Genomic DNA, 57,671 nt, shown 5'->3' with positions numbered 1-57,671 from the left:
GAGACAATAGGTATGAGATAAAACAGGAGTCCACTTTAATCACAGGAGTCGGCAGGGAAGATGGGGATGGCGGTCCTTATCCGGGAAGGGTAAATAGGGGTGGGATCTAGTTGGGAGAATCAAGCATCTATCTTAGGGAGAAGACCGCAATTTTTCAAGACTACTGAATCAAAATCTCATCCATTCTACTGTCTATAGCCCCAGTTGGGGGGAAGACCGCTATTTTTTCGGGAATTTTTTTTGATCTCTGGGCAATGGTTAAGAGGGGATGATGTCGGTTAGAACTAATTTCTTTCTTTTTGGGTCAATTAACTATATTCTTTAATCTAATCCATCCTCCTATCCCCTCTATGATCAAAGAAATTTCCGCTTATTTGCAAGTGTTCCGCAGTCAAAAAATGGCGGCTTTGTTATTCTTAGGCTTCGCTTCTGGATTGCCATTTTTTCTCACCAGTCGCACCCTGCAAGCTTGGATGACCACCGAAGGAGTTAATCTGAAATCGATCGGTTTATTTAGTTTAGTCGCCCTCCCCTACTCTCTCAAATTTCTTTGGTCTCCCTTACTCGATCGCTATGTTCCTCCTTTTCTTGGTCGTCGTCGCGGTTGGATTTTAATCGCTCAAGTTTGTTTAACTTTAGCGATTGGTTTTATGGCTTTTCAACAACCAAAACAATCTTTGGAATTATTGGCAATTAATGCTTTACTGATCGCTTTTTTTAGTGCCAGCCAAGATATTGCCTACGATGCCTATCGCACAGATATTTTAGAAAAATGGGAGATGGGTGCTGGGGTAGCGATCGGGGTTTTAGGTTATCGTTTGGCTTTAATTTTAACCGGTTCGATCGCTTTAATTTTAGCCGATCACGAACCCTGGCCTCTCGTCTATCTTTTCCTAGCTGGATTGATGGCTTTAACAATTATTTGGTCTTTTTTCGCCCCAGCTACTCCCCCTAGAGATGATACTCCCCAAACCCTTTTAGAGGCGGTTTGGTTGCCTTTCCAAGAGTTTTTTCAACGCTATCGATTCGGTCAAGGAATCGGCATTCTCGCCTTTATTGTTCTCTATCGTTTAGGGGATGCTTTAGTTAATAATATGGTGACTCCTTTTCTCTTAAAAACTGGTTTCAGTCAAACCGATATCGGGGCGATTCAAGGCGGCATGGGCATGATAGCAACTATGGTGGGAGTTTTATTAGGTGGTTCCCTGTTAAGTCGTTGGGGAATTAATCGATCGCTCTGGATTTTTGGCGGCTTGCAAGCTATTAGTAATTTAGTCTATTTTATTTTAGCAAATTTAGGTCAAAATTATCCTTTTATGGTCTTAGCTATTAATATTGAAAACTTCTGTGGTGGCTTAGTCACTGCCGCTTTTGTGGCTTTTTTAATGAGTCTTTGTAATGCTCGTTTTACCGCTACTCAGTTCGCACTTTTATCGAGTTTAATGGCTTTTAGTCGCGATATTTTGGTGGCTCCCGCCGGAGTTGTAGCTGAGGCGATCGGTTGGCAGTGGTTCTTTTTAATCACGGTAATTGCCGCTTTACCCGGGTTAGCTTTATTGCCTTTATTTGCTCCTTGGCAGGAGCCGAATTAGGCTCATTTATGAGCTAGGTAATGATGATTTATTCCTCCGATTTCACTCGCATAACTACTAAAGTCATATCGTCACTACTGTCATTTTCCAACCCAGTAAAAGCGTCCACTTTTCCAAATAAATATTTTAGAATCTGTTCAGGATCGTTGTACTGTTGACAGGCTTCTTTAACTGCCGATAGCCAATTTTTCTGATCAAATCTTTCCCCTTTCGAGTTGACTGCATCGGTAAAGCCATCGGTATAATAAATCAGCGTATCTCCCGCTTCTAATTGCACTTGGGCATCATCATAGATGGAATCGGCCTCTAAACCAACTAATGTCCCTTCCGTGTCGAGAGACTCTAACTCTCCCGTTTTAGCACGCCACCAGAGGGTGGGATAATGGGCAGCATTGCTGTAGCCAAGACGGTGCGTCAGGGGATCATACTCGGAATAAAATAATGTGACGAAACGATGAGAATTATCGAGATCGGCATACATAACCCGATTAAGATGACGCAAAATCTGGGCCGGGGAGTGACGATTTAACACTTCCGCTCGCAACATTCCCCGGGTCATGGTCATCAATAATCCTGCTGGGACACCTTTACCCATGACATCACCGATGACTATACTCCAAGGAGCGGTACTAGCTTCCCTTTCCGCCTCCGTTGCCGGTTTAAATTGATCGTAGTTGCAGGGGATAAAATCATAATAATCGCCACCAACGCGATTAGCCGTTTTGCAGTGGGCTGCCAATTCTACCCCCTGAATTTTCGGACATTGCCGGGGTAAAAGACGATTTTGGATTTCGGCAGCGATTTCTAACTCTCGATCCTGACGTTCCTTGGCCCGTAATTCGATCGTTAATTCATTATTAGCTATAGCCACCGCCGTTTGATCGGCCACTAGCTGCAGCAGTTTACGACGGGTGGGTGTCCAACCATAATCGGGATCGCGACTGAAAACGTATAAACGTCCCCGTTCACTATTTTTTACCAAAACAGGGGTACTATAAACCTGTGTACCCTGTCCGAGAGTTTGCCGGATTTTATGGTCGAGACTATCGAGAAGCGATCGATTATTTTTATTCTCAAGTGCCGCTTCTTGGTTTAATTGTCGGATAATTGCCTCTAATTGTCGGCGTAGTTCCCCATTAATTTGATTATCCTGGCAATGCAGTTGATCGAGGGCCACTTGACCGTTATTTTTGCTCAAAATCAACGCCCCTCCCTCCGCATCTGCCACTCGTGCGGCCATCAAGGGGGTAAGGTCGAGGAATTGGTTTAAATTATTGAAACTCCGCAGGGCAAAACCGAGAGAACTTAAGAGATTTTGAATTTTGTTTTGTTCGCGATATAAACTGGCGACTAACTCTTTTAAGGCTAAAATTGGCTTGATATCGGTACTTTGATCGCCCATATTGACGGTGGGAGTAGTGAGGGTGTCCCTCGGTTCCGGCTCAGAAAGCATAAAATGATCTTTGTGGCGGTGACATGATTATAGCTAGATGGTCATTGGGTTATGACCTGTTTAAGTTTAACAGTATAGTGGATCTTTTCCTGACTGCCACAATTTAACCCTGATGTTTTACTATTTCTGTTTTGTCACACCGAAGTCTGAGGCTGATAGCTTGACCTTATAATAATTAGGCATATGTAACTCAATCAACTGACTTTATGACCTTGCCTCTCGATGTTCCCACGGCTATTAATCAACGTCGTTCTATTAAAACTTTTACCACCGATCCGATCGCCCCAGAACTACTGAAAACCCTAGTAGAATTAACCGTTGCCGCACCTAGTAGTTTCAACATCCAAGATTGGCGAATTATTTTAGTACAAGATGAGGCACAAAAGGCTGCTTTAGCCGAGGCCGCTTGGGGACAAAAGCAAATTATCCAAGCGCCGGTTACTTTTGTTTTCGCTGCCGATGCTGCCGCAGGAGGAGGAGATCTAACTCCTATCTATGAACAGGCTCTCAGTACGGGTGCTTGGAGCGAAGGCACGGTAAAATATTTTAAACAGGCAATCCCAGGATTTCAAAAGGATTTGGGCGAAAAAACCCGGGAATACGCGATTAAAGATGCGATGATCGCCGCTACTCATCTGGTTTTAGCTGCCGAAAGTCTCGGTTTATCTAGTTGTTTTCTCAACGGTTGGATTGAGGACAAGGTAAAAGCTGTGATCGGTGCTGCCGATCATCCCCATCTGGCGATCGCTGTTGTCGTTCCCATCGGTTACGCGGCGGAACCGCGGCTTAATCCGGGGCGTTTACCCTTAGATTACAATGTTTTTGTGGATCGCTTGGGTAATCCCTATCAAATCTAAACTTTAGCGATGACTTTCTCTCCCTCAGCTTGGTTAACGCCCTTTTTTAACACTCCCCTTTGGCGCGCTGGGGGTGTGTCGATCACTCTCGGTTGGATTATTGGTACTCTTGTACTGTTTATTCTTGTCACCTGTCTGACGATCGCTTTTAAAAGTTTACTAAAAAATCGTCTGCTGAAAAGTATTGGTTTTGATGAGGGTAATCGAGAAGCGATCGCAACTCTGGCTAGTTTTGCTTTTGGGGCTTTTGGTTATATTATCGCCCTACAATTGACTGGATTCAATCTCGCTTCGATCGCTGTTTTAGCCGGTGGTTTGGGGGTGGGTATCGGTTTCGGTTTGCAGGAGTTAACCAAAAATCTCACCAGTGGTTTAACTTTGTTGGTGGAACGCAAGTTAAAAGTGGGCGATTTTATCGAATTTGAGCAAACAAAGGGTTATATCCGGGAAATATCGATTCGTTCTACCACCATTCGCACTGTTGATGGTGCAGAGTTAATCGTTCCTAACACAATCCTAACTAGCAATCGCGTCCAGAATTGGCATTATACCGACTCGCGCATTCGAGTTATTGTACCGGTGGGAGTTGCCTACGGTACGGATCCTTTGATAGTAACGGAAATTCTGCTGCAATCAGCCTATATGTCGGGAGAAATTGCCTTTAATCCGCTTCCCAAGGTGATTTTTAACGGTTTTGGTGATAGTGCTTTAAATTTTGAGTTGTGGGTATGGGTGGAAAAAGTCGAACAGGCCGTTTTTCTGAGAAGTTCCCTACACTTCATTATCGAGCATAATCTGCGTCATCGGGGCATAACGATTCCTTTTCCCCAGCGAGAGTTATGGTTGCATAATACCGACAGTTTTGAGGCAGTTAAGGAACAGGATCAGGAGATAGTTAAACCTGCAAAACCGCTATCGTTAAAAGAAATGTTATTGGAGGTGAGTTACTTTAAACATTTTAACGATCTGCAATTGCGTGTATTAATTGAAATGGGTTGTCGTCAACATCTCCAGGACGGGGAGATTTTAATTAGACAGGGAGAAAGAACTAATTATTTCTGTATTGTTTTGCAGGGACAAGTGGATGCTTTTTATGAAAACGATAAAATCAGTCGTAAAATTTTTACTTTTAATAAAGGGCAATATTTTGGGGAATTACCGTTAATATTAGAGGTTCCCTATCCCACCACTATGCAAGCAGTGGGGGAAACCTTGTTATTTTTGCTCGATCGTCAGGGTTTTCAGCATCTTATCACTACTTATCCGGCTCTAGCGGAGGAATTCACTCAGGCACTCGCCCAACGTCAAGAGGAATTGCGCGAATGTCAGCAGAAATTGCGAGAAATGGGTCTTTTAGACTCGGAAGACCTGAAAAATCCCGTCTCTTGGCTGCGACAACGGTTAAAGAGCTTTTTTACGGCTTAAAAGGGGATGAGAACAAATTTACAGCCTTTCTCCTATAGCAGTTATCTTAATAATGAGGTACGAAGTCTGGTGGTTTTAGGAAACAGGCAACGCCAGAAGCGGCACAGTAGCTGGTCGTCTGGGAATGATGCCAAATCCCGTCATACTTGATCTTTATCTCAAATGTCGGGGTGAAAACCCTAGACCTCTTGTAAAAATCAAAAATTGTTGTTAGGGTTAGGAGTCAGTAGCCAGTAGCCAGTAGTCAGCAGAATTAAGAATGAATAATAATCAATTAAATGGTCTATTTACCGATTTTAGGCCATTTAATCCTTATTTTTGACGTTTTTGAACCCTCAAAAATTAATTATGCAAGAGGTTTCCTCACTTTTAGCGACGGTGTTGCCTAATGTCTTTTCACAGTTTACTGATTACTGTTTACTGTTTACTGGACGGCTACGCCGTGCCTTTGGCAACACTGAAAACTCCCCTGACCCGATCGACAACATTTTTCAGGGTGATAGGATAAGCTGGAATTATCGAAACCGTAGAAATAATAGATAAAATGAGTAATCTCCTCTGGCCGCGTTTTCTCAAGAAAGCTTACCGTCAAGAACCAATAACTAGCTTTATCTTTACCGCAGCGGCAGTAGATGTCATCATCGGGGTTCTAGGACAAAGATGGACACTGCTATCCTTAGGGGCAACGATTATGGCGATCGCTATCTTCGCCAGGTGGCAACAGGGCCAAAAAACCAAGCAAATCAACAGAGAAGAAGCAGCAAGATACTATTTACCGCCCCAATCGGGTCAAGTGGCTTTACCAACCCTGAAAAACGAAAAAAATCGACCTTCTTAGCTCAAAAATCTGACCTTGCTTGGCAATCAATCCTCTCAAAGGCTAAAATCTATAGCACCGTTAATATTCAAATAAATTTATGAAATTCCGATTGATGGGTGGGGAGAAACTTGTCGGGGCAATTGTAGTCAGTGTCTTAACCACGCTGACAATGGGAGAACATCAGCTTAGTCAGGCCCAAAGTCCCATTGCCCCGGCTAAACCCGCAGCTGAAAGTGGCGAAAAAACCCCAGAAACTATCCTAGTAGAAGGTTTAGGCAGACTTACCCTCGCTAAAACCTTAGAAGGACAACAATCCACCCCTAATGCCCTGATTTTCAGTCCCGATAACCAATTGGTTCTCGCTGGTGGTAGTGATACGGATCCCCTCCTGAGAATTTGGTCAGTAAAAACAGGGCAAAAAGTCTCCCAAACTCGCGCCCAAAGAACCAGCGTCAAAGCTTTAGCCATTAGTCCCAACGAAAGATTATTAGTTAGTAGCGGTTCAGATGGTTCCATTAATTTTTGGAATATGGTGGAAGGCAAGTATTTAGGAATTGCCCTCGAACACGGTAATACTGTCCTCGCCCTCACCGTTACTCCCGATGGTAAAACCTTAATTAGTGGTGGTTTGGAAGGAATTCGCCTCTGGACAGTGCAACCTCCCCGCCGTCCCCTCTATCGTTTAAATTGGGTGGGTAATTTTGTTTATTCCCTAGGGGTGAAATCCGATGGTGTCACCCTGGCTAGTGGTCATGAAGACGGTGAGGTACATTTTTGGGACATCCGCGAGGGCAAATTTTTGTCGAAATTTTCCGCCCATCCCCAAGCGGTTAGCAAGCTTTTATACACTCCCGACGGTAAAAATTTAATTACAGGTAGCTTAGACCGCACGATTAAAATCTGGGATACGAGCAATAATAAGTTATTATTTACCCTCATCGGTCATACGGACCGAATCCGTTCCCTCGCACTCCATCCTAACGGACAAATTCTCGCTAGTGCCAGTAATGACGGTGTGCGTTTATGGGATGTGACGACGGGTAAACAGTTGGCCTGGTTTGATAATAATTCCGACTGGGTGGAGTCCCTGGCTTTTAGTCCCGATGGGCAGTATTTGGCTAGTGGTAATTATGATTTTAAAATTCGCCTCTGGCAATTTGTCCGTTAGGCAAAAATACCTTCATTTAGCCTTTAACCACTTCTAGAAAAGCCGATTTAGCCGCTGCCTGTTCCGCCGCTTTTTTGCTTCTGCCTGTTCCCACTCCTAATTTCTGCTCATTTAACCACACTTCCGCACAAAAACGCTCTTGATCTAAACCTTTGATTTCTTTGACTAAGTATTGCGGCAGTTTTTTGTATGTTGCTTGTGTCCACTCCTGCAAGGCATCCTTATAATTCTGTCGGGCCGGATCTCGACGAATTTCGGCCGCTTTTTCCAGTAGTGGTTCATCTAACCAAGAACGCACTAAAACCATAGTCTGCGTACTAAGATATAATGCCCCCAAAACTGCCTCAAAAGCGTCTGCTAGTCGGGAAATTCGCCCTGCTCGATCAATACTTGTACTACTTGATACCAACAAATAACGCTCGAAACCGTAGCGATCCGCAAATTCCGCCAGAGTGCGATCGCTAACCATCATCGATCGCAGGGCGGCAAATTCTCCCACTAGCGCCTCTGGATAGGTTTCTAACAATACCTCCGCCGCCACAAGTCTTACCACAGAATCGCCCACAAATTCCAATTGTTCATAATTCTTATCACGGGAAACACTGGGATGAGTTAGAGCTAAATCCAATAAGTCCCACCTGATGGGGACATCAGCCGATAACCCCAGCTTTTCCACTAGGGTTTTTAATTGTTTTTGGCGACGCGGATCACTTAAGGACATGGGAGCGGGGAGATGGGGAGCGGGGTGTGGGGTGTGGAGAGATGGGGAGACCACTTCGCGCGCGACGTTCGGACGTTCGGCGAAGCTCAGTCGAGCCGTTGCGGGGGGAGAATAAATAAAAGCAATCTCCTATCTCCTGACTCCTGACTCCTGATTACTGATTACTGATTACTGATCAAGGAGAGAGTCAGACATAAGCCGAATTCTGTATTTCCCAACAGCAGTAAAATCGCTTTTACCTTTGTTGGAATAGAGGTTATCTATCTGGGATAATTGTCACCAATTACCTCAAGCGGTTCCTAAAAACGGGACAGGAAAAAGACCAACCTTTGTCCCTCCACCTTGCTCCCCACCGGGGTTTACCGAGCCAGTACCTCTCGATACTGCTGGTGCGCTCTTACCGCACCTTTGCACCCTTACCCCCAATCAGTTGTCAGTTATCAGTCAATTTACTTTCGTTACTATTTACTGATCACTGAAAAAAGGGGGCGGTATTTTTCTGTGGCACTATCCTCACGCTCGCGCGCACTGGACGTTATCCAGCAAGTGTGGTCTTTCGGGAGTTCGGACTTTCCTCGGAATCATTGATAAAATGATCCCGCAACCTCTAGACCAACTCTCTCCTATTCTCTAGTTTGACACTCCCCGCCGTAAAACGGACGGGAATCCTTCAGAGATTTTTACTCTTAATGGCTGTGACAAACAACCTCTAGACACTCCGATTAAAACATCGTGTTTACTTTTTCTGGTAATGATTTAGTAGTAGTGCCGTAGCCCTGTTGCTTATCCGGTATGAATTGTGTAAAATATTTATTAATAAAAATAATTGGAACCCGATCAGTCTTTAAACCTCTAGCTTGATCATGATTTTTCTGATCAATACCTTTTTCTGGCTCCTGTCTGGACTCTCTTGGGTTTGGTGGGTAAAATGTATTCTAAGATACAGTCCTGCTGGCGGTCGCAACGCGCTCGCTACGCGAGACCGAGTGGAACGAACCACAAAGACACAAAGGACACGAAGATTGATCGCTCTTATATAATTTAAACTTATCACACAAGGTCGATAAGAGCCGATTTTCGGCTCTTCTGGTTTCTGTGTGGAAACGAGATTTAGACTGATAGTTTCTTGAGCAAAATAGTCCTAAAAGTCTTTCCCAGTAAACATTTCACGATTCTATAAGCAAAAATTATCACACAAAGTCGAGAAGAGCCGGATTTCTTGGTTGGTGAGACAGAGTCTATCTTTCTCTAAAAAAATGGAGAATCACCTTGGGGAGCCTTTTGGTATTTTATCCATGACTACAATGCACGGCAAAGCAAAGGATTAAGCCTCCATCACTACCACCAGACATTACCTACCATATTTTCCATCTAGCTTGTCCAGTGTCGTAAAGGTGATTGAGCATTTCCATTTCTCGATAAGTATCCATGCACTGCCAAAACCCATCATGCTTATAGACGGCGAGTTCTCCTAAAGCGGCTAGGGTTCTTAGGGGTTGTGCTTCAAAAGTCGTCGCATCTCCCTCAATTAAATCCAAAACCTTGCGATTTAAGACAAAATATCCCCCATTAATCCATCCTTCAGCCGTTGGGGGCTTTTCTTGGAATTGGGTGACTAGATTACCCTCAATGATTAGCTCGCCAAAGCGAGAAGAAGGACGAACCGCCGTCATAGTGGCTAATTTACCATGGGAGCAATGGAAATCCAATAGATCGGCAATATTCACATCACAAACCCCATCCCCATAGGTGGCTAAAAAGATCTCACTTCCGCTTTGGTCTATATAAGAGGTGAGACGTTTAAGACGGCCTCCGGTCATGGTTTCCTGTCCCGTATCAACTAACCAAATACGCCAGTCTTCCTCCTCGTGTCCACTATCGAGTTTGGTCACTTTTTTATTGCCTAACTCTAAGAGGACATCACTTTGATTCCAATCATAGTTAAAGAAATAGTCCCGGATTATTTCTCCTTTGTACCCTAGACAGAGCATAAAATCAGTTAAGCCATATTGGGCATAAGTTTTCATGATATGCCAAATAATCGGTCGATTTCCGATGGTAATCATCGGTTTAGGTCGAAATTCGGTTTCTTCCCTGAGTCGGGTTCCTTTGCCACCACACAAGATGGCCACGGGAATATTAGACTTATAGTCCTTAACTGTTAAACTGACCGATTGTATGACCATGGGATTATATAGTGGAAAGCTTTGAGAGTGACATCATCTTATCGAGGCAGTTTAACACGGGGTTCCCGATCTTGTCCAATATCTCGACGAGGAAATTGATTTGGCACTACTACTTATTAATCGGAGCGATCGATTTGTTAGATTTTTAATAGTCGGTCTATCAACCGATGGACAGAAACAGTTAAAACATCAGAATCAGAGATCAAAGTATGAAACTTCCTACAGGGTTACGGCGAACTATTACCCATGCTTTGGCAACTTTTCTAGGAGTTATGCTCGGTTTTAGCAGTTTAGCTGCGGTAAATGCTCAAAATCTGCCCAGCGCTGCCGCCGATGTGACTGGAATTCCCCCGGAGATGACGGCGGAAAGTTTTGTCGCTAAGGCAGTGGCCCGCACGGGTGCGGCAGTGGTGCGAATTGACACCGAAGCGATCATTACTCGTCCCAATAGCCCCTTTTTTGATGATCCTTTTTTTCAGGAGTTTTTTGGGGAACAGTTTCGTCTTCCCACCCAGCAGCGAGTGGCTGGCCAGGGCTCAGGTTTTATTATCGATGGCAGTGGTTTAATCTTAACTAATGCCCATGTGGTCGATAATGCCGATAAGGTAACGGTAACTCTAAAAGATGGTCGTAGCTTCAAGGGGGAAGTACGCGGTACTGATGAGATCACTGATTTAGCCGTGGTGAAAATTAATCCCCAAGGGGAAAAATTACCTGTAGCCGTCCTGGGCAATTCCTCGTCCATACAAGTGGGGGACTGGGCGATCGCAGTAGGCAATCCCGTCGGTCTAGATAATACGGTAACTTTAGGAATTATTAGCACGATCGGGCGCTCGGCGGCTAAGGCGGGTATTCCCGATAAACGCATTGATTTTATCCAAACCGATGCCGCTATTAACCCGGGTAATTCCGGCGGTCCTTTACTCAATGCCCAAGGAGAAGTCATCGGCATCAATACGGCGATTCGTGCCGATGCCATGGGCATCGGTTTTGCCATTCCCATCGACCGGGCGAAGCAATTACAAGCGACCCTAGAATCAGGTCAAAAGGTAGCCCATCCCTATATCGGTGTACAGATGGTTAATCTAACTCCCGATTTAGCCCGGGCTAATAATCAAAACCCGAATTCTCCCATGCTCGTGCCGGAAGTGTCGGGAATTTTGGTGGTGAAAGTCCTACCTAATACCCCCGCCGAAAAAGCTGGTATCCATCGCGGGGATGTGATTGTTAAAGCTAATAATCAACCAGTTAGTGATGGCGGTGAGTTACAGGAAATGGTGGAAAAAACCGGGATCGGTCAATCTTTACCCCTAAGAATCAGAAGGGGCGAAAGGGCGATCGATCTCACCGTAATCACCGCCCAAATGTCGAATCAGTAATCGGCGGTCTGGAGTCGGTTATCAGTTATCAGTTATCAGATGTAGGTTATCAGTTGACTGTTTACTGTTCACTGAAAATACTCCCCATCAGCAAATCGGTTTTTTTCCTTGAGAGAGTCCTCGGTTTTTGCTCTCGCTCCTATAATCTCTGTGTAAATTAGCTTTATTTCTTTGCGAGGATAATAACTATGGATCCGGCTCAAGTTAGCAATCAAATGTACTTTATCAGGGATTTAGCGATTAGCTTCGGGGCGAAATTAATCGGGGCGATCCTACTCTGGTTGATCGGTAAATGGCTGATTAATCTAGCGGTTAATCTGCTCAAAAGCAGTTTGGCCAAGGGCAATGTTGATCCTACCATCGTTAGATATATTATTTCTTTCATCCTCATTGCCCTGCAAGTTGTCCTGATCGTGGCGATTTTGGGCTTTTTTGGTGTTGAAACCACCTCTTTTGCCGCACTTTTAGCGGCTGCTGGTATTGCGATCGGGGCTGCTTGGGGGGGGCTGTTGGCCAATTTTGCCGCCGGGGCTTTTTTAGTTATGTTCCGTCCCTTCAAGGTGGGCGATTTTGTCTCTGCGGGAGGTGTAACTGGTACGGTGGAGGAATTGGGTTTATTTGCCACTACTATCAACACTCTTGACAATATTAGAACTGTAGTCGGCAATAACAGCATTTTTTCTGGAAATATTCAAAATTTTTCCGCTAATCCCTATCGTCGTGTGGATCTGACTGCTCAATTAAGTCACGGGGTAAATGTCCAAGAAGCGATCGCTCTGTTAAAGGATAAAATTGGCCGTATCCCCAGTGTTTTGACTAATCCCGCCCCCGATGTGGAAATTTTAGAATTTAATCCCTCCGGACCTTTTTTGGCAGTACGTCCCTATTGCAGTAACGATAACTATTGGCAGGTCTATTTTGACACTAATAAGGTTATCTATGAATCCTTCGGTGAGGCGGGTTATCCTATTCCTGCTACCCACACGGTTTTACACAATCAATAGACTGGGTTAAGCGAAGACCAATTATACCACATTTACCCAAAATTGCCAATGAATACCTTCTCTACCGTTGTAGCTGCTGGTATAGCTAGTGCGATCGCTATACTTGGCCTTGCTACTGTCAAACCAGCCACTGCTGCGGAGTTCGTTACCTTTGAGATCGATCCTTAGGTATCCGTTCCTTAATTGCCATAGAAAACGGGTTTCTCAAAGAAACCCGTTTTCTAATTGATTCCCTTGCTCAAATTATCCGTTCCTTAACTGACGAAGAACAACAGCTTCTCCTACAAAAAATTCAGCATCCAGCCCTAGCCGTCGAGGAAATTCAACGCCAACGGGAGGCATTAAAACGAGACATCGAGCTAGGAATAGAACAACTCAGGCATTGTGATTATAATGAACATAACGAGTCCTCATTGCCTAGTTTGTTGGAAACTATTAAGATGCTTGCCAAACAGCGACTTCAAGAGGAGTTAATTTAGTGAATCGCTTTCGTTGCAAGGCAAGCAGAGCAAGACTGGCGGGTATTTAGGCAGACAAGATGAATTAATGGCCGACCAAAAGATTGCTCAAATTCTGGACAGATTTCCCCTGTTATCCCAGTTTCCTGATCTGGGCAGGCAGCGTGACGATTTACCGGTAGTTCACTGGTAGGCTGTGAAGCGCGATAGCGCAACGCACCAATTTAATGATAAAGTTGATGCGTTACGGCGGATTATTAATTGGTTTTTTGTCAGAGATTATCGCCGCCAACAGGCCCCCTAGTATTAAATACTTACTCATTCTAGCGTGAGGCTCTTGCCAAACCTGTCAGCAGCAGAAATTTCTGGCGGCGGGGTACGGCTCGATCCAGAGTCTGGTTTAATTACATACTATGGGTTAACAATTAGTTGTGTATTTAGAGGGAAACTATGGCCAATAAGCCAGAGCGCGTGGTTCTAATCGGTGTAGCTGGGGACTCCGGCTGTGGGAAATCTACTTTTTTACGTCGTTTGACCGATTTATTCGGGGCCGAGTTTATGACGGTGATCTGTTTAGATGACTACCATTGCCTCGATCGCAAACAGAGAAAAGAGGTGGGTGTCACCGCACTCAATCCGAAAGCGAATAACTTTGACCTGATGTATGAGCAGATTAAAGCCCTCAAGGAAGGTCAAGCCATTAATAAACCTATTTATAATCATGAAACGGGGATGATCGATCCTCCCGAAATCATCGAACCGAATAAGGTAATCGTGATCGAGGGACTACACCCCTTATATGATGAACGAGTCCGGGCCCTATTAGATTTCAGCGTTTATCTCGATATTAGCGATGAAGTCAAAGTCAACTGGAAAATTCAACGGGATATGGCCGAGCGCGGTCACACCTATGATGATGTAATGGCGGCCATTAATTCTAGAAAACCGGATTTCAGTGCCTATATCGATCCCCAAAGACAGTACGCTGACGTGGTGATTCAAGTGCTGCCCACCAAATTACTTGAAGATCACGAAAGTAAATTACTGCGGGTTCGTTTAATCCAGAAAGAAGGGGTGGAAAACTTTGAACCCGCTTATCTGTTTGATGAAGGTTCCACCATCGATTGGCGGCCCTGTGGTCGTAAATTGACCTGCACTTATCCTGGTATTAAACTCTACTATGGTCCGGATGGCTTCTTGGGGAATGAAGTGTCGATTCTGGAACTAGATGGTCAATTCGATAACCTGGAAGAAATGATCTACATCGAAAGCCATTTGAGCAAAACCGGCACTAAATACTACGGTGAAATGACGGAATTACTGCTCAAACACAAAGATTATCCCGGTTCTACCAATGGTACGGGTTTATTCCAGGTGTTAGTCGGTCTCAAAATGCGTGAAACCTACGAAAAACTAATGGCCGCTGAAGCAAAAGTAGCAGCGCCAGTCTAGTTTCTAGTTTTGACCGAACTGGCATCCTACCATAGTTAGGATGCCAGTTTTTTTAGTCCACTAATCTCGATCGCCGGGCCAGCAGTGCTGCTTGAGTGCGATCAACGAGAGAGAATTTTTCCCCACTGTGGCAATCGATATAAACAAATAAAAATGGTGTCAGTAGGGAAAAAGCTCACTTCTAGGATTCCTGTAAAAAAATTAATTCAGCCGGCGTTACCGCTCCTTTTTCGGTAATGATAGCGGTGATTAAAGCGGCGGGAGTAACATCGAAGGCAGGGTTATAAAAATTAACATCTCTAGGACAAAGGGTTGTCGTCCCCACCTGATAAATTTCGGCACTATCGCGCTGTTCGATCGGTATCCCCGTACCATCCTTAAGGGAAAAATCCACCGTCGATAGGGGGGCAGCCACATAAAAAGGCAGATTATGAGCTTTTGCCAGCACAGCCAGGGAATAGGTGCCAATTTTGTTGGCCGTGTCCCCATTGGCCGCAATGCGATCGGCCCCAACAATCACCGCATCGATCAGTTTTTGCTGCATACAGTGGGCTGCCATGCTATCGGTGATCACAGTTACGGGAATTCCCTCCCGCGCACATTCCCAGGCGGTTAATTTTGCCCCTTGCAGCCGTGGCCGGGTTTCGTCTGCATACACTTGTATTAGTCTTCCTGCCGTCCAAGCGGAACGAATTACCCCTAAAGCAGTACCATAACTGGCCGTGGCTAGGGAACCAGTATTACAGTGGGTTAAAATTGTCAGTTTTTCAGGGTGATCCGGCAGCGCCAATAAACCATGGTGACCGATCGCCCGACAGGTTTCCACGTCTTCTTTTTGGATATTGTGGGCAGTTTCAAGGAGATTTTTGGTAATTATTGCCACTTCTGGGCCACTTTCCCTGGCCACTTTTAACATTCGCTCGATCGCCCAGAATAAATTCACCGCCGTCGGCCGGGTTTGGGCTAATCGATCGGCTATTCTAGTTAAATCAGCCAGAAATTCCTCTGTCTGGTCGGTGGTAATTTCCTGCGTTCCTAAAACCATACCATAGGCAGCCGCTACTCCGATCGCCGGGGCGCCGCGCACAATCATCGTTTCGATCGCCCAGGCCATGGCTTCACTGCTGGTGATCTCAACTTCCTCATAGTCCATGGGTAAACGGGTTTGATCGATCAGCCAAACTTTGTTATCTTGCCAACGCACGGGATAGATTGAGTTACTCTCGCAAGTGCTTGTGGTCATAAACATTTTTAGATTGAGAATTAGCCAAATTTACCAGTATAGCAGCGGGCTTTCTCTACTTTGTGTTTTTTTGTAAAAAGTAATTTTAAATACAGAAACTTTTTTTATAATGTATGGATAAGTGACTAGGCTCTCTTGGGTTTGCTAGGTAAAATGTATTCTAATCATACAGTCCTGCTGGCGAGGGAGTGGAAGGAACCACAAAGACACGAAGAACACAAAGATTGATCGCTTCTATATAAGTTAAACTTATCACACAAAGAATAAGAGCCGTGACTAGGAAAAATTGAAGAATACTTTCTCCCTTAGCCTGAACTTTTATATTAACTAATTCCGAGGATAATTACCGTGAAAACTGCGAAATATCCCGAAAAAATTGCCGCTCTCTGGACAACATTCCTCTTGGGAACCCTATTTCACACGCAACTGGGGTTAATGCCACTATTCCATGGTCAATCGATCGTCGAGAGTCATCAAACCAGCAATCTCGATCCGATTTTCTGGGGAATGTTGCTCTTTTTTTTACTGCCAATGTTAGCGATTATCGGGGTCAATTTTAGCGAAAGTCGCTCCTTAAGAAAGGCCCATTTCTGGCTAACAATTCTCTATTCTGTCTTGAATTTAGCCCATCTGATCGCCGATCTTTTGGTCAGACCGATCGCCTGGTATCAAATCGCTCTCATGGCAATTTTACTGATTATCGGACTGATTTTAAATCTAGTTTCCTATCAATGGCTGCGGTTAGCGATCGCCCATCCGCACCATCTCTCGGAAAGTCATTAGTAGTGCCAAGATCAAAAGGTAGCCTGTTGACTAACTGATTCAGACAAGAGGAGGCCTTTTGATCTAAATTTGGGGCTTATTGAGGTAAAAGCAAGCTTAAACCAGAGCTAAAGCGATTTTTCCCGAGAATTTAGCCTAAAAAATCTAATTAATCCCTATTATTCCCCAGATCAGCCCGTAAATTGCTCCTGTTTCTGGGCTGACGCTGCCACCATATCTGACCAAGTATGGATCTTTTTAGCTATGATGGTTCAGAAGCAAGCCAATAAAGGGAACTTTTGGGGCTGGTTATTCATCGAAAAACTCCTGATCGGAGGGGTTAAGCAGACGATATAGTTCAGATTAACGGCAAATATTGGTTAATAGTAATAACGAGGTAATTATTTTGATGAAATCTCTCATTCGTTGGACGGCAACTCTTAGTTTAGTGGGAACGACAATGTTGACTTCGCTGCTGGGCAGCTATTCTAAAGCACTCGCTTTACCGGAAGAACAAATCGTCAGAACCTTGCAGTCTGTACCTGTCTTCGCTATTGCCGACGATCAAGGAGTTCCCCTAATTGCCGTGGGAGAAAAAGAACAGAAATTCACGGGAGTTTTTATCAGTCAACAGGACGCTCAAAACTTTTTTGAAAGACTGAAAAAAGAGAATCCTGAAGTTGCCAGCAAAGTTAAAGTTCAGGCTGTTTCTTTGGCACAAGTCTATAAAATGCAAGCCAATCAAACCGATCAAAATCGTTTAATTATCGATTTTGTTCCCAAAGAGTCGGAAGTAGAATCAGCGAAAAAATTGCTCAGTGAAAGAGGTCAACAATATCAAGGTGGTGTACCTTTATTTGTGCCGAAAGCGGGAAAAGAGAGTAGTTTTCTGGTGATCAATCGCAACAATCAGGATTTTATTCCTTTCTTCTTTGAAAAAGCCGCCGCTTTGCAAATGGTAGAACAATATAAAAAAGCTAATCCCGCCGAAGCAGCCACGGTGAAAATTGATGTTATTCCCCTAGAAAGTGTCATCGCCACCCTACAACAAAGCAACGATGAAGCTTTAACTAAAATTCTCCTCTATCCTAGCCAAGAAACGATTAATTTTATTCGGGCAAATAGCAACCAAAATGCTCCCAACCAACCCCCAGCAAATCAGCCACGCCCTAATAATAATACCAATAATCGCCCCGCCCCCAATCGTTAAGCCTTTGTGACTGCTAGTATTTCCGGTCAAGAATTAAGTCAATGGCGCCAACAGGCGATCGCTGATTTAGCGCAAGCGCAACTATCTCCGAAGGAAGTGGATATCTTTCTGCAAGCGGTGACAGATTTAGATACTCTTTCCCTGCGCTTACAATCCTTTCGGGAACGAGAAAAAATCCCTTTGAGTTATTCTTGGTCGGAGATTACTAAACGCTGGCAAAAACGCCTGCAAACAAGGGTTCCCTTGCAGTATTTGCTCGAATCGGTGGTCTGGCGTAATTTTACCCTGAAAGTCTCCCCGGCGGTCTTAATTCCTCGTCCCGAAACCGAGTTATTAATCGATATCGTTGGAGAAACCGTCAGAGGAGAAGAAGGGGGAATCTGGGTAGATCTGGGAACCGGTAGCGGTGCGATCGCTATTGGTTTAGCCAGTATCTTGACAAAAGCAGAGATATATGCTGTTGATTACAGTCAAACGGCTTTAGCGATCGCCAAAGAAAATATCATCAAGACGGGTTTTGCCGACAGAATTATCTTAAAACAGGGTTCTTGGTGGACACCCCTAGAGAAGTGGAAGGGACAGATTAGCGGGATGCTGTCCAATCCTCCCTATATTCCCAGTGCAGAAATCCTTGACTTACAGATTGAAGTGCGGGAACATGAACCCCGTTTGGCCCTGGATGGGGGTGAAGACGGATTGACTGCGCTGCGCTATCTAGTAGCCACTGCTCCCGATTATCTGCGGTCGGGAGGCCTTTGGCTAGTGGAAATGAGGGCCGGTCAAGGGGAAAAAGTAGCGCAAATGCTGGAAAATCAGGGCAATTATCGACAAATTCAGATTATTAACGACCTAGCAGGTTTTGATCGCTTTGTTTTGGCCGAGCGAATTTAGCGCAATGCACCCGCTTCGCAGTCCCGCAGCCAGAGACGCACCGCTTGGCCGATAGTTCCTTGACTGGTTTCTAGGGGAGGTAAGGGGACTTGAGCGGGTTCAAGGGCAGCTAGTTGACTGTAAATCGTCACTAATCGCCATCCTTCCCCAGTTTTAGTTAAAAATAACCAATGATAATTTTGGAGAGTGACAGAGCGATTTTTGCTATACTGACGCTCTAAAGTTGTAAAAAAAACCTGTTGAGTGTCATCGGCAATTTGACCGGAATATTGATTAGCACTTAAAGGTAGGGGTGTAAATTCGGGACGACCGGCAATAATCACAAAAACCGGTGTAGATAATTTTTGATCGATTTGGGAACGGGTAATAACTCGGTTAGCATAACTGGGTAAATCTGACAAGAGGCGATCAACTAAAAGATTTAAATCCTCTGGACAGCTAGAAAGAGGACGACTAACAGCTGGCGAGTTAATCCCGAAAATAACTAGCAATACCCCTAAATATCGGCTAATTCGTGACAAATTTTTGTCCATGCTACCTTTGGCTCCTCGGCACCGGTGATCGGTCGTCCAATTACTAGATAATCAGCCCCAGCTTTAAGCGCTTGGGCCGGAGTCATCACCCGACTTTGATCCCCTTTGCTTGACCAGGAGGGACGAACTCCGGGGCAAACTAAGAGAAAATCCTCTCCACAGACGCGCCGCAATTGCGCCACTTCTTGGGGGGAACAAACCGCCCCATCAATTCCCGATTCCTTGGCCAATAATGCCAGATTTAAGGCATATTCCGATAGTTCTAGGGAAATTTTGAGGTCGAGGGCTAATTCCCTGGCGTTAAGGCTGGTTAAAACGGTGATAGCGAGAAGTTTTGGCGGTGATAGCAGGTCAGAGATTGCCGCCTTAGCTGCCGTCAGTGCTTGCCGTCCGGCCGTTGCGTGCAGGGTGAGTAAATCCACTTGATAGCGACTGGCGGAACGACAGGCCCCGGCGACCGTATTGGGAATATCATGAAATTTGAGGTCGAGAAAGCTCTTTTTTTGTCTTTCTTGTAGAATCCCTAGAATTTCTGCACCGCTACTGACAAATAATTCTAGTCCCACTTTCCAAAAATTGACTTCTGGCAACAGATCAAGGAGTGCGATCGCTGATTCTAAATCCGGCACATCGAGAGGAACAATAATTCGGTCTGAGTTGGTCATATTGGGGTGATAAATCAGAGAAAAATCCAATCGGCAAAAGTGGCAGCCTGTCCGCAGTAAATGCCATCACGATCGATGATATTCCAAACGATCGCTTTTTCAATACGAAATAGTTGACCGTTTTTCGTGATCCTTACCCCGTGATAATCGTTGATATAGCCTTGTTTTTTGACTAAATCTAGCATTTTTTGGCGTTCTTGGGCGGGTTCCTCTCCCTGTACCGTTGCTCGCGAAGGAGTTGTTAATAATTCTGGCCAAGTTAAACCCCAGAGATCGAGGGCGCCGCGATTACCATAATTGAAGATCGGATTAGTTTGCGTACCGTGGGAAACTAGGACAAAAGGAGCATAAAAGAGCATTTTACTCTGTTCTTTGCCAGTACCGATCCGGGGTAAAAGCGATCGCCCGATTAACCCTTCATAACTATCCAGCAGCAATTCTGTCCAAGCTATAATAGCTAAATCTTGCCAAATTTCCATAAAATTATCTTGAAAAACCGGTTTAATCTTCCCTTTGCCAATATTTATAGGCCGCGTAGGCTAAAGTAATCACTCCCGTCAGAATTGCCGACTCATCCACTAAAAATTCTGGATGGTGAAGGGGGGGATTGAGGAGATGAGGAGAACCCACTCCCAGACGGAACATTGTACCGGGGGCCTGTTGCAAATAAAGGGAAAAATCCTCGGCCCCCATGGAGGGTTCCGAGAGAATTAAAACCCGATCTCGTCCCCAAGCTTCTAAACCTGCTTCTTCCACCAAACGGGTTAAAAATTGGTCATTTTGCACCGATGGCACGCCCCGACGATATTTTACTTGACATTTAGCGTTATATGTGCTACAGACATTCGTGACCAAACTCTCGATCCATTCCGGGAGATGGGCGTGGGTTTCTGGGTGCAGCGATCGCACTGTTCCTGCCATGCGTACCTGATCGGCGATGACGTTGGGGGCGCGACCACCGCTAATCTGGCCGATGGTGAGGACAATCGGACGCAAGGGGTTTTGAGTCCGACTAATTGCCTGTTGCAAGGTGGTAATTACTTGCGAGGCGATCCAGATAGCATCGATCGCCTCGTGGGGCCGGGCCCCGTGGCCCGATTCCCCTTGAATAAAAATCTCCAGATCGTCGGCAGCCGCAGTTAGGGCCCCGTAACGAACCCCGATTGATCGGGCCGGAATCGAGGGGAAAACGTGCAGCCCCAAAACAGCGCTGACATCCCGCATCACCCCCTCCCGGATCATCCAACTGGCCCCCTGGGCGATTTCCTCTGCTGGTTGAAAGAGAAAGCGTATTTTTCCCCCCAAAGGTTCCGAGAGACGGGAAAGCACCATTGCCACCCCTAAACCGACGGTAGCATGAACATCGTGACCGCAGGCGTGCATAATCCCCGGTTTGCGGGAAGCAAAGTCTAAATCGGTTCTTTCTTGGATTGGTAGGGCATCCATATCGGCCCGGATAGCTAAAATCCTTCGATCACTGCCTTTTCCCACCAATTCTCCCTTAACTCCCGTTTTTCCCACCGCTTCCTGCACCGATAGACCACAGGAAGACAAAACCCCGGCAATATAGGCGGCAGTTTGATATTCTTGCCCGCTTAACTCTGGATTCGCGTGAATGTGGCGGCGAATCTCCACTAATCGGGGTGCGAGACTCTCGGCTATGTTTTTAATCTCGGAGAGCATGAAACCAGTTTTAGAGTATCTTTAGGGTTAATCATAGATCATTTTTTACCTGAAAAGTTGGGTCTGGCTGATTTTTAGTCTGAATTGTCTTCTCGGCATTCTTTCAACCTAGGACTAAGCTAATTTGTCAAGAGGATACGGGAGTTACTATTCATATCTTCATTCGGTAACGTCTCTCGAGATAATATTCCAGCTATGATAGGAAACATTGTCTAGTTAGGAAAAAACATGGTTCAGTCTTCCGAAACAATTGAAGTTAAGTACGGGGAAAGAGAAATTGCTGAAGGAACGTTAATTACTTTCCCCAATCCACGCCCCGGCAGAAATTACGATATTCATATCACTCTGCCGGAATATACCTGTAAGTGTCCCTTTTCCGGTTATCCCGATTTTGCCACTATTTATCTTAGCTACGTTCCCGATCAAAAGGTGATGGAATTAAAGGCGATTAAACTTTATATTAATAGTTATCGCGATCGTTATATTTCCCACGAAGAAGCAATTAACCAAATTTTAGATGATTTGGTGACGGCTTGCGAACCCTTGCAGATGAAAGTTAAGGGGGATTTTCATCCGAGGGGTAACGTTCATACTGTGGTGGAGGTGATGTATAAAAAAGAATAGCATAATTGTCTAGTTTGGGGATGGGTTGACCCCCATCTCTAGCTGTTCTAGTTTTTGTTGTTCAAGTTTTTTGCTGTCCTTGTTTTCAATACTCATTTTAAAATTGTCCTCTATACTTAATTTGACTTAGAGTTAATTGGTAAATATTTCTAAAAACTGAGATACATTGACGACTTTAGTAACACCTAAGTCAGGTACATCCTGAAAATCCTGATCACCTGTCATCAAATAATCAGCACCAGCGGATATGGGACAAGCTAAAAACTTAGCGTCTTTTCTATCTCTAGGAAAGTCAATCGTTAGGTTGACATCTATGGGAATAACGGCCAAATCAATTAGTTCTAATCATTCTCTCTCGCTTGGTGATTTGGGACAATTGCAACTTAGGACGATTTAAAACCTCTTTGTACTCCTTGATCATTTCGGATGATGCTATCCATTTAAAGCTTGAAGAAGCAAGAACATAATGGGGCTGCTATTTTTCTGTGGGTGATGGATGGTCAGTTTATCCGTGTTTGATAACAGAGGGCGACCATGTAGTTAGTAAGAATTATCTGACTAGAGTAGCGGGTGAGAACAATCGTTTAAGAGTTTTTCTTGCCTGACTAGATCGCCAAACCTTATGTTATTCCAAGTCAGACCATCTGACCTATCTGCTGCTGGTCAGTTTAATCCCATTATCTGACCTGAAAAAAGTGGGTTCGCAGGCAGGCACGGATTCCCGTTATATATATAAGTCTATGTCAAGTGCGGGTATTTGTCAAGGCTTTTGACAGTAGAAAGGGAGAAAACTTTTAACAATACACTTGTTCTAGCATAGCAGCAGTGAGAGATTTTTGGCCGTGATAATAGAGACGACGATTGAGACAACCGATCGATTTAACATAGGTAGATAGGGTTCCCAGATCATGGGAAATAATTAAAATGGTCATCCACTCATTCAATTCTTGCAACAGGGAAAAAATACTAGCACGCATTTGGGGATCGACACTGGCAGTGGGTTCATCTAAAATCAAGAGACGGGGTTCTACCGCTAAAGCGCGAGCGATATAAATCCGTTGGCGCTGTCCTCCCGAAAGTTCAGCAATCGATCTTTTTTTCAACGCTAACATTCCCACACTATCTAAAGCTTTATCTACCCTTACCTCATCTTTTTTACTATAGCCTTGCCAGAGTTTTTTGCTGCTCAATCTCCCCATTTTTACCACCTCACCCACAGTAATGGGAAATGAGCGATCGCATTCGACAAACTGCGGCACATAACCGACTAATTCCCGACCTTTTTCGACACTTTGCCCCAAGATACTGACTTCTCCGCGCCAAGGTTTAATTAATCCCAGTAAAACCTTAAGCAGGGTAGTTTTTCCCCCTCCATTCGGTCCGATAATTCCCAGAAAATCCAGTTCTTGAATGGTTAAATTAATATCTTCGAGGATGGGTTCCTGTTCGTAGCCGGCCCAGAGATTACTAATGGTAATGATCGTTGACATATACAATAGGGCAAAATTAACTTCTTGGTTGGGATAGGCACTCATGCAATAGGCAATAGGCAAGAGGTAGTTACATATGTGCAATTAATTGTGTCTAGCTACATATACAAGCAATTACTGATTTAAAACTGTGGCCATTTTTTGGGAAACTTGTCGCAGGTTTTCACTCCAATTTTCAGCGAAGGCACTGATAGGGATTACCTGTCCCCCAATTTCCCTAGCAATAGTTTCGGCACTTTTTTGGCTAAATTCTGGTTGAGTAAAAATAACTTTTATATTCTCTTTTTTTGCCTGTTTGATTAGTTGACTCAACTGGGCAGCACTGGGTTCATTGCCGTCGATCTCGATCGCAATCATCTCTAAACCGTAATCTTGGGCAAAATAGCCCCATTCAGGATGAAATACCATAAATTTTTTGTTTTTAATCCCTGCCAAGTTTTGCCGAATTTCTTGATCTAATGCCTCTAATTCCTGACTGAATTTTTCCAAGTTAGCCCGATAGATAGCTTCCTGACTGGGATCTAGTTGTGCTAGGGTTTGATAAATAGTATCTGCTTGTGCTTTGACTCGTTTTGGGGATAACCAAATATGGGGATCTAGGGTGTTTTTTCCGGCTTGATGTTTTTCTTCCTTGCTGTGATCATGATCATGATCGTGATTATGTTCTGCTGTTAAAGGGATTTTATCTACTCCCTGACTGGTATCGACGATTAACATCTGTTGGTTAACACTGTTTAAGCGATCTTTCCAAGCATCTTCTAAGGATACACCGATTTTAAAGTAGGCTTGCGATCGGGCTGTGGTTTTTAATTGTTCGGGTTTTGGTTCATAGGTGTGGGGATCTGTCCCGGGTTGAATCATGGCATTAACACTGACTCTATCACCGCCGATGCGTTTGACGAAATATTCCTGCGGTACGATACTCACTGTCACCTGTAAGGGTGTCTTTGCTTCCTCTTCCTTGACCGAGGGACCGCTACAAGCTGTTAAGCTGGCTATAGTCATTGTTAAAGCGATCGCTGTTAACTGGAATTTTTTACCCATCGGAGTTAACTGAGTCTGATTATAGTTCTCATTTTATCACAGTCGGTGAGAATCGTTATCATTCTGAAAATATTAGTCAGTATATATGTACTGATTGTTCTGGAGCGATCGTGACTAAGGTATCACCAGATCAATTTTTGGCTCTCTTGGGTTTGCTGGATAAAATGTATTCTAAGATACAGTGATGCTGGCAAGGGAGTGGGAAGAACCACAAAGACACAAAGAACACAAAGCTCGAACGCTCTTATCAACCAAAAATTTTATTTTCTGAAGGAACGAACCACAAAGACACAAAGAACACAAAGAAATAAAAAGAAAGCCAATTTTTTCTCTTGCCAACCAACGCTTGACATGATATTATATAGATAATGGAAAATCCGTGCGCCTGCGACCCATCTCTGGTGAATTCAAATAAAGCCCAAAAAAATTAACCCCAAAAAGTAGTGGGTGAACTGAGAACCCACAACTGATAACTGATACTTGCTAAGACTGCACCGAAGTTGGGAGCGGGGAGAGGGATCCTGAGCATTTGTACTAAAACTCCCAAGAGGCAGTTTAAATTCAGTAGAGCTTAACTAAAAACCGAGTGCCGATCACTAAAAAATGACTTTTGCCTCCGTTATTCGCAACATTGAAAAATCGGCCTTAACTGCCGAACTTATCCAAAAACTGGAGAAAAATGGCAATTTAACCCTAACTGGCCTTGCCCGCTTACCGAAAGGATTAATAAGCACAGCTTTCGCCCGTTGTCAAGGAAAAAATCTTGTAATTATCTGTGCCAATCTAGAAGAAGCGGCACGTTGGGCGGCACAATTAGAAGCAATGACGTGGAAAGGTGTTTTCTTTTATCCCACCTCGGAAGCTTGCCCCTACGAGACATTTAATCGGGAATCCGAGATGATTTGGGGACAGATGCAGGTATTATCGACCCTTCGACGTAGCTCAGGGCAAACCCTAATCAGTCATCAAGATGCCGGAATTGCGATCGTTACCACCGAAAAGGCCCTGCAGCCCCATTTACCCCCTAGAGAGGTTTTCGAGCAGTATAGCGATAATTTTGAGGTAGGAAGGGTTATAGAAGCCAAAAACCTCGATCTAACCCTAGCTAGATTAGGATATGAACGGGTTTCATTGGTAGAAACCGAAGGACAATGGAGTCGTCGCGGCGATATCGTTGATATTTTCCCAGTTTCGGCCGAATTACCGGTCAGGTTAGAATTTTTCGGCGACGAATTGGAAAAATTGCGAGAATTTGACCCTGCCACCCAAAGATCGCTGGATTCTATCCCCAATCTGCTTCTTACTCCCACTAGCTTTGCGGCGATCATTGCCCCTTCTCTCCCCCCGACAGTTGCTGATTATCTGGGGGCTGAAGATCGAGAAAAATTGGCTAATGAAATTTATCCAGAGGGAATTGAGCGATTTTTAGGCTTGGCATTCCCTCAACCTGCCTCTTTATTGGATTATCTCCCCGAAAATACTCTGATTGCCTTTGATGAACTGGAAAGCTGTCAAGCTAGAAGCGATCGCTGGATAGAATATATTGGGGAACGCTGGCAAGAGATAGAACCACCTTTGCCGAAAATTCACCGTTCTTTTGGCGAATCTCTGCAAATATCGGCCAAATTTCCCCATCTCTACCTCTCGGAAATAGACGATCACCTGTCCGAAAATAGCCTTAATCTCTCCAGTCGTCCGATTCCCACCAATCCGGGGCAATTCGCCAAACTAGCGGAAATTTTACGGGGAAAAAGAGAGGTTTATAGCGGTATTAAACTAAATAAGTACGCTATATGGTTAATATCAGCCCAACCCTCCCGCACAGTCTCGTTATTACAGGAACACGACTGCCCAGCCCAATTTATCCCCAATCCCCTCGATTTTGGGGCGATTGATCGCTTAATCATTCAAAACACCGCTACAGCCCTAAAATACGCAGGATTAGCTGAATTAGAAGGTTTTATCCTCCCCACCTATCGCATAGTCGTCGTTACTGATCGAGAGTTCTTCGGACAACATCTTTTAAATACTGCCGGTTACGTCCGCAAACGTCGGCAAGCAGCCTCGGTACAGGTGGATGTGAATAAACTCCGTCCCCTCGATTTTGTAGTACATAAACACCATGGCATCGGACAGTTTATCAAACTAGAAAAGCAGGAAAGCACAATTGGCGGAGTAGTGCAAGGTCGAGATTATCTAGTTATTAAGTATGCCGATGGATTATTGCGGGTTCCTGCCGATTCTCTTGATAATCTCTCCCGTTATCGTCATACAGGTAGTCAAGAGCCAGAATTACATAAAATCTCTGGCAAAGCGTGGGAAGCGACGAAAGCCCGCGTTAGGAAGTCGGTTAAGAAGTTAGCGGTTGATTTAATCAATATTTACGCCCAACGTGCCAAAAAATCGGGTTTTGCCTATCCTATGGATAATCCCTGGCAGCGGGAGTTAGAGGATTCTTTTCCCTACCAACCCACTGCTGATCAACTGAAAGCGATACAGGATGTGAAACGGGATTTAGAAAGCGATCGCCCGATGGATCGCTTAGTCTGTGGGGATGTGGGTTTTGGCAAGACAGAAGTGGCCATTCGTGCTATTTTTAAAGCTGTCACCACGGGTCATAAACAGGTGGCTTTATTAGCACCAACAACGATTTTAACCCAACAACATTATCACACCCTAAAGGAGCGTTTTGCCCCCTATCCCATTAATGTGGGTTTATTAAATCGTTTTCGCACCAATTCCGAGAAAAAAGATATCGTCCAGCGCTTGAAAACGGGGGAATTGGATATAGTGGTGGGTACTCAGTTGTTATTGAGTAAAGTGGTGGAGTTTAAAGATTTAGGGTTATTGGTAATTGATGAAGAACAGCGTTTTGGAGTCAATCAAAAGGAAAAAATTAAGGCTTTTAAAAGTAATATTGATGTGTTAACTTTAAGTGCAACACCGATTCCCCGTACTCTTTATATGTCCCTTTCTGGGGTGCGAGAAATGAGTTTAATTACCACACCTCCCCCCTCTCGTCGTCCCATCCAAACCCACCTTTCTAGTTATAATTCTGATGTGATTAGAACGGCAATTCGCAATGAATTGGATCGGGGGGGACAGGTTTTTTATGTAGTACCCAGAATCGAGGGAATTGAAGAAAAAGCGGCAGCAATTCAAGGGATGATTCCTGGTGCTAGAATTGCCATCGGCCATGGTCGTATGGATGAGTCCGAATTAGAGACCACCATGTTAGCTTTTAATAATGGGGAAGCGGATATCTTAGTCTGTACGACTATTGTGGAGTCGGGGTTAGATATTCCCAGAGTTAACACGATTATCATTGAAGATGCCCAAAAATTCGGTTTAGCGCAACTCTATCAACTGCGAGGACGGGTGGGGCGATCGGGAGTACAAGCACACGCTTGGTTACTTTATCCAACTAAGGGAGAACTAACAGAAACCGCTCGGGAAAGATTAAAGGCAATTCAAGAATTTACCCAGTTAGGATCGGGGTATCAATTAGCGACTAGGGACCTGGAAATTCGTGGTGCGGGTAACTTATTGGGTGCGGAACAATCGGGACAAATGGAAGCGATCGGTTTTGATCTATATATGGAAATGTTACAGGAAGCTTTGCGGGAAATTCAAGGTCAAGAAATTCCTCAAGTGGAGGATACCCAAATCGATCTGAAATTGACGGCATTTATTCCTAATGATTATATATCCGATCCGGAGCAGAAAATGGATGTCTATCGCGCGATCGCTACTGCCAATTCTCAGAAAACTTTAGGACAAATTGCCGCCGATTTAGTGGATAGATACGGGGCAATTCCTTCACCGGTGGCACAATTATTTAAGGTAATCGAGTTAAAACATCTGGCTAAATCCCTCGGTTTTTCGCGAATTAAACCCGACGGAAAACAGCATATTATCCTAGAAACTCCTATGGAAGAACCAGCATGGAAATTATTACAAGAACACCTACCGCAACATATACAATCACGCTTTGTTTATAGTCCCAAACAGGTGACAGTTAGGGGTTTAGGAACGCTAAAACCGCAACAGCAGTTAGATAGTTTATTGGAGTGGTTAGCTAAATGTAAAGATGGTTTACCGACGAGGAATTAGACTAATCCTGTTTAAAAAGTATAGGAGAGTGGGGTGATGAGGAGATGGGGAGCCGGGAGAGAAGATAATCGATAATTATCAATTATGAAGTGGGGAGTAGGGGAGAAGATAATCAATAAGAGTAATCTCCTGAAGTCATAATCCCGACTCCTATACTCTGCTATAAAAAGCACCTCCTAGATAGGAGGTGCTTTGGTAACGGAGAGAGAGGGATTCGAACCCTCGTTAAAGTTACCCCTAAACAGCATTTCCAGTGCTGCGCCTTCAACCGCTCGGCCATCTCTCCAATTAAGGTCACGATCATCAATCGTACAGCAAATGCTGCCGATCTGTCAAATTATTTTTTTGACATCTCCGCTCTTTTAACTTTATGATTATCTAGAAAATCTAGTTTAATCTAGTAAGGCAACAGTGTTCCTATTCCGACAAACAAGGAAACCCCTTGTGCAACTATATTTTTAGTCTTGATTTACAAGGCTTTCAGAAATCAGCAGAGATAAAGTATCCTCTGGAACCCTGATTCTGTCGTTTTGAGTTGCAGATCGCGTTAGGGATTGGTTGTTAGTTGTTTGTGATCATTTATTTGATCGCCCACTCTGTGTGGCGATCAATTTTATTGAGGTATTTTTTTTCACAACATCAAGCGATCGCCTATGAAGATCTCGCTCAAGATGCTGTTGCTGCCTATCTCCAGCTGCCGATCACGCTTGATCGGGCTTGAAAAAAAGGTTACAATTGTTTAAAATCTCTTGACAAAATCACAATTCTCTGCATAGTTCTGGTGGGGCAAATGATCGCCATATTACCAGTGCCTTCTAGCCAAGAAATGGCGGAAAAACTGAAACTGTCTCAGTGAAAATGTTACCCAGACACGGCCCATCTGTTCTCCTGGGAAATCCCCGACTTAGTTTTAGGGGACATTGATGCTTGGTTAGCGGAGCATTTTAGCGATAAACTGGCAGAGTGAAGTGAAAACTACTGCCGTGGTCGGGGACACTATCCACCCAAATTTGACCGTAGTGGGCGCGAATAATCTTGCGACAGACCGATAAACCGATGCCATAACCTTCCTTACCCTCATCCCGTTTGAGACGCACATGACCCTCAAAAATATGCTCTTGTTTTTCTTCGGGAATGCCGGGGCCAGTATCGCTGATGCTCACCTGTACTTTTTGAGTAGTACGATGGAGGACAGAAAGGGTAATTTCGCCGCCGGGGGGGGTATATTTGATCCCATTCTCCAGGAGATTAATAATCACCTGTCGGATTAACTCCTCGTCAGCATAGACGGGGGGCAAATCTTGGGGGATATCGCTCTGGAGAATTAAAGTCTTTTCCTGAAAAATATCGGTAAATTGAGACAAAATTTCGTGACAAAGAGCTTGCAGATAAAATTTACTCTGTTGGAGAGTGAATTGCGCCGCCATGCTCTTAGAAGCTTGTAGAATATCCGTGATCAAACGGTTCATAATCCGGAACTGTTTGCGGGCCTGTTGGTGCAGTTGTTCTCGTAATTGCAGACTGCGCTCCGTATCTGGTTGATGATAGGCTAATTCTAGGGTTTCCACGGCGATGGAAGCAGCGGTGAGAGGACTGCGTAAATCGTGGGCTAACATAGCCAAAATTTGGTCTTTAAATTTTAATTGTTCTAATAATTCTTCCTTTTCCTGTTTAAGACGAAAAACCTCATCGGCGATGCGGATGAGTTCGCCCGAATGTTCCACCTCTTGAAGTTGTGCATCCTCAGCGTGATCATTTTTGATATCCTCTTTAATCGCTTTTTGCCAGCGTACCAACCATTTTTTAAACTGTTCCACCAGATTGCTGCCCGCGAGGGTATGACGGTGGCCAGGGGCAATTTTGACGAGGGCTGGGGTAGCTACAAGGCGAAAATGTTCGACTAAATGAGGTTGCTGGCGAATTTCGATGATTTGTAGGTCAATCGGGTAATCAGACTTTAAAGACTGGAGATAGGACTGAATTTGACGGATAATTTCTTGAGAACTGGGACGGTCATCAACAAATAGCAAAAGTTGAATCGAGAGAGGCGTTGTCGTCTCTCTCCCTAAAGCAGTCAGTGGCTCGTTAGATGGGAGCATCGGAAAATTAGTAAACCTAGGGATTGACGAGATCGATCGATGATCGATCGACTTTTATCATATTCTTTATTGTAGAAGCTTAAGATAGTATAAAATCTACTCAACCTAATCTTAAAGTTTTATTCCTTAATTCTAAGAAGAAATCCTATGGCTTTTGGCTATGTTGCCCTAGTTCTCCACGCACATCTCCCTTTCGTCCGCCATCCCGAAAGCGATTACGTCCTCGAAGAAGAATGGTTATACGAAGCAATCACAGAAACCTACATCCCTCTCCTGCAAGTTTTTGAAGGTCTCAAGCGGGACGGTATCGATTTTAAAATGACCATGAGCATGACTCCGCCGTTGGTGTCGATGCTGCGGGATCCGTTACTGCAAGAGCGTTATGAAGAACACTTAGGTAAGTTAGAAGAATTAATTGCTAAAGAAATCGACCATAATCAACATAATGGCCATATTCGCTACTTAGCCGAATATTACGCTGAATCTTTCCAAAGTATCCGACAAACTTGGGAAAAATACGATCGAGATCTGGTCAAAGCTTTTAAACAATTCCTCGACAGTAATAACCTAGAAATTATCACCTGTGGTGCGACTCATGGTTATATGCCCCTGATGAAAATGTACCCGCAAGCGGTCTGGGCGCAAATTGAGGTGGCCTGTCAACACTACGAGGAAAATTTCGGTCGTCGTCCCAAGGGTATTTGGTTGCCGGAATGTGCCTACTACGAAGGGGTAGAAAGAATGTTAGCCGATGCGGGCATTCGTTACTTCCTCGTCGATGGCCACGGTATTCTCTACGGTCGTCCTCGCCCGCGTTACGGCAGTTATGCGCCCATTTTCACGGAAACTGGGGTGGCCGCTTTCGGTCGTGACCACGAATCTTCCCAACAGGTGTGGTCTTCCCAAGTTGGTTATCCGGGGGATATAGTCTATCGGGAATTCTATAAAGATTTGGGCTGGGAAGCGGAATACGAATATATTAAGCCCTATATCATGCCCAACGGTCAACGCAAGAATATAGGCATCAAATACCACAAAATTACTAGCCGGGACGGTGGTTTATCGGAAAAAGGGCTTTATGACCCCTACTGGGCCAAAGAAAAAGCCGCCGAACACGCGGGCAATTTTATGTATAATCGCGAGCGGCAAGTGGAGAGTTTAGCCGGAATTATGGGCCGTCCTCCCCTGGTTGTTTCTCCCTACGATGCCGAGTTATTTGGTCACTGGTGGTATGAGGGACCCTGGTTTATTGATTTTCTGTTCCGTAAGTCCTGGTATGACCAAAATATCTACCAAATGACCCATTTAGCCGATTATCTCCGGACTAACCCGACCCAGCAGGTCTGTCGTCCTTCCCAATCCAGTTGGGGTTATAAGGGTTTCCATGAATACTGGCTGAATGAAACTAACGCTTGGATCTATCCTCACCTGCACAAGGGCACAGAACGGATGATTGAATTAAGTCATCATGAAGCGGAGGATGAATTACAGGAACGGGCTTTAAATCAGGCGGCCCGGGAGTTATTATTAGCACAATCTTCTGACTGGGCTTTTATTATGCGAACCGGTACCATGGTTCCCTATGCTGTCCGGCGCACTCGGTCTCACCTACTGCGGTTAAATAAAATCTATGAAGATGTGAAATCCGAGAAGATTGACTCTGGTTGGCTGGAAAAAGTCGAGGAAATCGATAATATTTTCCCCAATATTGATTATCGTGTCTATCGACCTCTGTAATCTGGGTGAATAGTATAGATAAAAAGGGGGGTTAGTTAATACCTCCCTAATTTTTTAGGGCTGCGGGGGTAATGCGGCGGCTAATTTGGCTAGAATCTGGGGTTTAATTTGATCGAGTTTCTGTTTTAACATCCGCTTGCTAATTTGCGGGTTGCCACCCTGGACTGATTGACTATCGGTCAGCCATTGCTGCAAAATTTGGCATTGATGGGCGGGAATATTAGCTGTGATCACATTTTCACAGATATTGCCGCCTTCGAGGGAGAAAAATAAAATCCAGTATTGACCAATTTCGCCGAGGGTTTTGGTCATTTTTTGACCCTGGGGAGTTTTTAAGTCCAAATAACAGGGTAACCAGCGCGGCCCCTGTTGACGATGATAGAGGACAGTAATCCAGAGAATCATCGGGTGCGGTGCGGGTAAAAAGAGGAATTGATTATAACGGACACTAGCAACCCGGACGGGGATATCTTCTCGATCCAACATTACCCATAAACTGGCAAAAACACCGTCATCAGCCTCGAGACAGCGTGGGAAGACAATTTTTTGGCGGGGTTTGTCCTTGGGCCAACTGGACTTGAGACAGACATCCTTGGCATTAGTAGCAGCAACACTGGTTCGATCTAAATCATCAAGGGTTTTGATTTTGGTACTGTAATCGTCGATTTTTTTGACTATTTCATCGATACGATTCAATTTGTTGGGTTGAGCATTTTTGACTAGGGGTTCGACTCGTTCGAGAACTTGTAGTATATCTGTAACACTTTGTGGGCGATCGCTGGGGGATTTGGCTAAACAGCGTAGGATTAACTGTTCTAATTCTGGCGGTAATTGCAAGCTAGGATTAAAGGGACGGGGTTCAGCGTAGTGGTGAACCTCATACCAACCGCCAAAGGAGAGATTATCGGGAAAAAGGGGCGTTTCTCCCGTGATCATCTCGTACATCACAATCCCGAAACTGTAGATATCAGAACGATGATCGAGTTCTTTGCCTTCCATCTGTTCTGGGGAACAATAGGCCAAGGTTCCCATAAACGATTGGGTTTGGGATTCTCCCGATTGGATGAGTTTAGCGATGCCAAAATCGAGAATTTTCACCAATTCCCCTAATCCTGAGTCCTGAATCACGATAATATTGCTTGGTTTGATGTCCCGGTGAATAATCGGACAAATCTCGCCTTGAAAAATAATACCCTTGTGGGCGCATCCCAGACCAAAACAAATCTGGCGGGTGAGATTGAGGAAGCGCGAGAGAGGCAGCGGGTGATATTTGATGATTTCACTCATGCTTTCCCCTTGCAAAAATTCCATGACGTAGAAAGGGATTTCCTTTTCATCTACACCATAATCACGAACTTTAACAATATGAATACTTTTTTCGCCTAAAAGTGCCGAAATAGTCGCCTCTCGCTCGAAGCGATCGCGCATTCTTTGGTTAAGGAGAGTTTGCGAGAGGAATTTTACGGCGACGGTCACGCCACCTAAGAGTTTATCTTCTGCTCGATATACTTGTCCCATGGCACCGCTACCGATCAACTGCACCAGTTGGTATCGATTGGCAAGTAGGCGCCGATGTCTAGAATCTGCCGACATAGCTAGGCTACTGTGTTAATTATAGTGAGTCTGGTGGAGAGAGTTTTCTAAGAACCGCTGCAATCCGTGGCTGATCGAGAGAACTTAACCTTAGAATGCCCTTTTTTTGCCCTAAAAGCATGATTGTTAAGATATATTTTCAGACATTTTTAGTCCTTACCCCTCGGCTAGTTAATTTTTGGGGGTTGAAAAAAATGAAAAAACTAAGTATAAATTAGCATAAAATCTCTAAATAGACAATTTAATTGATTATTATGACCAATGACTGCTACCTACTAACTCCTAAACAGCCACTACAGGGAACTCCCTAACCCCCCTAAAACTTTTTTGCCGAAAGTGACCGATCTGCGTAATAATTCTTTAATAAAGATTTGTAAACTTGAAAATGATTATCCCTTCGCAGCGCTAGAGATTTAATGAGACGACTAATTGCGATCGAAAAAGCTCTGCTCATCGGTCATATTGTATCGATGGCTTTTGGACTGGCCGGATTGTTGCTAGTTCTGCCCCATCCCGAATTTGTGGCCAATTTACCAGATTTTGGCAAAACCTTCTTTGCTTGGTCAATGGCTGGGGGGGGTGTGGTGTATATGGTGTTAGGAATGGCAGCCGTGGCTGTTTATGCCTATCGGACTCTAGGAGTGTGGCACTGGTTAGGATTCATGGTTCCTGCTATCAGTTTATCCCTTTGTAGCGAACTATTAGGAACCAGTACCGGCTTTCCTTTCGGTCATTATCGTTATCTTTCAGGCTTAGGTTACAAAATTGCGGGTTTAGTACCCTTTACTATCCCCCTATCTTGGTTTTATCTCGGTTTTAGTGCCTATATCATCGCTCGTGTTGGTTTATCCACTCTTGCTATACCCCAGTGGCTACAAAATCTAGGAGCGATCGCTATCGGGGCGGTATTATTAACTTCCTGGGATTTTGTCCTAGATCCGGCCATGAGTCAAACTACCATACCCTTCTGGATTTGGGAACAACCGGGGGCCTTCTTTGGGATGCCCTATGAAAATTTTGCCGGTTGGTTCGGTACGGGCTGTGTTTTTATGACGGTAGCCACTTTAATTTGGCAAGTGCAACCGGTGAAACTGCCAAGTCAAGATTTAACCCTGCCTTTTGTGATGTATTTGGGTAATTTTGGCTTTGCTACGGTCATGAGTATGGGTGCCGGTATTTATCCGCCGATTTTACTAGGATTACTCACCGGTATTCTGCCTTTAACACTCCTCTATAATCGCGCCAAGGCTGTTGCTTCCGGGCAAACAGTGGCAACCAGCCAAGTAACAACCCTAAAAATCCCCGTTGTTTCGGTGAGAGGAGCTAAATAAGTTGTTAACTGAGATAATTCTCGGTGCATTCTGCCTGGGGCTACTGCTGTCTCAGGCTGTTGCCTTTTTTATCCTTCTTTCCCGTCTGCTAAAAGGGGCGCGTCGTCGTCCTCCCCTGACTCCCCAACCTCCCACCCCGGAGATGTTAGGGACGGTAAGCGTGATTGTGCCGACGTTAAACGAAGTGGCCAGGATTGACGGTTGTTTACGGGGATTGAGTCAACAGAGTTACGAAGTGCGAGAAATTCTGATTGTCGATAGCAATTCCCAAGATGGTACGCGGGAAAAAGTCAAGGAGATAGGGGCAAAAGACCCCCGCTTTCGCTTGAAAACCGATTATCCTTTGCCTCCCGATTGGGTAGGTCGTCCCTGGGCGTTACACAATGGTTTTTTGTTTAGTTCTCCTAAAAGTGACTGGATTTTGGGCATTGATGCCGATACGCAACCCCAAGCAAATTTAGTCGCTAGTTTGGTCAAAGCTGCGATCGCAGAAGGTTACGATTTAGTTTCCCTGTCGCCGCAATTTATCCTCTCCTATCCGGGAGAATGGTGGTTACAGCCGGCTTTATTGATGACTTTGCTCTATCGCTTTGATGCGGCCGGAGTGCGCGGGCAAGATCCGGAACGAGTGATGGCCAATGGTCAATGTTTTCTCTGCCGACGGTCAGTTTTAGCGGCTTTAGACGGTTATAGCGGGGCAAAAGGTTCTTTTTGCGATGATGTCACCCTGGCCCGTCTAGCGGCAACGAAAGGCTATCGGGTGGGATTTCTCGATGGGGCGAAGTTGATTCGCGTGCGGATGTACGAAGGACTTAAGGAAACTTGGCGCGAATGGGGCAGATCTCTTGACCTCAAAGATGCCTCCTATCAGGGGCAATTATGGGGCGATTTAGCTTTATTAGCTCTTACTCAGGGATTACCGATAATTATCACCCCTTTACTGCTCACAGCTTTGATTTTTGGCTATAATTTCCTGAGTTTACAAATTGTTTTGACTTTAAACCTGCTGCTGTTATTGATTCGTTTTGCCCTTTTATTGGCTGTCTCTCCTAGCTACTATCGGGGCGAAAAAGTCAATCTATCTTCGGGATTATTTTGGCTATCTCCCCTAGCGGATCCGCTGGCAGTTATCCGCATTTTTATCTCTGCTTTTACCCGTCCCCAAAGTTGGCGCGGTCGATTGTATCAGTGAATTGGAAGATAAACATTGGGTGTATTAGGCTGCCCTAACACACCCAGAAAAGATTTTAGGAAAAATTAACCGACGACGCAGAGAATATCCGATGCGTGACTAGCGGTATTCACCTTGTCATCCACATGGCTAATTTTGCCTTCCGCATCGATGATATAGGTGACGCGCTTAGAATAGCCACCACCATCGACATCATAAGCTTTGGTGATAGCACCATCGGTATCTACGAGCAATTGGAAGGGTAAACCGTATTTTTCTTTAAATTGTGCATGGGAACCCTGGTCATCCCTGCTCACCCCGAAGACTACTATTTCCTTGTCTTGGTATTGTTCGTAGTTATCCCGGAAGCTTTGCGCTTGCTTGGTGCAGCCGGGGGTATCATCTTTGGGATAGAAGTATAAAACTACGACTTTACCTTGAAAATCCGACAGGGAAACGGTTTTTCCAGTATCGTCGGTGGTGGTAAAGTTCGGTGCGATTGTTCCAACGGTTAAAGCCATAACTCCGATTCCTTTACAAAAGTTAATCTATCTTGATCATAAGGGATGAGGGTCAAAAACAGGGAGAGGGGAGAAGAAGTCAGAGCATTTGTACTGAATTTCCTGATCAGTTTAAATGCAGTACAACTGAGAAGACGAACAACAAACCTCCAGAATTTGTCCTAGGATAATATTTGTCAGCTAAGAGGGGGATAATATGGGGCTATTCTGGTTAAAGGTGAGAACTTTTGGGCAAAATATCTTAATCGGTTTAGTTTTAGTGCTATTAATTGGTTTTTATGACAGTATCAGCGCTAAATCTACCTCATTAATGATTGTTTATCCTCCCGATAATCATCAAACCACGGCATCGAAAATCTTTTTTATTGGTTCTGCTCCTCCATCGGGTCAAGTTTTGCTCAATAATCAACCGATTGAACGCAGTGCTAAAGGATATTTTGCCCCTAGTTTTCCCCTACAAGTTGGCGAAAATAATTTCACTATTCGCTATCAAAACCAAACTATTAATCGTCAAATAATTCGTCGAGATACTCAAGCAGTTATTCCCCAAGAATTAGCTTTTGCTGATAACTCTCTCAGTCCTGCTGTCCATAAGACGAGGTTAGTGGGGGAATGGATTTGTTTTAGTGCGATTGCCACTCCCCAAGCTCAGGTTTCTGTGCAGTTAGGAGATAAAATTCTGCCTCTTTTACCCCAAACTCAAACCACAAAACTGCCTAGTAATGCCGCAGTTTTAACTAATCTTAATCAAGCGAATTCCGAGGATAAAACTGGTTACTATCGAGGTTGTCAGCAGTTTAACGAAGAGGCTAACTTAGGAAAACCTATTTTTACAGCACAATTAAATAATCGCTCTATTAGCCAATCAGGTCAAGGAGAAATTAACATTATTAGCGATCAAAATTTACCGGTGATTGAAATTATAGCGGACCAAGGGGTAGCACGCACGGGGCCGGGTAGTGATTATTCCCGTTTAACTCCTTTACCCCAAGGCACGAAAGCGAGAGTCACCGGGAAAGAAGGGGATTGGTTACGGTTAGATTATGGTGGTTGGATTTTAGAGCGAGAAACCCGTTTAATAGTTAATGAGGTATTGGATAATGCTAATATTCGCGGTCTCTCTTCTCGAAGTATCAATCAAGCAACGGAAATTATTTTTCCCCTCTCCCATCCTGTACCCATCGCCGTGGCACAAGAAGATGATAAATTTATTTTGACTCTCTATAATACCATTGCCCAAACCGATACAATTTTTCTAGTGGATAATCCTTTAGTTAGACGTTTAGATTGGCGACAAATCGACCCGACTACGATAGAATACACTTTTAATCTTAACCAAAAACAACAGTGGGGTTATAGTCTTCGTTACCAGGGAACAAATTTAATCTTAACCCTGCGTCATTCCCCAGAAAAAAGTGATAATTTACAGGGCAAAGTTATTTTATTAGATCCTGGACACGGAGGCAAAGAAACTGGTGCTGTCGGTCCGACGGGTTACACAGAAAAAGAGATTAATTTGCTTATGTCTAAATTAATTAAACGGGAGTTAGAAAAATTGGGGGCAACAGTTTATTTAACCAGAGAAATGGACATTGATTTATCCCTACCGGCACGGGTAGAGATGATTAATAATCTGCAACCAACCCTAGCACTATCGGTTCACTATAATGCTTTACCCGATGATGGAGATGCCTTAAATACTCAAGGAATTGGCATATTTTGGTATCATCCCCAGGCAGCGGATCTATCGGTTTTTCTCCACGATTATTTAACTAAAAATCTTAACCGTCCTTCCTATGGGGTATTTTGGAATAATTTAGCTTTAACTCGTCCCTATAGTAGTCCTTCTTTGTTATTAGAGTTAGGATTTATGAGTAATCCTCAAGAATTTGAATGGATTACCGATACTCAGGCACAAAAACAATTAGCGCAAGTTTTAGCCGCCGGAATTAGCCAATGGTTTCAACAATCTGGGGTAATTGCTTCTAGTTAAAATTTAATGGCAAGCGGAGGGAGATAAGCTTAAATCTTTGTGAAAAATCAAGCCCTAGCTGGAAAGCCAGTGATAGGATTTTATGGAGTCTTTATTTTAGTCTGAGGAAATTAAATCAAGTCGATGCCAAAATGTTACCAGTGAACAGCAATCGGACAAAATAACTGCTAGATTATAAGGTATAGCCGATCACTGCCTAGTAGATATTTAAACAGCGATCGCTCTGCAACAAAAATCTCTGTACTAGCCAATAAATAAAGATAGTTTACCTAAAAAATTCCCAGCAATTCACCCCATTATAGACAACTTGATCGCAGAATTTTCAGCCCTTGATCAACAAGTTAATTATTGCCATCAACCGATTCACCAAAATTATCTAGATTTAGCTGAAAAAAGCCCACCTCAAGGTTGGGGTAGGTCAATTAAATTCCACTCCTATTATTATTCTTCTCTACCCATGACTAACTCTTTATATATCAGCACGACGGCAACGGGAAGCGGTAAAGCGTTAGTAGCTTTAGGAATTATCGACTTAATTCTCCGCAAAACTAATAAAGTTGCTTTTTTCCAGCCAATTGTTCTCGACTGTTCCCAAGGTCATCGGGACGAAGACATTGACTTAATCCTCAATTATTTTAAATTAGAACAAACCTACGAAGAAGCTTTTGGTTTATGTTATGACGAAGTTAAGGAGTTATTGGTACAACAAAAATTTGATGAAATCATCGAAAAAATTATCAAAAAGTTTAAAAACTTAGAAAATAAATATGATTTTATCCTCTGTGAAGGTTCCGATTATCTGCAAGAAAATTCCGCCTTTGAATTTGAACTAAATACAGAAATCGCCAAAAATCTCGGTCATCCCATCTTAATATTAGGTAATGCTCACCAGCGCAGTATCGAAGATGCCCTTAGTCCGATCCTGATTTCCTGCGACACTTACCAGGATAAAGGTTGTACGGTAATTGGGATTATTATCAATCAAGCTGAAGAGGAAAAAATAGAGGAATTACGGAAAACCCTAACTCAAATTTTTCCCCCCCAAGAATATGCCCTAGGAGTGATTCCTCATAATGCCAAACTTAGCAGCCCGCGAGTAGCAGAAATCGCCCAACAATTACAGGCAAAAGTTCTCTACGGACAGCAAAGATTAGATAGTTTAGCCAGTAACTTTCTGGTGGTGGCCATGCAGATGCAAAATGCCCTAGAGCGGTTAAAAGAAGATAGTTTAATTATCACCCCTTGGGATCGCGGCGATGTGATTATCGGGATGTTACAGGCCCACCAATCGGCCAATTATCCCCAATTAGCTGGTATAGTCTTAACAGCAGGTCATAACCTCAATCCTTCGATCGCCCGTTTAATTGAAGGTTTGCCCGATCCCTTACCGATTCTCTCCGTCACCACCGATACCTACACCACGGCCGAACGCGTCCACAATGTGCGAACCACCCTGACCTCGACGGACTACGACAAAATTAACCTCAGTCTGCAGCTTTTTCACAGTAACATCAATCTCGATCGCCTAGAAGCGCAAATTCGCACTTTGCGGATCCAGGGGATTACCCCGAAGATGTTCACCTATAATCTCGTACAACAGGCCAAAGCGCAAAAACGTCACATCGTTTTGGCCGAAGGGACCGAACCGCGCATCCTCCAGGCGGCCACAGTTTTAATCGAACAGGATATCGTCGATTTAACCCTTTTGGGACAACCGGACGAGATCGCAATGGTGATTAAAAAACATGGTATCACTCTCGATCTAGATCGCCTGCAAATTATTAACCCCGTGGCTAGTCCCCATTTTGAAAGCTATGTGCAGACCCTCTACGAAGCGAGAAAAGCCAAGGGAATGAATCTCGACATGGCCCGGGATTATGCACAGGATGTCTCCTATTTTGGCACTTTAATGGTGTATCAAGGCGATGCTGATGGTATGGTATCGGGGGCAGTGCATACTACTCAACACACGATTAGGCCTGCACTCCAGATTATCAAAACTAAGCCCGATTGTGCGATCGTCTCCTCGGTCTTTTTTATGTGTCTAGAGGATCGAGTTTTGGTCTATGGGGATTGTGCGGTCAATCCCGACCCCAGTGCCGAGGAATTAGCCGAAATCGCCCTATCTTCTGCCGAAACAGCCCAAAAATTCGGAATTGAACCGCGAATCGCCCTGCTTTCCTATTCTTCGGGTCAATCGGGCCAGGGAGAAGACGTGGAAAAAGTACGACAGGCGACCAAAATTGCTAGGGAAAAACGCCCTGATTTGAAGCTAGAAGGGCCGATTCAGTACGATGCGGCCGTGGATAAGGAAGTAGCCGCCCAAAAAATGCCCGGGTCAGAGGTGGCGGGCCAAGCAACGGTGTTTATTTTTCCTGACCTGAATACAGGTAATAATACTTATAAAGCCGTGCAGCGGGAAACAAAAGCTTTAGCCATAGGTCCAATCCTACAGGGATTAAAAAAACCCGTCAATGATCTCAGTCGCGGTTGTACCGTTCCCGATATTATCAATACGGTGGTAATCACGGCAATTCAATCCCAATCTTTTTGAGTTATACTTGAGACGGTGATAATCTGAGATTTATTAAACTTCTGAAATTGGAGAGTGAGCAAGGAATCCAGTTCTTTTTTATGTTTCAGACAGGCATCATTCAGACATCTTTGACACTCCCATCCCACTCATGGGAGGGGTTCTTGGTTCCTTGAGTTTCCTTAATCTGGCAGGACCCATCCAACCAAACCAGAGGGAATCTCTCCCCAAGCGTATTAGTTTCCGTGCGTACCAGGGTACTTAGTCCTCTTTTTAGAATGTTGATAGCGGCGTTAGTATCTCTATCTTCTACATAGCCACAATCGGGACAAATATGGGTTCGTGTAGATAGAGATATAGGTACTTTTTGACCACAATTAGAGCAATTTTGACTGGTGTTATGGGGTGCTACTGCTACCGTAGCCTTACCATATTTAAAACCAAAATATTCTGGCGTTGCTGAATTAAGCTATGAATCAGTATAGCGGGTCAGTTCAGCCGTTATCTGTAAATATTCTCGTTTTCAAGGTTTAATTGGGCAATAGCTCTATCAATTAAATCACAGCCCTCTCCCAGGGATTCGATCCGCGAAAATTGATCGCGCCAAACCGCTGCACCGGTAAAATCCTGACAATACCAAGCCAGATGTTTCCGCGCTTGCCAGATGCCGCGTTGTCCCTTGTATAGCCATAGCCCATGTAAATGCTCTTTAGCTAGGCTTAACAGGTCAATAGAGGTGGGTTTCGGCAACTTTTTGCCTGTTTTGAGGTAATAATCGATTTCCCCCACCAAATAGGGATAACCGAGGGTTCCCCTAGAACACATCACCCCATCGGCCCCGGTAAATTCCAAACAATTAATCGCCGCTTCCACAGAAACGATATCCCCATTAGCGATGACAGGAATCGATAAAACCTCCTTCACCCGTTTAATCCATTGCCAATCGGCCGGCCCATGATAACCCTGTTCCCTAGTGCGTGCGTGCAGGGTCAACATTTGCGCTCCCGCATCTTCCAAACGACGGGCAAAATCGATAATATTAATCTCTTGAGCGTTCCATCCCAAGCGAGTTTTCACCGTTACCGGCACCGATACCGCTTTTACCACTTCCCTAACAATTTGCTCGGCAATTTCTGGCTGTCGTAAAAGTGAAGAACCACCGCCTTTTTTAGTAATTTTATTAACAGGACAACCCATATTAATATCGATGGTCATCGCTCCTTCCTTAACCGCTTTTTTCGCCGCCACAGCCATAAAATCGGGACGGCAATCAAATAATTGCATACTAATTGGTTGTTCTTTGTCCCCGATAACCATTAATTGCGGTAACTCTTGCAGCCGGGAGATTTCTGTCGCATTAACCATCTCCGTATAGAGCATCGAATCAGGAGCAAAGCGTCTCACCAAGCGCCGAAAAACTAAATCGGTGACACCGGATAAAGGTGATTGCAAGACGCGGCTATGCACTGCTAAGTTACCGATTTTGAGAGGGGATGAGTAGATAGCCATAGAACCAGTTAAAAAATCAACAGCCAACACCAGCAAACCGAACAATTAGGGGATAGTTCCGTCACTGTTAACATTTTGCCAACCCCTAATATATGCTTAACCGTCATCTTCTAGTCTAAAACTACCTGTATGATGATTGGAGAGGATAAAATCTTATCTCTCCTAAACGAGTAATTAAACAAAAATTTCGCTTTTTTTTATGGATAATCTGCAACTCTGGCAACGTTACCAAGATTGGTTATACTATCACCCTAACCTAGAACTTTATCTCGATGTCAGTCGGATTCCCTTCGATGAGGCTTTTCTCAAAGGTCTAGAAGCAAAATTCGAGCGCGCTTTCCAAGATATGGCAGCTTTAGAACAGGGTGCGATCGCAAATCCCGACGAACAGCGTATGGTTGGCCACTACTGGCTGCGCGCTCCTGAACTCGCTCCTAACCAGGAATTGCGGGACGAAATCACCGAACCCCTAGCACAGATAAAAGAATTTGTCAAGAAAATTCACTCCGGAGCGATTAAGCCGCCCAATCGGTCAAAATTCACCCACATTCTCTGTGTAGGCATCGGGGGGTCTGCTTTGGGTCCCCAATTCGTCGGTTCGGCTCTATCCCCCCTTAATCCCCCCTTAGAGATTGCTTTTATTGATAATACCGACCCCAAAGGCATCGATCGCACCCTAGCCCATTTACCCCTAGCTACCACCCTCGTTATCGTCACCAGTAAATCCGGCGGCACTCCCGAAGCGAGAAATGGAATGTTAGAAGTCCGCAACGCTTACGAAAAACAAGATTTAGACTTTCCGCCACACGCAGTCGCCGTCACTATGCCGGGTAGCCAACTGGACAAATACGCCCAAGATTGGCTAACTCGGTTCCCGATGCAGGATTGGGTCGGTGGTCGTACATCAGAACTATCCGCCGTCGGTCTTCTCCCGGCCGCTTTGCAGGGTATCGACATTGATGAAATGTTAGCTGGGGCCAAAGAAATGGACATCGCCACCCGCGTCCATAACCTGAAAAAAAATCCTAGCGCCCTACTGGCTCTAGCTTGGTATCATGAGGGCAATGGCAAGGGAGAGAAAGATATGGTGATTCTGCCCTACAAAGACAGTCTCTATCTCTTTAGCCGCTATCTGCAACAATTGGTCATGGAGTCCCTCGGTAAAGAAAAAGACCTCGATGGTAAGACAGTGTACCAAGGCATCGCCGTCTATGGTAACAAAGGTTCTACCGACCAACACGCCTACGTCCAACAATTACGGGAAGGTGTCCCCAATTTCTTCGCTACTTTTATTGAAGTGTTAAAAGACCGGCAAGGAGATTCCATGGAAGTGGAAACTGGCTCCACTGCTGGCGATTTCCTCTCAGGATTACTGCAAGGTACTCGACAAGCTTTATACGAAAACAGTCGCCACTCTATCACTATCACGATCCCAGAGGTTACTCCTCGTCAGGTGGGGGCCTTAATCGCCCTCTACGAAAGGGCTGTTAGTTTCTATGCTAGTTTAGTTAATATTAACGCCTACCATCAACCCGGGGTAGAAGCAGGGAAAAAAGCCGCCGCTTCTATTCTGGATTTACAAAGAAAAATCGTGCAAGTTGTTCGGGAAACGGGGACTTCTCTCGACTTAGCCACTCTAGCGGCCAAAATCGGCTCTAGTGACCAAGTTGAGGCTATCTATAAAATTGTCCGTCATCTCCACGCTAATCAGCGCAGTTTAACTATTACCGGCGATTTAAGCAAACCAGAAACGATCCAAATCTCTGCACGCTAATCAGTTATCAGTTATCAGTTATCAGTTATCAGATGTAAGTTTTAAGTTAATTAGTTAGTTAAGTAGCTAGACACAATTAATTAGACATATCTCACCACCTCTTGCATGAGTGCCTATCCTAACCAGGAAATTAATTTTGTCCTACTACTTAGTTATCTTTATATTTATACCTGTTTACTGATCACTGAATGTAACTAACCATGGAAATGCTCGAAAACCTGAAAATGGCTTTTTCCGCTTTGATGGCCAATAAACTGCGTAGTGGTCTGACCATGCTAGGAATTGCTATCGGTAACGCCTCCGTCATTGCCCTAGTGGGAGTGGGTGAAGGAGCGCAAAAAGTCGCCCTGGAGCAGTTTGAAGCCCTCGGTCCGAATGTTTTATTTGTTTCTACTTCCTCGCGCAATGTCCGGCGGACAATTCCCAATCCCCGGCCTCTCACCTACGAAGATGCTCAAGCGATCGCATCTCAAGTTCCCGCCATTGCCGCCATTTCTCCCGAATTGAGCGGTAAAAAAATCCTATCCTTCGGTAATAGAACCAGTAATAGCCCCCTGATTGGGGTGGGCTCCGAGTACCTAAACGTGCGTAACCGTCAACTATCTAAAGGTAGATTTATCATGGAATCTGACCTGAAACGGGATAATCGGGTGATTGTCTTGGGATCGGAATTAGCCAAAAATCTCTTTGGTAATCGCAATCCCGTCGGCGAAAATCTTCGCATCGGCAGTCTTAGTTTTCAAGTTATTGGAATTTTACAGGCGAAAGGCTCCTTATTTGAGGCTAATCAGGACGATCGAGCTTTAATTCCCTTAACTACCATGTCTAATCAGGTTTTAGGGCGCAATTCTATCTTTGGCATTCCCCTGACTCATATTTCTGTCTTGGCTAAAAACTCTGCCCAAATTAAAGCCGCCCAGTTTCAGATTAGCAACCTGCTGCAAATGCGTCATCAGGTCAGCGACGAGAATTATGTGCAGGTTTTTCTCCAAACCACAGTCTTAGAAATGGCCAAAGAAACTAACGATAGTTTAACTAGAATGTTAGCCTCGATCGCCAGTATTTCCCTTTTTGTTGGGGGAATCGGCGTGATGAATATTATGCTCGTGTCGGTAACGGAAAGAACCCAAGAAATCGGGTTAAGAAAGGCTTTAGGAGCGCAAGAAGGGGATATAAAAGGTCAATTTCTCATTGAATCGGTGATTTTAGCCACCACTGGCGGAATTATCGGGATTTTTGTCGGCATTCAAGGAATGTATCTAGCGGGAATTTTTGCCGCTTTAACCACCAGTGTCTCAATCCCTGCGATAATTCTCGCTTTAGGAGTTTCTAGTGCCATTGGTCTGATTTTCGGTGTTGTTCCCGCTCATCGTGCTGCTAAATTAGATCCAATCGTTGCTTTGAGAAGATTATAGTTTTTCTAGGTCTTGTCCTGACCTCGGGATTCTATAGCGGCGTCGGTTGCCGTAAATCCCTCCGCTCGCGCTAATATTTGCAGATTATGGGCTATGGGGGCGAAAGAATCGGCAGGATATTCGATCAAAGTGGCGGAATCGAGAAAAGTTTCCACTCCCACGGGACAACCCAAATAATCAGCCACCGCTTTCGGAGTAGTAGAACCGAGGAGAATAGTTCCCGATTGTCTCACAGAAGATAGCTTTTCCCAAGGTTCATCGATCATTAAGGATAAATGGGTGGGAGCAAAAAGATTCGATAATTCGATCGCTTTTTCCAATGATTCCACCACCACGATTAAACCATAATGAGCGATCGCTTTTTCCGTTAACAATCTCTGGGGATGTATCTGTAACTGTTTTTGTACTTCTTCCTGTACTATTAAAGCCAAAGCCTTATCCGTCGTCAATAAAATCGCAGCCGCTAGGGAATACTGTTCCGCTTGCGCTAATAGATCTAGGGCCAACTGTCTGGGATTAGCTTGACTATCGGCAATAATAACCAAATCAGAAGTAATAGAGAGATAATCGATTTTTACACGGTCAGAAACCAGTTTTTTAGCCAAATTAGTATAAAAATCACCTATTCCAGCAATCATCTCCACGGGGGCGATCGTTTTTGTGCCGTAGGCTAAAGCTGCGATCGCCTGTGGTCCAGCCACCCGATAAATCTCACTAATACCCACCGATTGGGCTGCCACTAAAATCGCCGGATGGATGCGTAAATCCTCATCGGCGGGAGATACCATGACAATCCGTTTAACCCCCGCTATTTTGGCAGGAATCGCCTGTTGGAGCAATAAACTGAGATAGGCCCGTTTACCATCGGGAACAACAATTCCCACACTGTTAATCGGTTGATAACGTTTCCCCCGAACCGTACCATCCTCAGGAAACTGTACCCAAGCTTTGGGAAGACGCTGACGGTGAAAAGCCTCCATTTTTGCACAGGCAAGAGCGATCGCATTTAATAAATCCTGCGATACCTGTTGATAAGCAGCATCGAGTTCCGAACCACTCACCTTCAGTTGTTGTAGATTAAGGGACTGCTGGTAGAATTTTTCCGTGTAATCCACCAACGAGCGATCGCCAGTAAGTCGCACCTGATCGACAATCTCTCGGACAAGCGATTCTTTTTCCCGAATTTCCGGATCGTCGAACCGTTCCCGAATTCGTCTCAGTTCCGTTCTGGCTGACCATGGCTCTGTGATAATTCGCAACATCGAGCTATTATCCTCTAGGGGCGAAACGAGATTAAAAGGTTTTCACTCCTCACACTCTAGCTTATCGCTTTCAATCTTGAACGGGGGGGGAAGACCGAGTCAGTTATTTTAGCCGTCGGGAAGCAGGAGGCAAAAGGCAGGAAGCAGGAGATAGGGTGATAGGGTGATGAGACAGCTTCCCCATCTCCCCACTTCCCCGCTTCCCGATTTCCCCAAGGTAACAAAACCAGATATTCTACTAAATAGTCGCCTATCACACCAGCCTGATCTCGTGGTCGTCCAATGCAGTTTGCCAAGATATTAATCGCCAATCGCGGGGAAATCGCCTTAAGAATCCTTCATAGTTGCGAAGAATTGGGTATTAGAACCGTTGCCGTCCACTCTACCATCGATCGCCATGCCCTTCATGTTCAATTGGCCGATGAGAGTGTTTGTATTGGTCCGCCCCCAAGCAGCAAAAGTTACTTAAATATCCCTAATATCATTTCGGCTGCCCTAACACGCAACGCCACGGCCATCCATCCTGGTTACGGTTTTTTGGCAGAAAACGCCCGCTTTGCCGAAATTTGTGCCGATCATCAGTTAACTTTTATCGGTCCGTCTCCCAGCGCTATTCTGGCGATGGGGGATAAATCCACCGCTAAAAAAACCATGCAAAAAGCGGGAGTTCCCACTATCCCTGGCAGTGGTGGTTTAATTACCTCAGAAGCGGAAGCAAAACGTATCGCTGATGACATCGGTTATCCTGTCCTGATTAAAGCCACCGCTGGCGGTGGAGGGCGTGGGATGCGTCTTGTCAAGAGTGCAGATGAACTAGGTAGTATGTTAAAAGCCGCCCAAGGGGAAGCAGAAGCAGCTTTTGGCAATTCGGGAGTATATCTAGAAAAATTTATCGAATGTCCCCGACATATCGAGTTTCAGATTTTGGCCGATAGTCACGGTAACGTCATCCATTTAGGAGAAAGAGACTGTTCGATTCAGCGAAGACACCAAAAACTGCTAGAAGAAGCACCTAGCCCCTTCTTAACGCCCCATTTACGCTCAAAAATGGGTAATGCCGCCATTAAAGCCGCTAAATCGATTAATTACGTCGGGGTGGGAACCGTGGAATTTTTAGTCGATAAACACGGTAATTTTTACTTCATGGAAATGAACACCCGTATTCAGGTGGAACACCCGGTCACGGAGATGATCACGGGGATAGACCTGATCCGAGAACAAATTCGGGTGGCCCAGGGCGAAAAACTGCCAATTAAGCAAGATCAGGTGATATTTAGAGGGCATTCGATCGAGTGTCGCATTAATGCCGAGGATCCCGATCGCAATTTTCGCCCTCATCCGGGTAAAATTAGCGGTTATCTGCCCCCCGGTGGTCCCGGTGTCCGCATGGATTCCCACGTTTACACGGATTACGAAATCCCCCCCTATTACGATTCCCTAATTGGTAAGTTAATTGTCTGGGGAGAAAATCGCGAAACTGCGATTAAACGCATGAAACGCGCCCTGCGGGAATGTGCGATCACGGGAGTACCGACTACTATTGATTTCCATCGTAAAATATTGGAAACTCCCGCCTTTTTAGCCGGAGATGTTTACACTAATTTCATCCAGGAACATCTCTTGCCCTAGCGCGTTACCATGAATTTTAGACGAGAGTAGGTTGGGGATAATAATGACAGTAGAAGTTAAATTTGAATCTTGGCAACTTAGCGATGAACAGTTTTTTCAACTTTGTCAGGATAACCGAGATTTACGTTTGGAACGCAGCGCAAAAGGAGATTTAATTATTATGCCACCAACCGGAGGAGAAACTGGTAATTCTAGCGCTGGAATCACTGCCCAATTATGGTTATGGAATAACCTACATAAATTAGGTGTAGTTTTTGATTCCTCCACGGGGTTTAAACTACCGAATGGGGCTGATCGCTCTCCCGATGCTGCTTGGATACCCTTAGAAAAATGGCAAGCTTTAACCCCACAACAAAAGGAAAGATTTTTACCTCTATCTCCCGATTTTGTCATTGAATTAATGTCTCCTAGTGACAACCTAGAAACTGCTAGGAAAAAAATGCAGGAATATTTAGATAATGGGACTCGTTTAGGTTGGTTAATCAATAGAAAAACTAGAGAGGTAGAAATTTATCGTCAAGGACAGGCAGTAGAAATTTTAACCAATCCAGAGAGTTTATCAGGGGAAAATATGCTGCTAGAATTTAGCTTAAATCTTACTTTAATTTGGTAAATCAATTTAGCTTGCCTCTTGCCTGACTTCTGCCAGAAGTCTAATATCGCAGGATTACTCCTGAAAACATCAGAGCTTTAAATTTAAGCTAAAATTAGGTAAAACATCTTCACCTGACAAATCAGTGGGATTTTCTAAGATATCCACTTCCTTTCCTTGACGATAAATTTCAACTTGCCGATTCTGCGGATCGATTAACCAGCCTAACCTTGCGCCATTTTCCCTATATTCGAGCAGTTTTTTCTGTAATTTGTCAAGACTATCGGATTCAGACCGCAATTCCACCACAAAATCGGGACAGAGGGGAATAAATCCCTTTTTCTGCTTAGGGGTTAAAGATTCCCAGCGTTCTCGACTCACCCAAGATAGATCAGGAGAACGAATCGCCCCATTTGGTAGTATAAATCCGGTGGAAGAGTCAAACCCGAATCCTAAAGCTTCATTTTCTTCGCACCAGCGAAACAATTGTCCTGTTATACGAAAATTTCGCTGTCCTGATTCGCCACCTGTCGGGGGATTCACGATTAATTCTCCTTGGGCTGTACGTTCTAATTTTAAGTCACGGTTGACCACAGCAAGGGCTTCAAACTGTTCAAGGGTGATAGAGAGAGCGATCGCCGTAGGAATTTCTAAGGAGAGGGTTTCGGGTGAGGTAGTAACTGCTAACATAATCCTTTGATCAGGTGCAACTCATATATACTATTAAAGATTATTTGTCAAGTTTCTGCTCAGACTTCTTTAGCTTGCGCTGAACAAATTCCCAATTTTTTTGGGAAACTTCCACCTCGATCAGGGGGGTTCAGTAAATAAAAGGTTACAATAGCCAATAATTAACTAAATTTACCTAAAAACCATCGATCGTGTTCTACGCTATTGATTTCGGAACCAGTAATACCGTCATTACTCGTTGGAATGGGGCGACAAATAGGGCCGAAACCGTGAAATTATCGGAGTTATCCCAACAAATAGCCGACAATCCGCCCCTAATTCCCAGTTTACTCTATATTAAATCAGCCAATCCTCTGCAAGTAATTGCCGGTCAAGCAGTGCGCGATCGGGGTTTAGATATCGATCGAGATCCGCGTTTTTTTCGTCGCTTTAAACGAGGTATCGGGGCAAAAATTCAAGGATTTTTACCAGAATTAGAGGAAACTGTCCTCAGTTTCGAGGGGGTTGGCCAATGGTTTCTCGATAGCATCATCGACAACTTAAAAAACACCGACCTGGAAACCCCCCAATCTCTAGTTTTAACCGTCCCCGTCGATAGTTTTGAAAGTTACCGCAATTGGTTAAGCAATGTTTGTCAGGGGTGGGAAATCGAACAAATTCGACTAATTGATGAACCCACAGCCGCCGCTTTGGGTTATGGAACCACGGGTGATCAAGTGATTTTAGTGGTAGATTTTGGCGGTGGCACCCTCGATCTTTCTTTGGTACAATTAGATTTAGATAATCCTCAAAAAAATCAAGGTTTTATTCTTAAGTGGGGAGAAAAACTTTTAGGCAATAATTCCGCTCAAAAAACTAAACTAGCGAGAGTTTTAGCTAAAGCAGGTACAAATTTAGGGGGGTCAGATATCGACGATTGGATTGTCGATTACTTTGCCCAAAAGCAATCTTTAGCGAAAACTTCCCTGACTACTCGTCTAGCAGAGAGATTAAAAATTAAACTTTCTTCCCAATTAACCGCCGAGGAGGTATATTTTGATGATAAAAATTTCGAGAGTTACGAGTTAAGCTTAGATCGAGAACAGTTGAGCGATATTCTCCAACAACAAAACTTTTTTAATCAATTAGATGATTTAATGACGGGAGTTTTGCAACAGGGAAGACGCAATGGAATTGAAGTTAGCGATATCGATGCGGTGTTATTAGTTGGGGGAACTGTGCAAATTCCGGCGGTAAAAGATTGGGTGCGACAGTATTTTGATAGTAGTAAAATTAAAGAGGATCGACCCTTTGAAGCGATCGCTTTGGGAGCGTTACAATTAGCCCAAGGTTATCAAGTCAAAGATTTTCTCTATCATAGCTACGGGATTCGTTACTGGAATCGTCGTAAAAATGCCCACGCTTGGCATCCGATTATTAACTCTGGACAACCCTATCCCCTGGAAAAACCCGTGGAATTAGTCCTAGGTGCTTCCGTGGACAATCAGCCTAGCATTGAATTAATTATCGGCGAATTAGGCACAGAAAGGGGGGCAATGGAGGTCTATTTTGATGGCGATAAATTAATTACTCGTTCCCTCGCTAATGGAGAAACTAGCGTCCAACCCTTAAATGATCGCGAGGGAGCAAGATCCATCGCTCAACTCGATCCTTTAGGTTTCCAGGGCAAAGATCGCATTAAAGTGCAGTTCTGGATTGATGATCAGTGTTTTCTGCGGATTAATGTGGAAGATTTACTCAGTCAAGAATTGTTACTAAATAATCAAATCGTCACCAAATTAAGCTAGACTCGGCTTCACCTTCACCTAAAAATCAAGTGCAGACTCATAGTAAGTTTGCACTGATATTATCGCAATATTCTGTTTTAGCGGTGGCTTTATCGACTGTGATCGCGCACGGGGATCGGGATTAGTTCGGGTTCGGGTTCGGGTTCCGGGCCAAAAACACTCTCGATCAGTTTGCGCGCCCATTCTCTCAATTTTTCTATCACTTCATCTAAATAGTCCATTGACCAAATGGCTCCTTTGAGATACTAGCTGTGAGTTTTCGTCGATTGATCCCCGCAACAGCTTGATTCTAGAGAATTTTAACTAATTTTCATCGTTGGGCTGTTCAATCTGACGAACGGGGGAATCTATATCTTGTACTTATATTAAGCTTAACATAGGTTTTTAGTCTGAGTATATATTCTTGGCAATTCTTTTTTAAGATACTGAAATAGGGAACGACGAGCAAAAGTATCAATATTCCAACGCCATCCCGGTTTGATCTGATTGAGAATTGCTGCAATCCCTGTCAAGACCAGATCTGCGCTGGTGATTGGAGGATGACTACCCCAAGGCCGCCCGGCCGAGGTCACAAGAATTAAACCAGGAAAGGGATTGCGATGCCGCAATACTAACTACAGGGCGACTATACCCCCCAAAGACCAACCGAGAATTAAACATTGCTGGATTTTTTGGCGATCAAGCAGCCCGATTAAATCATTTAGATGTTCTTCTAGCTGAAAATCTTGGCGATAACGACTTTTACCGTAGCGGCGCAGATCTAGGTCTAGGGGTTGCCAGCTTTAGCAAAAATGATCGGTCAATACAGACATACTCGCTGCCGAACCGGGATGACCGTGCAGACAGAGGATCGGATAGCCATTACCTTTGATGTTAGCGTTTAGAGCACTCAACATTGATCAGTTATTTTAGCTATCAGGTGTCAGGAGTCTCCGGGTCAGTAGTCAGGAGATTATTTTTATTTATTCCCCCCACTTCCCACTTTATTATATTGACCAGGATATAAGCTGCCCGCGCATTTAAATTGCTTGTTGAGACGAGGCAAGAGGCAAGAGGCAAGAGGCAACAGTAAAGGGATTGGGGGAGATTCGGCTAATCTTAAGAATAAGTGCTTTAAATGCGTCTTAGCTTATGAGCGAAAAAGTCTCTGGTAAGTCATCGGAAATTTTGGGTTTGAAACCCCGTCCCTCCTCTCTCCTCTCTCCTCTGTTTCGGGAGCATCTCACCTTTGTAACTCCTAAATTAAGTTTTATGTCAAGCTATTTTGACAGCCTTACCAGAAGCAAGTTTTAGCGATAAGCATAATTACTCGCTTGCATAAGTGAGATGCCCCATCTCCTCTGAGAGCAGATGGGGGTGAGGGGGTTTTCATAATTCATTTAGGTGGGCCATAGCACCCTTCATGTCACCCTCAGTACATAGCCCTAAGTCCGAAGCAGTTATGGGGTCGGCAGGAAGCAGGAGTAAATGATTAAATTCTACTTCAGGCGAGTTGAAACCGCTATGTAACACTTTTGAGTCCAGAATAATATAGAATCTCTGCCACTTAAGCATAGCTGTATGTTTACACCAAATTCAAGCCATATACAATAAGTATAAATACTCGATTACTGTCCATTGAATCACGAGGCATCGAAAATCAAGAACGACTCTCCCAGGTCAGAAGTTCCCTGCTGCTCTTTTGTCTCAGCTAACCATTCTAGCTGACTAACAACTTAACTAATTGACATCCTCCGTCAAGTTCGTGTATAGTAGCTCCCAAAGAGTTGGAGGGATGGATTAAAGCCTTATCAAAGACTCTTTTCGGCGATTACTTGCAGAAAGCCGTTGAAATTAACTGAAAACCCAGTATGGCGAGTCTATTTGACTTGTAAACAATAATAGCTCCCATCCCAGGATGAGCATAATGGGTTTTGGCAGTGCAGGGATACTTATCGAGAAATGGAAATGCTCAATCACCTTGAGGACAGTGGACAGGCTAGATGGAGAATATGGTAAAGGAAGCATTTTGGTCGGGCAAAAAGGTGTTTATTACTGGTCATACTGGCTTTAAGGGGTCTTGGCTGGCTTTTTGGTTACTCCATCTAGGGGCAGAGGTAAAAGGCCTCAGTTTAGCCCCCAATACTACCCCCGCTTTATTTGAGCAATTAGACTTAGCTCAAAACCTGAGTCATCATATAGGGGATATTCGAGAGGCTGAGTTAGTGGCTCGTTTAATCGCTTCATGGCAACCGGATGTAGTCTTTCATTTAGCGGCGCAACCCTTAGTGCGGCTTTCTTATCTTGAGTCGGTGGAAACGTGGAACACAAATGTTATGGGGACTATTCACGTTTTAGAGGCCCTGAAAAGCCTGACTAATCCCTGTGCCGCCGTTTTTATTACTAGCGATAAGTGCTATGAGAATCGGGAATGGGTCTATGGTTATCGGGAAAATGACCCCTTAGGGGGTTATGATCCCTATAGTTCTAGCAAAGCGGGGGCGGAATTGGCGATCGCATCTTGGCGAAGTTCCTTCTTTAAAACCCCTCAAACCCCCATCGGCATTGCCAGCGCCAGGGCAGGAAATGTCATCGGTGGCGGAGATTGGTCTCTAGACCGGATTCTACCCGATGCGATGCGGGCTTTGATGAAGTCCGAAGCGATTCCGGTGCGGAACCCTCTAGCGACTCGTCCTTGGCAGCACGTTTTAGAGCCTTTAGGGGGCTATTTACGGTTAGCTGAGTCTATTTATGAGCAGTTGATGACGGCCAATTGGCAGCAAGACAGCCGGGGGTTATATGGGGCGTTTAATTTCGGTCCGTCTCTGACTTCTAATCGCCCGGTTAAAGAGTTGGTCGAGTCTATCCTACAACTTTGGACGGGGACTTGGCTCGATCAAAGTGATCCGAATGCTGTTCATGAGGCTAAATTGCTTAATCTAGTCACAGATAAGGCTTTCCACACCCTAAAATGGCAACCCGTCTGGGATTTTCGGCAAACCCTCAAGGAAACGGTGACATGGTATTATCAAGCGGCGCAAATGGACTCTGAAGATAAAGCACAATTCCAAGACCTTACTCGCCAACAAATCGAATATTATCAAAGTTGTCTGACCGATTAGCGAACTCAAGGCTGATAATAGTCCAAATTAAGTAATAATTAAGTTCAAATTTCTCCCCTGAAAGGAAATTAACCATGACTCAATCTATTTCTACCCCCAGTACAACTACTGAAGCAGAACTGCGAGAGCAAGTCTTTCAAGCCGTACAAGAATACTACAAACATAAATTTCAATCCCGGGCTTTTGTGGCGGGACAAACCTATATCCCAGCATCGGGTAAGGTATTTGATGATCAAGAATTAGTCAAATTAGTGGATTCTTCCCTAGATTTCTGGTTAACGACGGGTAGATATGCGGCGGAATTTGAGGAACGTTTTGCCCAGTGGATGGGGGTAAAACATTGTTTATTAGTCAATTCCGGCTCTTCGGCCAATTTAGTGGCCTTAAGTGCCTTAACTTCCCCTAAACTAGGGAAAAAACAACTTAAACCGGGGGATGAAGTGATTACCGTCGCCGCCGGTTTCCCGACCACCGTTAATCCCATCTTTCAAAATCAGCTAATTCCGGTCTTTTTAGACGTTAAATTACCCGGTTATGACCTAGACATTGATCAACTGGAATCCGCCTTGTCAGAGAAGACTAAAGCGATTATGATCGCTCATACCCTGGGAAATCCCTTTAATTTAGAAGCGGTGATGGCTTTTGCCGAAAAACATGACCTCTGGGTGGTTGAGGATAACTGTGATGCGGTGGGAAGTCTCTATCAAGGGCAAAAAACCGGCACCTTTGGGCATTTAGCAACGGTTAGCTTTTATCCGGCTCATCACATGACTATGGGAGAAGGGGGGGCGGTTTTAACCAGCGATACCCGCTTGAAAAAGATTGTCGAGTCATTCCGTGACTGGGGGAGAGATTGTTGGTGTCCTCCGGGGGTAGATAATACCTGTAATAAGCGCTTCGGTTGGCAGTTAGGAGATTTGCCCTTTGGCTATGACCATAAGTACACCTATTCTCATGTGGGTTATAACCTAAAGATGACCGATATGCAAGCCGCCGTCGGGGTAGCGCAACTGGATAAATTACCCGGATTTATCAAAAAGCGCCGGGAAAATTTCGAGTTTTTGCATCAAAAGTTACAGGAGCTTCAAGATGTTTTAATTCTGCCTGAAGCCAGCCCCGATTCTGAACCGAGTTGGTTCGGGTTTCCGATTTTTGTTAAGGAAAATGCTCCTTTTAGCCGCAATGATTTAGTTAAGCATTTGGAGGAAAAGCGCATCGGCACAAGGCTATTATTTGGGGGAAATTTACTGCGCCAGCCTCTTTATAAGGGGTTAAATTATCGAGTTATTGGGGATTTAAGTAATGCCGATAAAATCATGAGTAGTGTTTTTTGGCTAGGCATTTATCCCGGATTAACGGAGGAGATGTTAACCTATGTAGCAGCGACTATCCGAGAATTTTGTCATGACCAATAAAATTCTCGAACTTTTGGGACAAAATTTCCGAGCATGGGGAATCAACCTTAATCCACTGTCAATCCACTTAAAATCTTGAAAAACTGATGAAAATCACTGAGACAAGGATTCCTAAGTGCTACGAAATTGTCCCCACTATTTTAAAAGACAAGCGTGGTCGTTTTGTTAAAACTCTACATCAGGACATCTATGAAAGTCACCAGTTAATTATTCACTTTGCTGAAGAATATTACTCGGTGTCCAAGAAAAATGTTTTGAGAGGACTACATTTCCAAGTTCCTCCGCAAGATTGCACAAAAATTGTGTATTGTCTCGAAGGTTCGGTAATGGATGTAGTGGTAGATTTGCGTAAAGGCTCGCCAACCTATGGCGAGTTTGAGTTGTTTAATCTGAGTTCTGAAAATGGTAAAATAATCTATATCCCTTCTGGCCTAGCTCATGGTTTTTATGTGACGAGCGAAACGGCAATTATAGTCATTTCAAATAAGTATGATACAAGTAAAAAATAGGGTAAAATAAGGAAAAACAAGCAACCCATACAGAAAAATGTCCTATAGCCTAGACTTGAGAAAAAAAGTAATTGATTATGTAGAGAATGGAGGAAGCATAACCAAAGCAGCCGCCATATTTAATATAGGAAGAGCCACAATATATAGATGGCTAAGTAGCGAAAAACTGGAAGCAACAAAGGTAAAACACCGTCAGAGAAAGCTGGACTGGAAAGCACTGTCAAAAGATGTCCAAGA

46 protein-coding genes, 1 tRNA gene, 1 other RNA gene and 4 pseudogenes (1 of these 52 running past the window's edge) are annotated in these 57,671 nt (G+C 44.3%); 29 read left to right on the top strand and 23 right to left on the bottom strand.

Annotated elements, in window-relative coordinates; translation table 11 throughout:
- Positions 1-43, bottom strand: partial view of a GNAT family N-acetyltransferase gene (locus tag MiAbW_RS10885; RefSeq protein ID WP_151696135.1) — the 5' portion only. Its footprint begins 578 nt before the window's first position; 43 of the gene's 621 nt are visible here — the first part of the coding sequence; the start codon lies at positions 41-43; its stop codon lies beyond the left edge, outside the window.
- Between the two features lie 307 nt (positions 44-350).
- Between MiAbW_RS10885 and MiAbW_RS10880 the strand changes: the two genes are divergently transcribed.
- Positions 351-1,592, top strand: a complete 1,242-nt coding sequence (locus tag MiAbW_RS10880) for an AmpG family muropeptide MFS transporter (RefSeq protein ID WP_151696134.1) — start codon at positions 351-353, stop codon at positions 1,590-1,592.
- A gap of 28 nt (positions 1,593-1,620) precedes the next feature.
- On the opposite strand, the gene MiAbW_RS10875 is transcribed toward MiAbW_RS10880, so the two are convergent.
- A complete protein-coding gene (locus MiAbW_RS10875; protein WP_151696133.1) occupies positions 1,621-3,045 on the bottom strand; it encodes a PP2C family protein-serine/threonine phosphatase in 1,425 nt (474 codons plus the stop codon).
- Positions 3,046-3,251: 206 nt separating this feature from the next.
- On the opposite strand from MiAbW_RS10875, the gene MiAbW_RS10870 reads away from it, so the two are divergent.
- The 4 genes from MiAbW_RS10870 (at position 3,252) to MiAbW_RS10850 (ending at position 7,315) form a co-directional block, all read left to right on the top strand.
- Positions 3,252-3,902: a nitroreductase family protein gene (locus tag MiAbW_RS10870; RefSeq protein ID WP_151696132.1), complete on the top strand. Its 651-nt coding sequence runs from the start codon at positions 3,252-3,254 to the stop codon at positions 3,900-3,902.
- Positions 3,903-3,911: 9 nt separating this feature from the next.
- Positions 3,912-5,327, top strand: a complete 1,416-nt coding sequence (locus tag MiAbW_RS10865) for a mechanosensitive ion channel domain-containing protein (protein WP_151696131.1) — start codon at positions 3,912-3,914, stop codon at positions 5,325-5,327.
- Between the two features lie 544 nt (positions 5,328-5,871).
- Positions 5,872-6,165, top strand: coding sequence for a hypothetical protein (locus tag MiAbW_RS10855; RefSeq protein WP_151696130.1), 294 nt, complete (start codon positions 5,872-5,874; stop codon positions 6,163-6,165).
- 79 nt (positions 6,166-6,244) lie between these two features.
- A complete protein-coding gene (locus tag MiAbW_RS10850; RefSeq protein WP_151696129.1) occupies positions 6,245-7,315 on the top strand; it encodes a WD40 repeat domain-containing protein in 1,071 nt (356 codons plus the stop codon).
- Between the two features lie 16 nt (positions 7,316-7,331).
- Here the strand turns inward: MiAbW_RS10850 and rnc are convergent, their stop codons facing one another.
- The 3 genes from rnc to rfbF form a co-directional block, all read right to left on the bottom strand.
- Entirely contained in the window at positions 7,332-8,036 is a 705-nt protein-coding gene (rnc, locus tag MiAbW_RS10845) for a ribonuclease III (protein ID WP_151696153.1), read from the bottom strand.
- Positions 8,037-8,215: 179 nt separating this feature from the next.
- Positions 8,216-8,656: RNase P RNA component class A (rnpB, locus tag MiAbW_RS10840), an RNA gene on the bottom strand.
- A 735-nt stretch (positions 8,657-9,391) separates the two neighbouring features.
- Entirely contained in the window at positions 9,392-10,222 is an 831-nt protein-coding gene (rfbF, locus tag MiAbW_RS10825) for a glucose-1-phosphate cytidylyltransferase (RefSeq protein WP_151696127.1), read from the bottom strand.
- Between the two features lie 209 nt (positions 10,223-10,431).
- Between rfbF and MiAbW_RS10820 the strand changes: the two genes are divergently transcribed.
- From MiAbW_RS10820 to MiAbW_RS10805, 3 genes are all read left to right on the top strand, one after another.
- The gene (locus MiAbW_RS10820) at positions 10,432-11,601 is read left to right on the top strand and encodes an HhoA/HhoB/HtrA family serine endopeptidase (protein ID WP_151696126.1); all 1,170 of its coding nucleotides are present in this window, start codon (positions 10,432-10,434) and stop codon (positions 11,599-11,601) included.
- A 188-nt stretch (positions 11,602-11,789) separates the two neighbouring features.
- Positions 11,790-12,605 (top strand): mechanosensitive ion channel family protein, encoded by an 816-nt coding sequence (locus MiAbW_RS10815; RefSeq protein ID WP_151696125.1) that lies wholly within the window; start codon positions 11,790-11,792, stop codon positions 12,603-12,605.
- 908 nt (positions 12,606-13,513) lie between these two features.
- Positions 13,514-14,515 carry a phosphoribulokinase gene (locus MiAbW_RS10805; RefSeq protein WP_151696124.1) on the top strand — a complete coding sequence of 334 codons (1,002 nt, stop codon included), beginning with the start codon at positions 13,514-13,516 and terminating at the stop codon, positions 14,513-14,515.
- Between the two features lie 181 nt (positions 14,516-14,696).
- Here the strand turns inward: MiAbW_RS10805 and mtnA are convergent, their stop codons facing one another.
- Positions 14,697-15,758 (bottom strand): S-methyl-5-thioribose-1-phosphate isomerase, encoded by a 1,062-nt coding sequence (gene mtnA / locus MiAbW_RS10800; RefSeq protein ID WP_151696123.1) that lies wholly within the window; start codon positions 15,756-15,758, stop codon positions 14,697-14,699.
- A 348-nt stretch (positions 15,759-16,106) separates the two neighbouring features.
- On the opposite strand from mtnA, the gene MiAbW_RS10795 reads away from it, so the two are divergent.
- The 3 genes from MiAbW_RS10795 (at position 16,107) to prmC (ending at position 18,621) form a co-directional block, all read left to right on the top strand.
- Complete coding sequence (locus MiAbW_RS10795) at positions 16,107-16,541, top strand: hypothetical protein (RefSeq protein ID WP_002768052.1); 435 nt, start codon at positions 16,107-16,109, stop codon at positions 16,539-16,541.
- Positions 16,542-16,929: 388 nt separating this feature from the next.
- Complete coding sequence (locus MiAbW_RS10790; protein WP_151696122.1) at positions 16,930-17,730, top strand: Tic22 family protein; 801 nt, start codon at positions 16,930-16,932, stop codon at positions 17,728-17,730.
- 6 nt (positions 17,731-17,736) lie between these two features.
- Positions 17,737-18,621, top strand: a complete 885-nt coding sequence (gene prmC / locus MiAbW_RS10785) for a peptide chain release factor N(5)-glutamine methyltransferase (protein WP_151696121.1) — start codon at positions 17,737-17,739, stop codon at positions 18,619-18,621.
- On the opposite strand, the gene MiAbW_RS10780 is transcribed toward prmC, so the two are convergent.
- Genes MiAbW_RS10780 through MiAbW_RS10765 form a run of 4 tightly spaced genes read right to left on the bottom strand, consistent with a single transcriptional unit; the run spans position 18,618 to position 21,502 of the window.
- Positions 18,618-19,154, bottom strand: coding sequence for a hypothetical protein (locus tag MiAbW_RS10780; RefSeq protein WP_151696120.1), 537 nt, complete (start codon positions 19,152-19,154; stop codon positions 18,618-18,620). The two genes, prmC and MiAbW_RS10780, sit on opposite strands and share 4 nt — an antisense overlap.
- Positions 19,118-19,819, bottom strand: a complete 702-nt coding sequence (pyrF, locus tag MiAbW_RS10775) for an orotidine-5'-phosphate decarboxylase (RefSeq protein WP_151696119.1) — start codon at positions 19,817-19,819, stop codon at positions 19,118-19,120. Before pyrF ends, MiAbW_RS10780 begins: the two co-directional genes overlap by 37 nt.
- Positions 19,820-19,833: 14 nt before the next feature.
- A complete protein-coding gene (locus tag MiAbW_RS10770; protein WP_151696118.1) occupies positions 19,834-20,298 on the bottom strand; it encodes an MEKHLA domain-containing protein in 465 nt (154 codons plus the stop codon).
- A gap of 22 nt (positions 20,299-20,320) precedes the next feature.
- On the bottom strand, positions 20,321-21,502 hold the full coding sequence (locus MiAbW_RS10765) for a M20 family metallopeptidase (protein ID WP_151696117.1): 1,182 nt from the start codon (positions 21,500-21,502) through the stop codon (positions 20,321-20,323).
- Positions 21,503-21,730: 228 nt separating this feature from the next.
- On the opposite strand from MiAbW_RS10765, the gene queF reads away from it, so the two are divergent.
- Entirely contained in the window at positions 21,731-22,126 is a 396-nt protein-coding gene (gene queF, locus MiAbW_RS10760; RefSeq protein WP_151696116.1) for a preQ(1) synthase, read from the top strand.
- A 132-nt stretch (positions 22,127-22,258) separates the two neighbouring features.
- Here the strand turns inward: queF and MiAbW_RS10755 are convergent, their stop codons facing one another.
- Positions 22,259-22,456 (bottom strand): putative toxin-antitoxin system toxin component, PIN family, encoded by a 198-nt coding sequence (locus tag MiAbW_RS10755; protein WP_202981350.1) that lies wholly within the window; start codon positions 22,454-22,456, stop codon positions 22,259-22,261.
- A 137-nt stretch (positions 22,457-22,593) separates the two neighbouring features.
- Here MiAbW_RS10755 and MiAbW_RS20065 point away from each other — a divergent pair.
- Positions 22,594-22,728 (top strand): annotated as a pseudogene (locus tag MiAbW_RS20065) (IS1 family transposase); the annotation flags it as partial.
- 192 nt (positions 22,729-22,920) lie between these two features.
- Here the strand turns inward: MiAbW_RS20065 and MiAbW_RS10750 are convergent.
- Together MiAbW_RS10750 and MiAbW_RS10745 are read right to left on the bottom strand one after the other, a co-directional pair.
- The gene (locus tag MiAbW_RS10750; protein WP_373996348.1) at positions 22,921-23,661 is read right to left on the bottom strand and encodes a metal ABC transporter ATP-binding protein; all 741 of its coding nucleotides are present in this window, start codon (positions 23,659-23,661) and stop codon (positions 22,921-22,923) included.
- 69 nt (positions 23,662-23,730) lie between these two features.
- A complete protein-coding gene (locus MiAbW_RS10745; RefSeq protein ID WP_151696115.1) occupies positions 23,731-24,660 on the bottom strand; it encodes a metal ABC transporter solute-binding protein, Zn/Mn family in 930 nt (309 codons plus the stop codon).
- Between the two features lie 603 nt (positions 24,661-25,263).
- Between MiAbW_RS10745 and mfd the strand changes: the two genes are divergently transcribed.
- A complete protein-coding gene (mfd, locus tag MiAbW_RS10740) occupies positions 25,264-28,773 on the top strand; it encodes a transcription-repair coupling factor (protein WP_151696114.1) in 3,510 nt (1,169 codons plus the stop codon).
- A 199-nt stretch (positions 28,774-28,972) separates the two neighbouring features.
- Here mfd and MiAbW_RS10735 read toward each other — a convergent pair.
- Positions 28,973-29,059: transfer RNA gene (locus MiAbW_RS10735), tRNA-Ser, on the bottom strand.
- Between the two features lie 318 nt (positions 29,060-29,377).
- Between MiAbW_RS10735 and MiAbW_RS20690 the strand changes: the two are divergent.
- Positions 29,378-29,740, top strand: a pseudogene (locus tag MiAbW_RS20690) (alpha/beta fold hydrolase); the annotation flags it as partial.
- On the opposite strand, the gene MiAbW_RS10725 reads toward MiAbW_RS20690, so the two are convergent.
- Positions 29,718-30,872 carry a histidine kinase gene (locus MiAbW_RS10725; protein WP_151696113.1) on the bottom strand — a complete coding sequence of 385 codons (1,155 nt, stop codon included), beginning with the start codon at positions 30,870-30,872 and terminating at the stop codon, positions 29,718-29,720. The pseudogene MiAbW_RS20690 and the gene MiAbW_RS10725 overlap by 23 nt on opposite strands.
- Positions 30,873-31,019: 147 nt before the next feature.
- On the opposite strand from MiAbW_RS10725, the gene MiAbW_RS10720 reads away from it, so the two are divergent.
- The gene (locus tag MiAbW_RS10720) at positions 31,020-32,609 is read left to right on the top strand and encodes a glycoside hydrolase family 57 protein (RefSeq protein ID WP_151696112.1); all 1,590 of its coding nucleotides are present in this window, start codon (positions 31,020-31,022) and stop codon (positions 32,607-32,609) included.
- 54 nt (positions 32,610-32,663) lie between these two features.
- On the opposite strand, the gene MiAbW_RS10715 is transcribed toward MiAbW_RS10720, so the two are convergent.
- Positions 32,664-34,202, bottom strand: coding sequence for a serine/threonine protein kinase (locus MiAbW_RS10715; protein WP_151696111.1), 1,539 nt, complete (start codon positions 34,200-34,202; stop codon positions 32,664-32,666).
- Between the two features lie 416 nt (positions 34,203-34,618).
- Here MiAbW_RS10715 and cruF point away from each other — a divergent pair, with 416 nt between their 5' ends.
- Together cruF and cruG are read left to right on the top strand one after the other, a co-directional pair.
- The gene (cruF, locus tag MiAbW_RS10710) at positions 34,619-35,533 is read left to right on the top strand and encodes a gamma-carotene 1'-hydroxylase CruF (protein ID WP_151696110.1); all 915 of its coding nucleotides are present in this window, start codon (positions 34,619-34,621) and stop codon (positions 35,531-35,533) included.
- 1 nt (position 35,534) lies between these two features.
- Entirely contained in the window at positions 35,535-36,725 is a 1,191-nt protein-coding gene (cruG, locus tag MiAbW_RS10705) for a 2'-O-glycosyltransferase CruG (protein ID WP_151696109.1), read from the top strand.
- A 65-nt stretch (positions 36,726-36,790) separates the two neighbouring features.
- Here cruG and MiAbW_RS10700 read toward each other — a convergent pair whose 3' ends face one another.
- Complete coding sequence (locus MiAbW_RS10700; protein WP_002761836.1) at positions 36,791-37,225, bottom strand: peroxiredoxin; 435 nt, start codon at positions 37,223-37,225, stop codon at positions 36,791-36,793.
- A 196-nt stretch (positions 37,226-37,421) separates the two neighbouring features.
- Here MiAbW_RS10700 and MiAbW_RS10695 point away from each other — a divergent pair, with 196 nt between their 5' ends.
- Positions 37,422-39,218: an N-acetylmuramoyl-L-alanine amidase gene (locus tag MiAbW_RS10695; RefSeq protein WP_151696108.1), complete on the top strand. Its 1,797-nt coding sequence runs from the start codon at positions 37,422-37,424 to the stop codon at positions 39,216-39,218.
- 457 nt (positions 39,219-39,675) lie between these two features.
- Positions 39,676-41,772 (top strand): phosphate acetyltransferase, encoded by a 2,097-nt coding sequence (gene pta / locus MiAbW_RS10690; protein WP_151696107.1) that lies wholly within the window; start codon positions 39,676-39,678, stop codon positions 41,770-41,772.
- A gap of 100 nt (positions 41,773-41,872) precedes the next feature.
- On the opposite strand, the pseudogene MiAbW_RS10685 reads toward pta, so the two are convergent.
- Positions 41,873-42,202: pseudogene (locus MiAbW_RS10685) on the bottom strand (zinc ribbon domain-containing protein); the annotation flags it as partial.
- Positions 42,203-42,252: 50 nt separating this feature from the next.
- Entirely contained in the window at positions 42,253-43,260 is a 1,008-nt protein-coding gene (dusB, locus tag MiAbW_RS10680) for a tRNA dihydrouridine synthase DusB (RefSeq protein WP_151696106.1), read from the bottom strand.
- A 199-nt stretch (positions 43,261-43,459) separates the two neighbouring features.
- Here dusB and MiAbW_RS10675 point away from each other — a divergent pair, with 199 nt between their 5' ends.
- Together MiAbW_RS10675 and MiAbW_RS10670 are read left to right on the top strand one after the other, a co-directional pair.
- Positions 43,460-45,034 carry a glucose-6-phosphate isomerase gene (locus MiAbW_RS10675; protein WP_151696105.1) on the top strand — a complete coding sequence of 525 codons (1,575 nt, stop codon included), beginning with the start codon at positions 43,460-43,462 and terminating at the stop codon, positions 45,032-45,034.
- Between the two features lie 200 nt (positions 45,035-45,234).
- Entirely contained in the window at positions 45,235-46,449 is a 1,215-nt protein-coding gene (locus MiAbW_RS10670) for an ABC transporter permease (protein ID WP_151696104.1), read from the top strand.
- A gap of 5 nt (positions 46,450-46,454) precedes the next feature.
- On the opposite strand, the gene hisD is transcribed toward MiAbW_RS10670, so the two are convergent.
- On the bottom strand, positions 46,455-47,711 hold the full coding sequence (gene hisD / locus MiAbW_RS10665; RefSeq protein WP_151696103.1) for a histidinol dehydrogenase: 1,257 nt from the start codon (positions 47,709-47,711) through the stop codon (positions 46,455-46,457).
- Between the two features lie 282 nt (positions 47,712-47,993).
- On the opposite strand from hisD, the gene accC reads away from it, so the two are divergent.
- Together accC and MiAbW_RS10655 are read left to right on the top strand one after the other, a co-directional pair.
- Positions 47,994-49,340 (top strand): acetyl-CoA carboxylase biotin carboxylase subunit, encoded by a 1,347-nt coding sequence (gene accC, locus MiAbW_RS10660; RefSeq protein ID WP_151696102.1) that lies wholly within the window; start codon positions 47,994-47,996, stop codon positions 49,338-49,340.
- Between the two features lie 43 nt (positions 49,341-49,383).
- Entirely contained in the window at positions 49,384-49,953 is a 570-nt protein-coding gene (locus MiAbW_RS10655; RefSeq protein WP_151696101.1) for a Uma2 family endonuclease, read from the top strand.
- Between the two features lie 69 nt (positions 49,954-50,022).
- Here the strand turns inward: MiAbW_RS10655 and MiAbW_RS10650 are convergent, their stop codons facing one another.
- Positions 50,023-50,622: a Uma2 family endonuclease gene (locus tag MiAbW_RS10650; RefSeq protein WP_151696100.1), complete on the bottom strand. Its 600-nt coding sequence runs from the start codon at positions 50,620-50,622 to the stop codon at positions 50,023-50,025.
- A 191-nt stretch (positions 50,623-50,813) separates the two neighbouring features.
- On the opposite strand from MiAbW_RS10650, the gene MiAbW_RS10645 reads away from it, so the two are divergent.
- Entirely contained in the window at positions 50,814-52,409 is a 1,596-nt protein-coding gene (locus tag MiAbW_RS10645; RefSeq protein ID WP_151696099.1) for an Hsp70 family protein, read from the top strand.
- Positions 52,410-52,498: 89 nt separating this feature from the next.
- Here the strand turns inward: MiAbW_RS10645 and MiAbW_RS20460 are convergent, their stop codons facing one another.
- Both MiAbW_RS20460 and MiAbW_RS10640 read right to left on the bottom strand, forming a co-directional pair.
- Entirely contained in the window at positions 52,499-52,630 is a 132-nt protein-coding gene (locus MiAbW_RS20460) for a hypothetical protein (protein ID WP_255520650.1), read from the bottom strand.
- 198 nt (positions 52,631-52,828) lie between these two features.
- A pseudogene (locus tag MiAbW_RS10640) lies at positions 52,829-53,305 on the bottom strand (alpha/beta fold hydrolase); the annotation flags it as partial.
- 1,086 nt (positions 53,306-54,391) lie between these two features.
- Between MiAbW_RS10640 and rfbG the strand changes: the two are divergent.
- The 4 genes from rfbG to MiAbW_RS10615 all read left to right on the top strand — a co-directional run.
- Positions 54,392-55,510, top strand: coding sequence for a CDP-glucose 4,6-dehydratase (gene rfbG / locus MiAbW_RS10630; RefSeq protein WP_151696098.1), 1,119 nt, complete (start codon positions 54,392-54,394; stop codon positions 55,508-55,510).
- 74 nt (positions 55,511-55,584) lie between these two features.
- Positions 55,585-56,925 carry a lipopolysaccharide biosynthesis protein RfbH gene (rfbH, locus tag MiAbW_RS10625; protein WP_151696097.1) on the top strand — a complete coding sequence of 447 codons (1,341 nt, stop codon included), beginning with the start codon at positions 55,585-55,587 and terminating at the stop codon, positions 56,923-56,925.
- Positions 56,926-57,011: 86 nt separating this feature from the next.
- On the top strand, positions 57,012-57,434 hold the full coding sequence (locus tag MiAbW_RS10620) for a dTDP-4-dehydrorhamnose 3,5-epimerase family protein (protein ID WP_238707248.1): 423 nt from the start codon (positions 57,012-57,014) through the stop codon (positions 57,432-57,434).
- 37 nt (positions 57,435-57,471) lie between these two features.
- Positions 57,472-57,671 (top strand): IS630 transposase-related protein (locus MiAbW_RS10615; RefSeq protein WP_146220337.1); only part of this gene is annotated, 200 nt, incomplete at its 3' end.

This window comes from Microcystis aeruginosa NIES-4325, from assembly GCF_008974145.1.
GTDB lineage: Bacteria > Cyanobacteriota > Cyanobacteriia > Cyanobacteriales > Microcystaceae > Microcystis > Microcystis aeruginosa_G.
The sequence above is the reverse complement of the archived record's forward strand: the minus strand, read 5'-3'. Positions and strand labels throughout refer to the sequence as shown.

Coding starts and splice junctions, on each gene's coding strand:
- MiAbW_RS10880 (WP_151696134.1), top strand. CDS start 351: ATGATCAAAGAAATTTCCGCTTATTTGCAAGTGTTCCGCAGTCAAAAA.
- MiAbW_RS10875 (WP_151696133.1), bottom strand. CDS start 3,045: ATGCTTTCTGAGCCGGAACCGAGGGACACCCTCACTACTCCCACCGTC.
- MiAbW_RS10870 (WP_151696132.1), top strand. CDS start 3,252: ATGACCTTGCCTCTCGATGTTCCCACGGCTATTAATCAACGTCGTTCT.
- MiAbW_RS10865 (WP_151696131.1), top strand. CDS start 3,912: ATGACTTTCTCTCCCTCAGCTTGGTTAACGCCCTTTTTTAACACTCCC.
- MiAbW_RS10855 (WP_151696130.1), top strand. CDS start 5,872: ATGAGTAATCTCCTCTGGCCGCGTTTTCTCAAGAAAGCTTACCGTCAA.
- MiAbW_RS10850 (WP_151696129.1), top strand. CDS start 6,245: ATGAAATTCCGATTGATGGGTGGGGAGAAACTTGTCGGGGCAATTGTA.
- rnc (WP_151696153.1), bottom strand. CDS start 8,036: ATGTCCTTAAGTGATCCGCGTCGCCAAAAACAATTAAAAACCCTAGTG.
- rfbF (WP_151696127.1), bottom strand. CDS start 10,222: ATGGTCATACAATCGGTCAGTTTAACAGTTAAGGACTATAAGTCTAAT.
- MiAbW_RS10820 (WP_151696126.1), top strand. CDS start 10,432: ATGAAACTTCCTACAGGGTTACGGCGAACTATTACCCATGCTTTGGCA.
- MiAbW_RS10815 (WP_151696125.1), top strand. CDS start 11,790: ATGGATCCGGCTCAAGTTAGCAATCAAATGTACTTTATCAGGGATTTA.
- MiAbW_RS10805 (WP_151696124.1), top strand. CDS start 13,514: ATGGCCAATAAGCCAGAGCGCGTGGTTCTAATCGGTGTAGCTGGGGAC.
- mtnA (WP_151696123.1), bottom strand. CDS start 15,758: ATGACCACAAGCACTTGCGAGAGTAACTCAATCTATCCCGTGCGTTGG.
- MiAbW_RS10790 (WP_151696122.1), top strand. CDS start 16,930: ATGAAATCTCTCATTCGTTGGACGGCAACTCTTAGTTTAGTGGGAACG.
- MiAbW_RS10780 (WP_151696120.1), bottom strand. CDS start 19,154: ATGGACAAAAATTTGTCACGAATTAGCCGATATTTAGGGGTATTGCTA.
- pyrF (WP_151696119.1), bottom strand. CDS start 19,819: ATGACCAACTCAGACCGAATTATTGTTCCTCTCGATGTGCCGGATTTA.
- MiAbW_RS10770 (WP_151696118.1), bottom strand. CDS start 20,298: ATGGAAATTTGGCAAGATTTAGCTATTATAGCTTGGACAGAATTGCTG.
- MiAbW_RS10765 (WP_151696117.1), bottom strand. CDS start 21,502: ATGCTCTCCGAGATTAAAAACATAGCCGAGAGTCTCGCACCCCGATTA.
- queF (WP_151696116.1), top strand. CDS start 21,731: ATGGTTCAGTCTTCCGAAACAATTGAAGTTAAGTACGGGGAAAGAGAA.
- MiAbW_RS10750 (WP_373996348.1), bottom strand. CDS start 23,661: ATGAGTGCCTATCCCAACCAAGAAGTTAATTTTGCCCTATTGTATATG.
- MiAbW_RS10745 (WP_151696115.1), bottom strand. CDS start 24,660: ATGGGTAAAAAATTCCAGTTAACAGCGATCGCTTTAACAATGACTATA.
- mfd (WP_151696114.1), top strand. CDS start 25,264: ATGACTTTTGCCTCCGTTATTCGCAACATTGAAAAATCGGCCTTAACT.
- MiAbW_RS10725 (WP_151696113.1), bottom strand. CDS start 30,872: ATGCTCCCATCTAACGAGCCACTGACTGCTTTAGGGAGAGAGACGACA.
- MiAbW_RS10720 (WP_151696112.1), top strand. CDS start 31,020: ATGGCTTTTGGCTATGTTGCCCTAGTTCTCCACGCACATCTCCCTTTC.
- MiAbW_RS10715 (WP_151696111.1), bottom strand. CDS start 34,202: ATGTCGGCAGATTCTAGACATCGGCGCCTACTTGCCAATCGATACCAA.
- cruF (WP_151696110.1), top strand. CDS start 34,619: ATGAGACGACTAATTGCGATCGAAAAAGCTCTGCTCATCGGTCATATT.
- MiAbW_RS10700 (WP_002761836.1), bottom strand. CDS start 37,225: ATGGCTTTAACCGTTGGAACAATCGCACCGAACTTTACCACCACCGAC.
- MiAbW_RS10695 (WP_151696108.1), top strand. CDS start 37,422: ATGGGGCTATTCTGGTTAAAGGTGAGAACTTTTGGGCAAAATATCTTA.
- pta (WP_151696107.1), top strand. CDS start 39,676: ATGACTAACTCTTTATATATCAGCACGACGGCAACGGGAAGCGGTAAA.
- dusB (WP_151696106.1), bottom strand. CDS start 43,260: ATGGCTATCTACTCATCCCCTCTCAAAATCGGTAACTTAGCAGTGCAT.
- MiAbW_RS10675 (WP_151696105.1), top strand. CDS start 43,460: ATGGATAATCTGCAACTCTGGCAACGTTACCAAGATTGGTTATACTAT.
- MiAbW_RS10670 (WP_151696104.1), top strand. CDS start 45,235: ATGGAAATGCTCGAAAACCTGAAAATGGCTTTTTCCGCTTTGATGGCC.
- hisD (WP_151696103.1), bottom strand. CDS start 47,711: ATGTTGCGAATTATCACAGAGCCATGGTCAGCCAGAACGGAACTGAGA.
- accC (WP_151696102.1), top strand. CDS start 47,994: ATGCAGTTTGCCAAGATATTAATCGCCAATCGCGGGGAAATCGCCTTA.
- MiAbW_RS10655 (WP_151696101.1), top strand. CDS start 49,384: ATGACAGTAGAAGTTAAATTTGAATCTTGGCAACTTAGCGATGAACAG.
- MiAbW_RS10650 (WP_151696100.1), bottom strand. CDS start 50,622: ATGTTAGCAGTTACTACCTCACCCGAAACCCTCTCCTTAGAAATTCCT.
- MiAbW_RS20460 (WP_255520650.1), bottom strand. CDS start 52,630: ATGGACTATTTAGATGAAGTGATAGAAAAATTGAGAGAATGGGCGCGC.
- rfbG (WP_151696098.1), top strand. CDS start 54,392: ATGGAGAATATGGTAAAGGAAGCATTTTGGTCGGGCAAAAAGGTGTTT.
- rfbH (WP_151696097.1), top strand. CDS start 55,585: ATGACTCAATCTATTTCTACCCCCAGTACAACTACTGAAGCAGAACTG.
- MiAbW_RS10620 (WP_238707248.1), top strand. CDS start 57,012: ATGAAAATCACTGAGACAAGGATTCCTAAGTGCTACGAAATTGTCCCC.